At 74.6% G+C, this 57,671-nt stretch carries 41 protein-coding genes and 1 rRNA gene (1 of these 42 running past the window's edge); 28 read left to right on the forward strand and 14 right to left on the reverse strand.

What is annotated here, in order from left to right; genetic code table 11:
• Positions 1 to 172 precede the first annotated feature (172 nt).
• A 5S ribosomal RNA gene (rrf, locus tag BMZ16_RS12855) occupies positions 173 to 289 on the forward strand.
• A gap of 358 nt (positions 290 to 647) precedes the next feature.
• Here rrf and glgB read toward each other — a convergent pair.
• The 3 genes from glgB to BMZ16_RS12870 all read right to left on the reverse strand — a co-directional run bounded on the left by glgB (position 648) and on the right by BMZ16_RS12870 (position 6,388).
• The gene (gene glgB, locus BMZ16_RS12860) at positions 648 to 2,852 is read right to left on the reverse strand and encodes a 1,4-alpha-glucan branching protein GlgB (RefSeq protein ID WP_089801159.1); all 2,205 of its coding nucleotides are present in this window, start codon (positions 2,850 to 2,852) and stop codon (positions 648 to 650) included.
• 54 nt (positions 2,853 to 2,906) lie between these two features.
• On the reverse strand, positions 2,907 to 3,776 hold the full coding sequence (locus BMZ16_RS12865; RefSeq protein WP_255366640.1) for a LacI family DNA-binding transcriptional regulator: 870 nt from the start codon (positions 3,774 to 3,776) through the stop codon (positions 2,907 to 2,909).
• 65 nt (positions 3,777 to 3,841) lie between these two features.
• Positions 3,842 to 6,388, reverse strand: coding sequence for a glycoside hydrolase family 2 protein (locus BMZ16_RS12870; protein ID WP_089801161.1), 2,547 nt, complete (start codon positions 6,386 to 6,388; stop codon positions 3,842 to 3,844).
• A 145-nt stretch (positions 6,389 to 6,533) separates the two neighbouring features.
• Between BMZ16_RS12870 and BMZ16_RS12875 the strand changes: the two genes are divergently transcribed.
• Complete coding sequence (locus BMZ16_RS12875; RefSeq protein WP_089801163.1) at positions 6,534 to 8,738, forward strand: alpha-galactosidase; 2,205 nt, start codon at positions 6,534 to 6,536, stop codon at positions 8,736 to 8,738.
• A gap of 161 nt (positions 8,739 to 8,899) precedes the next feature.
• Positions 8,900 to 10,141, forward strand: a complete 1,242-nt coding sequence (locus tag BMZ16_RS12880; RefSeq protein WP_089801165.1) for an ROK family transcriptional regulator — start codon at positions 8,900 to 8,902, stop codon at positions 10,139 to 10,141.
• Positions 10,142 to 10,152: 11 nt separating this feature from the next.
• Here BMZ16_RS12880 and BMZ16_RS12885 read toward each other — a convergent pair whose 3' ends face one another.
• The 3 genes from BMZ16_RS12885 to BMZ16_RS12895 form a co-directional block, all read right to left on the reverse strand.
• Complete coding sequence (locus BMZ16_RS12885) at positions 10,153 to 11,445, reverse strand: maltokinase N-terminal cap-like domain-containing protein (RefSeq protein WP_089801167.1); 1,293 nt, start codon at positions 11,443 to 11,445, stop codon at positions 10,153 to 10,155.
• Positions 11,442 to 13,232 carry a maltose alpha-D-glucosyltransferase gene (gene treS / locus BMZ16_RS12890; protein ID WP_255366641.1) on the reverse strand — a complete coding sequence of 597 codons (1,791 nt, stop codon included), beginning with the start codon at positions 13,230 to 13,232 and terminating at the stop codon, positions 11,442 to 11,444. Before treS ends, BMZ16_RS12885 begins: the two co-directional genes overlap by 4 nt.
• A gap of 104 nt (positions 13,233 to 13,336) precedes the next feature.
• On the reverse strand, positions 13,337 to 15,397 hold the full coding sequence (locus BMZ16_RS12895; RefSeq protein WP_304441042.1) for an alpha-1,4-glucan--maltose-1-phosphate maltosyltransferase: 2,061 nt from the start codon (positions 15,395 to 15,397) through the stop codon (positions 13,337 to 13,339).
• 238 nt (positions 15,398 to 15,635) lie between these two features.
• Between BMZ16_RS12895 and glgP the strand changes: the two genes are divergently transcribed.
• Positions 15,636 to 18,221, forward strand: coding sequence for an alpha-glucan family phosphorylase (gene glgP, locus BMZ16_RS12900; RefSeq protein ID WP_089801169.1), 2,586 nt, complete (start codon positions 15,636 to 15,638; stop codon positions 18,219 to 18,221).
• A gap of 28 nt (positions 18,222 to 18,249) precedes the next feature.
• Here the strand turns inward: glgP and BMZ16_RS12905 are convergent, their stop codons facing one another.
• Together BMZ16_RS12905 and glgX are read right to left on the reverse strand one after the other, a co-directional pair.
• Entirely contained in the window at positions 18,250 to 19,902 is a 1,653-nt protein-coding gene (locus tag BMZ16_RS12905; RefSeq protein ID WP_089801171.1) for an FAD-binding dehydrogenase, read from the reverse strand.
• Positions 19,903 to 19,933: 31 nt separating this feature from the next.
• A complete protein-coding gene (glgX, locus tag BMZ16_RS12910; protein WP_089801172.1) occupies positions 19,934 to 22,141 on the reverse strand; it encodes a glycogen debranching protein GlgX in 2,208 nt (735 codons plus the stop codon).
• A 101-nt stretch (positions 22,142 to 22,242) separates the two neighbouring features.
• Between glgX and BMZ16_RS12915 the strand changes: the two genes are divergently transcribed.
• Positions 22,243 to 23,037 carry an electron transfer flavoprotein subunit beta/FixA family protein gene (locus BMZ16_RS12915; RefSeq protein ID WP_089801174.1) on the forward strand — a complete coding sequence of 265 codons (795 nt, stop codon included), beginning with the start codon at positions 22,243 to 22,245 and terminating at the stop codon, positions 23,035 to 23,037.
• A 48-nt stretch (positions 23,038 to 23,085) separates the two neighbouring features.
• Positions 23,086 to 24,066 (forward strand): electron transfer flavoprotein subunit alpha/FixB family protein, encoded by a 981-nt coding sequence (locus tag BMZ16_RS12920; protein WP_089801176.1) that lies wholly within the window; start codon positions 23,086 to 23,088, stop codon positions 24,064 to 24,066.
• 27 nt (positions 24,067 to 24,093) lie between these two features.
• On the opposite strand, the gene BMZ16_RS12925 is transcribed toward BMZ16_RS12920, so the two are convergent.
• Positions 24,094 to 25,089 (reverse strand): phosphotransferase family protein, encoded by a 996-nt coding sequence (locus BMZ16_RS12925; protein WP_089801178.1) that lies wholly within the window; start codon positions 25,087 to 25,089, stop codon positions 24,094 to 24,096.
• A 199-nt stretch (positions 25,090 to 25,288) separates the two neighbouring features.
• Here BMZ16_RS12925 and BMZ16_RS12930 point away from each other — a divergent pair, with 199 nt between their 5' ends.
• The 12 genes from BMZ16_RS12930 (at position 25,289) to BMZ16_RS12985 (ending at position 38,612) form a co-directional block, all read left to right on the forward strand.
• Positions 25,289 to 26,440 (forward strand): cysteine desulfurase family protein, encoded by a 1,152-nt coding sequence (locus BMZ16_RS12930; protein ID WP_369822640.1) that lies wholly within the window; start codon positions 25,289 to 25,291, stop codon positions 26,438 to 26,440.
• Positions 26,440 to 27,564 (forward strand): tRNA 2-thiouridine(34) synthase MnmA, encoded by a 1,125-nt coding sequence (gene mnmA, locus BMZ16_RS12935; protein ID WP_089801182.1) that lies wholly within the window; start codon positions 26,440 to 26,442, stop codon positions 27,562 to 27,564. The genes BMZ16_RS12930 and mnmA overlap by 1 nt, the downstream gene beginning before the upstream one ends.
• Positions 27,561 to 28,580 carry a uroporphyrinogen decarboxylase/cobalamine-independent methonine synthase family protein gene (locus BMZ16_RS12940; protein WP_089801184.1) on the forward strand — a complete coding sequence of 340 codons (1,020 nt, stop codon included), beginning with the start codon at positions 27,561 to 27,563 and terminating at the stop codon, positions 28,578 to 28,580. Before mnmA ends, BMZ16_RS12940 begins: the two co-directional genes overlap by 4 nt.
• The gene (locus BMZ16_RS12945) at positions 28,577 to 29,005 is read left to right on the forward strand and encodes a hypothetical protein (protein ID WP_089801186.1); all 429 of its coding nucleotides are present in this window, start codon (positions 28,577 to 28,579) and stop codon (positions 29,003 to 29,005) included. Before BMZ16_RS12940 ends, BMZ16_RS12945 begins: the two co-directional genes overlap by 4 nt.
• A gap of 83 nt (positions 29,006 to 29,088) precedes the next feature.
• The gene (gene ligA, locus BMZ16_RS12950; RefSeq protein WP_089801188.1) at positions 29,089 to 31,560 is read left to right on the forward strand and encodes an NAD-dependent DNA ligase LigA; all 2,472 of its coding nucleotides are present in this window, start codon (positions 29,089 to 29,091) and stop codon (positions 31,558 to 31,560) included.
• A complete protein-coding gene (locus tag BMZ16_RS12955) occupies positions 31,557 to 32,828 on the forward strand; it encodes a GNAT family N-acetyltransferase (RefSeq protein ID WP_089801190.1) in 1,272 nt (423 codons plus the stop codon). The genes ligA and BMZ16_RS12955 overlap by 4 nt, the downstream gene beginning before the upstream one ends.
• Positions 32,829 to 33,016: 188 nt before the next feature.
• Positions 33,017 to 33,439 (forward strand): pilus assembly protein CpaE, encoded by a 423-nt coding sequence (locus tag BMZ16_RS12960; protein WP_089801192.1) that lies wholly within the window; start codon positions 33,017 to 33,019, stop codon positions 33,437 to 33,439.
• Positions 33,440 to 33,656: 217 nt separating this feature from the next.
• A complete protein-coding gene (gene gatC, locus BMZ16_RS12965) occupies positions 33,657 to 33,953 on the forward strand; it encodes an Asp-tRNA(Asn)/Glu-tRNA(Gln) amidotransferase subunit GatC (protein ID WP_089801194.1) in 297 nt (98 codons plus the stop codon).
• 1 nt (position 33,954) lies between these two features.
• Positions 33,955 to 35,472, forward strand: coding sequence for an Asp-tRNA(Asn)/Glu-tRNA(Gln) amidotransferase subunit GatA (gene gatA, locus BMZ16_RS12970; RefSeq protein ID WP_089801196.1), 1,518 nt, complete (start codon positions 33,955 to 33,957; stop codon positions 35,470 to 35,472).
• Positions 35,472 to 36,983, forward strand: coding sequence for an Asp-tRNA(Asn)/Glu-tRNA(Gln) amidotransferase subunit GatB (gatB, locus tag BMZ16_RS12975; protein WP_089801198.1), 1,512 nt, complete (start codon positions 35,472 to 35,474; stop codon positions 36,981 to 36,983). The genes gatA and gatB overlap by 1 nt, the downstream gene beginning before the upstream one ends.
• Positions 36,984 to 37,119: 136 nt before the next feature.
• Entirely contained in the window at positions 37,120 to 37,668 is a 549-nt protein-coding gene (locus tag BMZ16_RS12980) for a GNAT family N-acetyltransferase (protein ID WP_089801200.1), read from the forward strand.
• Positions 37,669 to 37,670: 2 nt separating this feature from the next.
• Positions 37,671 to 38,612: a 2-hydroxyacid dehydrogenase gene (locus BMZ16_RS12985; protein ID WP_089801202.1), complete on the forward strand. Its 942-nt coding sequence runs from the start codon at positions 37,671 to 37,673 to the stop codon at positions 38,610 to 38,612.
• Between the two features lie 64 nt (positions 38,613 to 38,676).
• Here BMZ16_RS12985 and BMZ16_RS12990 read toward each other — a convergent pair whose 3' ends face one another.
• Complete coding sequence (locus BMZ16_RS12990) at positions 38,677 to 40,059, reverse strand: cryptochrome/photolyase family protein (protein ID WP_089801204.1); 1,383 nt, start codon at positions 40,057 to 40,059, stop codon at positions 38,677 to 38,679.
• 87 nt (positions 40,060 to 40,146) lie between these two features.
• On the opposite strand from BMZ16_RS12990, the gene BMZ16_RS12995 reads away from it, so the two are divergent.
• Entirely contained in the window at positions 40,147 to 41,694 is a 1,548-nt protein-coding gene (locus tag BMZ16_RS12995; protein ID WP_089801206.1) for a peptide MFS transporter, read from the forward strand.
• 45 nt (positions 41,695 to 41,739) lie between these two features.
• Here the strand turns inward: BMZ16_RS12995 and BMZ16_RS13000 are convergent, their stop codons facing one another.
• Positions 41,740 to 42,771: a LacI family DNA-binding transcriptional regulator gene (locus BMZ16_RS13000; RefSeq protein ID WP_089801207.1), complete on the reverse strand. Its 1,032-nt coding sequence runs from the start codon at positions 42,769 to 42,771 to the stop codon at positions 41,740 to 41,742.
• A 98-nt stretch (positions 42,772 to 42,869) separates the two neighbouring features.
• On the opposite strand from BMZ16_RS13000, the gene BMZ16_RS13005 reads away from it, so the two are divergent.
• The 5 genes from BMZ16_RS13005 (at position 42,870) to ilvD (BMZ16_RS13025) (ending at position 50,498) form a co-directional block, all read left to right on the forward strand.
• The gene (locus tag BMZ16_RS13005; protein WP_089801209.1) at positions 42,870 to 44,168 is read left to right on the forward strand and encodes an ABC transporter substrate-binding protein; all 1,299 of its coding nucleotides are present in this window, start codon (positions 42,870 to 42,872) and stop codon (positions 44,166 to 44,168) included.
• Positions 44,169 to 44,377: 209 nt separating this feature from the next.
• Entirely contained in the window at positions 44,378 to 45,214 is an 837-nt protein-coding gene (locus tag BMZ16_RS13010; protein WP_369822588.1) for a carbohydrate ABC transporter permease, read from the forward strand.
• Positions 45,211 to 46,095: a carbohydrate ABC transporter permease gene (locus BMZ16_RS13015; protein ID WP_089801213.1), complete on the forward strand. Its 885-nt coding sequence runs from the start codon at positions 45,211 to 45,213 to the stop codon at positions 46,093 to 46,095. The genes BMZ16_RS13010 and BMZ16_RS13015 overlap by 4 nt, the downstream gene beginning before the upstream one ends.
• A gap of 121 nt (positions 46,096 to 46,216) precedes the next feature.
• Positions 46,217 to 48,496, forward strand: a complete 2,280-nt coding sequence (locus tag BMZ16_RS13020) for a beta-xylosidase/alpha-l-arabinosidase (protein WP_369822589.1) — start codon at positions 46,217 to 46,219, stop codon at positions 48,494 to 48,496.
• Between the two features lie 139 nt (positions 48,497 to 48,635).
• Positions 48,636 to 50,498 (forward strand): dihydroxy-acid dehydratase, encoded by a 1,863-nt coding sequence (gene ilvD, locus BMZ16_RS13025; RefSeq protein WP_089802050.1) that lies wholly within the window; start codon positions 48,636 to 48,638, stop codon positions 50,496 to 50,498.
• 21 nt (positions 50,499 to 50,519) lie between these two features.
• Here ilvD (BMZ16_RS13025) and BMZ16_RS13030 read toward each other — a convergent pair whose 3' ends face one another.
• The gene (locus BMZ16_RS13030; RefSeq protein ID WP_143082834.1) at positions 50,520 to 51,059 is read right to left on the reverse strand and encodes a hypothetical protein; all 540 of its coding nucleotides are present in this window, start codon (positions 51,057 to 51,059) and stop codon (positions 50,520 to 50,522) included.
• A gap of 104 nt (positions 51,060 to 51,163) precedes the next feature.
• On the opposite strand from BMZ16_RS13030, the gene ilvD (BMZ16_RS13035) reads away from it, so the two are divergent.
• On the forward strand, positions 51,164 to 52,882 hold the full coding sequence (ilvD, locus tag BMZ16_RS13035) for a dihydroxy-acid dehydratase (RefSeq protein ID WP_089801217.1): 1,719 nt from the start codon (positions 51,164 to 51,166) through the stop codon (positions 52,880 to 52,882).
• A 67-nt stretch (positions 52,883 to 52,949) separates the two neighbouring features.
• Here ilvD (BMZ16_RS13035) and BMZ16_RS13040 read toward each other — a convergent pair whose 3' ends face one another.
• Complete coding sequence (locus tag BMZ16_RS13040; RefSeq protein WP_089801219.1) at positions 52,950 to 53,936, reverse strand: DUF5692 family protein; 987 nt, start codon at positions 53,934 to 53,936, stop codon at positions 52,950 to 52,952.
• A gap of 26 nt (positions 53,937 to 53,962) precedes the next feature.
• Positions 53,963 to 54,562: a TetR/AcrR family transcriptional regulator gene (locus BMZ16_RS13045; protein WP_089801220.1), complete on the reverse strand. Its 600-nt coding sequence runs from the start codon at positions 54,560 to 54,562 to the stop codon at positions 53,963 to 53,965.
• A 168-nt stretch (positions 54,563 to 54,730) separates the two neighbouring features.
• Between BMZ16_RS13045 and BMZ16_RS13050 the strand changes: the two genes are divergently transcribed.
• The 3 genes in view from BMZ16_RS13050 to BMZ16_RS13060 are tightly spaced (at most 43 nt apart) and all read left to right on the forward strand, a layout consistent with a single transcriptional unit that may run on beyond the window.
• Positions 54,731 to 56,470: a glycoside hydrolase family 13 protein gene (locus tag BMZ16_RS13050; RefSeq protein WP_089801222.1), complete on the forward strand. Its 1,740-nt coding sequence runs from the start codon at positions 54,731 to 54,733 to the stop codon at positions 56,468 to 56,470.
• Between the two features lie 43 nt (positions 56,471 to 56,513).
• Complete coding sequence (locus BMZ16_RS13055; RefSeq protein ID WP_143082835.1) at positions 56,514 to 57,077, forward strand: hypothetical protein; 564 nt, start codon at positions 56,514 to 56,516, stop codon at positions 57,075 to 57,077.
• Positions 57,074 to 57,671: the 5' portion of an OmpA family protein gene (locus BMZ16_RS13060; RefSeq protein ID WP_089801226.1), read on the forward strand. Its footprint extends 497 nt past the window's final position; 598 of the gene's 1,095 nt are visible here — the first part of the coding sequence; it begins with the start codon at positions 57,074 to 57,076; the stop codon falls past the right edge of the window. The genes BMZ16_RS13055 and BMZ16_RS13060 overlap by 4 nt, the downstream gene beginning before the upstream one ends.

A 57,671-nucleotide genomic window follows, 5' to 3' on the forward strand; every position in this document is an offset into this window, starting at 1 on the left:
CCCAGCTAGACCACTGGGTAGATAGGCCGGATGTGGAAGGCAGGACTAACGACTGCCGCAGCTGACCGGTACTAATAAGCCGACAACTTGACTAACTTCATTCATTGCTACGCGTCCACTGTGCGGTTCCCGAGAAACCAACGGTTCATTCCCGTTGACATCTCGACAGAGTTACGGCGGTCATAGCGAAGGGGAAACGCCCGGTCCCATTCCGAACCCGGAAGCTAAGCCCTTCAGCGCCGATGGTACTGCACCCGCCAGGGTGTGGGAGAGTAGGACGCCGCCGGACAATCATTCAACGAAAGGCCCACCCCTGACCGGGGTGGGCCTTTCGTCGTTCCCGGATCCTGCGGCAACCGGCGGCCCGGCAGTCGACGTCGGCGGCGCGCAGGCGCGGTGCCAGCGCCCCTTGCGCTCCACCGGGGATGGTGGCCCGACGCAGGTCCGAGGCTCCCGCCCGGCGGTCACCACCGGGCTCACGCGGGCCCTCCAGACGCGCCCAGCCGCTGGCCGACCCCGTGACGAAGGGCCGGCGCGCACGGGAACCCGCAATCCGCGGAGACGGCCGTGCCTCCGCCGACAGGTCTCGGCGGGGGCACAGGAGCGTCCGTGCGGACATCCCGGCGCGTTCGGGGCCGGGGACCAGCTCAGGCGGTCGTCGGCGTCCCGTCCTCGTCGAGGACGAAGATCACGGCGCCGAGCGGAGGCACCCGGATCGAGGCCGACCACGCGCGTCCGTAGTGCTCGACCGGCTCGGCAGCGATCGCGCCCAGGTTGCCGACACCGGACCCGCCGTAGATCTGGGCGTCCGAGTTGAACGCCTCCCGCCACGTGCCTCCCGCGGGCAGCGGGACGCGCCACCCCTCGTGGGGAACGCCCGCGAAGTTGACGACCACGACCACCGGGGGAGCGTCCACGCCGTACCGGGCGTAGGCCAGCAGGTTGAGGTCGGCCTCGTCGGACGCCAGCCACGCGAAGCCGTCCGGGGTGTGGTCGAGCTGCCAGAGTGCGGGCGTCCGGCGGTAGACCTCGTTGAGGTCACGCAGGCTCCGCTGCACCCCACGGTGCGCGTCGTCGTCGAGGCTGTACCAGTCGAGGGAGCGGGACTCCGCCCACTCACCCTGCTGCGCGAACTCCTGGCCCATGAACAGCAGCTGCTTGCCCGGATGCGTCCACTGGTACGTGAGGAGGGCGCGGACGCCCGCGAGCTTCTGCCAGTGGTCGCCCGGCATGCGCCCGTAGAGCGAGCCCTTGCCGTGCACCACCTCGTCGTGGCTGATGGGCAGCACGAAGTGCTCGGAGTAGGCGTACACCATCGAGAACGTGATCTCGTGGTGGTGGTAACGGCGGTTGATCGGCTCCTCACGCAGGTAGCGCAAGGTGTCGTTCATCCAGCCCATGTTCCACTTCAGGCCGAAGCCCAGGCCCTGTGCGGACGTCGGCGCCGTGACGCCCGGCCACGCCGTCGACTCCTCGGCGATCATCATGATGCCGGGGGTGCGGCGGTACGCCGTCGCGTTGGTCTCCTGCAGGAACGAGATCGCCTCGAGATTCTCCCGGCCGCCGTACGCGTTGGGACGCCACTGGCCCGGCTGCCGCGAGTAGTCGAGGTAGAGCATCGACGCGACGGCGTCGACACGCAGGCCGTCGACGTGGAACTCCTCGAGCCAGTACGTCGCGTTCGCGACGAGGAAGTTGCGCACCTCGGGGCGTCCGAAGTTGAAGACGTACGTGCCCCAGTCCGGGTGCTCACCGAGCAGCGGGTCCGGGTGCTCGTACAGCGCCGTGCCGTCGAAGTGGGCGAGCGACCACTCGTCCTTCGGGAAGTGCGCGGGCACCCAGTCGACGATGACGCCGATGCCGGCGCGGTGCAGGCAGTCCACGAGGTACCGGAAGTCGTCGGGGTGCCCGAACCGCGCGGTGGGGGCGTAGTACGACGACACCTGGTAGCCCCACGAGCCGCCGAACGGGTGCTCCGCGACCGGCAGCATCTCGACGTGGGTGAAGCCCATCTCCAGCACGTACTCCGTGAGCTGGTGCGCCAGGTCCCGGTACGACAGGCCCTGGCGCCACGACCCGAGGTGGACCTCGTAGACGCTCATCGGACCCGCGTGCGGGTCGCGCTGCGCCCGGGCGGTCATCCACGAGTCGTCGGACCACGAGTACGAGGTCTCGACGACGACGGAGGCGGTGGCGGGCGGCACCTCGGTGCCCTTCGCCATCGGGTCCGCCTTCTGGCGCCACGACCCGTCCGCCCCGAGGATCTCGAACTTGTACCGGGCGCCGGCGTCGACGCCCGGCGCGTACAGCTCCCAGATGCCGCTGTCACCGAGCGAGCGCATGGCGTGGGTGGCGCCCTGCCAGTGGTTGAAGTCGCCGACGACACGCACCGCACGCGCGTTCGGCGCCCAGACGGCGAACGACGTGCCGCGGACCGGGCCGAGCTCGCCGTCGTAGGTGCGGACGTTGGCGCCCAGGACCTGCCAGAGCTGCTCGTGGCGGCCCTCGCGCACCAGGTAGCGGTCGAGCTCCTGCACCGTCGGGAGGAACCGGTACGGGTCGTCGACCACGGCCGTCCAGTCCGCGTAGGTGACCTCGAGGCGGTAGTCGGGCACGGTCGTGCCGGGCAGCAGGGCGTACCAGACGCCGTCCAGCTCGTGCTGCGCCTCGACGCGGGCGTCCGCCGTGACGACCACGACGCGGTCCGCGAGGGGGCGCAGCGTGCGGACCGTGACGGTGCCGTCGCCGACGTGCGGACCCAGGACCGCGTGGGGGTCGTAGAAGGAGCCCGCTGCCACGGCGCGCAGGGTGTCGTGGTCGACGGGCACGGGGGACGTCGCAGCCGCAGTCATGTCCCTACCCAACCACCCCGGAGGCGTCGCCGCAGGTGGTGAGGGGTCGCGTCGTCACCCGAGCGTCGGACCGTCGCTCCCCGCACGCACGCGCCGTGCCGTGCTGCCGCGCGCGACGAGGCGCGGCAGGGGAGCGGTCGACGTGGTCGGCCGCCCCGACGCCAGGAGGTCGAGCACGGCGTCCCCGACCTGGACGCCCATGGCGTGCACGTCGAGGCTCATCGCGGACAGCGGCGGGTGCGACAACCGGCACAGCGGCGAGTCGTCCCAGGCGAGCAGGGAGACGTCGGACGGCACCCCGAGCCCCAGCTCGTTCGCGACGCCCAGCCCGGCGACCGCCATCACGTCGTTGTCGTACACGACGGCCGACGGCGGGTCGTTGCGGCCCAGGAGAGCACGGGTCGCCCGGGTGCCGGACTCCTGGCCGTAGTCGGCCTCGACGACCGCGCCCCGTGCCCCGCGCCGGGCGCACTCGTCGAGGAACGCCTCCGTGCGCGAGCGCGTGTGTGCCAGAGCCGCCGGCCCGGACACCCGCCCGACCGTCCGGTGCCCCAGGCCGACCAGGTAGGCGACCGCGTCGCGCATGGCCTGGGCGTTGTCGATCCACACGTGGGCGACCCCGGGCAGCGACCGTTCCGGGCCCCCGACGACCACGGTCGGGATCCCGAGCTCGCCGAGCACCGCCAGGCGTGGGTCGTCGACGACGAGGTCGACCAGCACCACCGCGTCGACCAGGTCGCCCTGGCCCCAGCGGCGGTAGGCGGCGATCTCCGCGTGGTGGTCGGGGACGACGTGGAGCAGCAGCGAGCGGTCGTCCGACGAGAGCGTCTCCTCGATGCCGCCGATCAGCTCCATGAAGAACGGCTCGAACCCCAGCATCCGCGCGGGACGCGCGAGCACCAACCCGATCGCGTCTGCGCCCACGGCGGTCAGCGTACCGGCCGGCCCTGTCCCGGGGCGGTCCGTGACACTCCGGGCGCGTGGTGCGGTCACGCCCCCGGTGCGCGGGTCGCCACCACGACGTCGTTCGCGCTGCGCAGCACCGGTGCGGCGACGAGCGCGGCGGGGTCCAGGGTGGCGGCCGTGCGGACGCGGAACGTCGCGCGGGCGCCGGCCGGCAACGTCACCAGCGCCTCGTCGACGCTCGCGGCGGGGTCCAGGCGGTCGACCAGCAGCGTGAGGTCACGCACGAGCGAGCGCGCCGTCACCTCGACCGCGTACCCGTCCTGCACGGGGTGCACGCGCGCGTCGAACGGTGCCGGGTCGAGGGCGAGGTCGACGTCCTCGACCCAGGTGTGCACGGCGCGACGGCGGTCGAGCGACACGACCAGGACCTCGGCCGACGGATCGTCCGGCGTCCGCAGGTCGGCCGCGACGGGGAAGGTGCCCACGGACCACGCGCCGACGGTCAGCGGCACCTCCGCGCGGGCCAGCACGTCGCCGCCGAGGGTCTGACGCTCCAGCACGGCCGTCGCCTTCCACAGGACCGGGGTGTCGTTGACGACGACGAGGGACTCGCGGCCGTCGCGCGGCTGCACGGTCACCAGGCGTTCGGCGAACGCCGCACGCAGCGCCCACCACAAGGGCTTGGGGCGTCCGTCACCGTCGACCGCCGCCCACGACGTCACGGGCCAGCAGTCGTTGAGCTGCCACACGACGGACCCGGCGGTGACGGGCCACCAGGAACGGTGGTGCTCGATCGCGAACCGCACCGCCCGTGCCTGGTTGAGCTGACCGGCCCACAGCCAGTCGTCCAGGTCGGACGGGACACCCAGGTGCGGTGCCATGCCACGGTCGAGCTTGCCGTTGCCGTCCTCGGCCTTCTGGTGCAGCAGGAAGGTGGGGTGCTCCTTGCCGGCCACCGAGCCGTCCTCGGCGCGGACGGCGCGCTGCAGCGTCGCCCACGTCGGCGGGCCCTGGAACCCGAACTCCGAGCAGAACCGGGGGACCTCGTCGCGGTACACCGTGTAGTCGACCCGGTTCCAGACGTCCCACTGGTGGTGGGAGCCGTGGTCCGGGTCGTTGGGGTGCACGTCGCGGATGTCGTAGCCGGGGGAGGTGGGGCTGTTCGCGACGTACGGTCGGGTCGGGTCGAGCTCGGCCACCACGGCCGGCAGCACGTCCGTCGTGTACGCGTACCCCCAGGTGCGTCCGTCGAGCTCGGGCTCCCAGCCCCAGTCGCGGAACCCCCACAGGTTCTCGTTGCCGCCGTTCCACAGCACCAGCGACGGGTGCGGCGTCAGGCGGGCGACGTGCTCACGGGCCTCGGCCTCGACCTCCTCGCGCAGCGGCGACTCCTCGGGGTACGCGGCGCACGCGAGCAGGAAGTCCTGCCAGACCAGCAGCCCGCGCTCGTCGCACAGCTCGTAGAAGTCCTCGGACTCGTAGATCCCGCCGCCCCAGACGCGCAGCAGGTTGAGGTGGGCACCCAGCGCCTGGTCGAGCCGTCCGGCGAGCCGGTCGCGCGTGATGCGCGTCAGCAGGTGGTCGTCGGGGATCCAGTTGGCGCCGCGGACGAACACCGCGCGCCCGTTGACCCGCAGGGTGAACCCCGCCCCGTGGTCGTCGGGGAGGGTGTCGAGCTCGACGGTGCGGAACCCGATGCGGCGGGACCACGCGCCGAGGAGCGGGCCGGTGCCCCGGGGGCCCGCGGGGGCCGCGGGGTCGCCGGCCCTCAGCTCGACGCGCAGGTCGTGCAGCGGCTGGGCGCCGTGGCCGACGGGCCACCACAGCGGGGCGTGCGGCACCTCGAGGCGCACGGTGCCGGTGGTGGCGCCGGTACGGACCTCGGCGACGCCCTCGGCGCCGGCCACGTGCGCCGTCACGACCAGCGGCACCTCGCCGCCCGCGAGCCCCGACCGCTCGACGTCGACCACGACCTCGACGACGCCCGTGCCGTCGGGCTCCACGGTGACCAGCGGGCGTACGCCGGCCAGCCGCGCGACGCGCCACCGCTGGACGCGTACGGGGCGCCACAGGCCGGCCGTCTGCAGGTCGGGTCCCCAGTCCCAGCCGAAGGAGCAGGCCATCTTGCGGACCATGTTGAACGGCTGCGCGTACGCCATGGGCCGGGGTCCCAGCCGCGCGGCCTCCGCCTCGGCGTACGTGAGCGCGGCCGTCAGGTCCACCCGCAGCACCTGCGGCCCCGGGCGCAGGTGGTCGCGCAGGTCGACCCGGTAGGTGCGGTGCTGGTTGGCCGTGCGCGCCAGGACGGCGTCGCCCAGGCGCACGGTGGCGACGGTGTCGACGCCCTCGAGGACCAGGTCGACCCGCTCGTCGGCGGCGGCCGGCGCGACGTCGAGCGGCCGGGCGTACGACCAGTCCACCCGCTTCATCCAGGCGACCTCGAGCTCGTTGCGGTCGACGTACGGGTCGGGGACGAGGCCGGCTGCGAGGAGGTCGGTGTGCGTCGTGCCGGGCACGCGGGCGGGGACCCCGGACCCGAGCCGGGCGGCGAGCGTGGCCGGCAGCCCGGAGGGCAGCGTGGCGGGGTCGGCCGTGAGGGTCCAGCCCTCGGCGAGGACGTCGTCGGTCATGTGCGGGCTCCCGGTCCGGCGCTCCGGTGGCCGCGCGTCGGCGCGCGGCAGGTCGACGTCGACCGGGGAGCCGGACCCATTGTTAGGCAACTGAAATAAGTAAGTCAACGACATAGGGTGGGCGCGATCACAACGGAGGTGAGCGGTGCCACAGCGTCCCGACGACGAGACGACCCCGACGACGAACCACCCGGGGGGCGGGCAGCCACCCGGACGACCCGACGAGCTGCTGCACCTGCGCGCCGCGGGCGTCAGCCTCGTGCTCGACCTCGCCGGCCTGCCGCGCGTGCTGCACTGGGGCGCCGATCTCGGCCCCCTCGACGCCGACGCGCTCGCGGACCTGCGGCTCGCCGGGCGCCCGGCACTCATGGGCTTCCCCGTGGACGGCGGCGTGGTGCCCGGCGTCCTGCCGCTGCAGGCGGACGGCTGGCTCGGCACCCCGGGCCTGACCGGCTCGCGCGCCGGCCGCGCCTGGTCACCGGACTTCCACGTCGGGATCCCGCAGCTGACCCGCTCGGGCGACGGCGGTGCCGTGCTCGTGGTGCCCGCCACCGACCCGGCCACCGCGCTGGAGCTCGAGCTCGTGCTCGAGCTCACACCGCAAGGTCTCGTCCGCCAGCGCGCCACGCTGACCAACACGGGGGACGACGTCTACGAGCTCGGCGGGCTGCTGCTCACCCTGCCGGTGCCGGTCCGCGCGACCACGCTGCTCGACTTCGGCGGGCACTGGGCGCGCGAGCGGTCACCGATCCGCACGGAGTTCACGCACGGCACCCGGCTGCGCGAGAACCGCCGCGGACGCACCGGGTTCGACACCCCGTACGTCCTCGTCGCCGGGACCGAGGACCTGGCGCACCGCCGCGGCGAGGCGTGGGGCTGGCACGTCGCCTGGTCCGGGAACCACCGCAGCCTCGCGGAGCGCACGCACTACCACCCCGGTCTGCTGGGCGGCGGCGAGCTGCTGGCACCCGGCGAGGTCCGGCTGCAGCCCGGCCAGTCCTCCACGAGCCCGTGGGTCTACGGCGCGTACGGCGAGCAGGGGCTGGACTCCCTCGCCTCGCGGTTCCACACCTGGCTCCGCGCCCGCCCGCAGCACCCCCGCAGCCCGCGCCCGGTCACGCTCAACACGTGGGAGGCCGTCTACTTCCAGCACGACCTCGGTCGGCTCGTCGAGCTGGCGGACGCGGCGGCAGCCGTCGGGGCGGAGCGCTTCGTCCTGGACGACGGGTGGTTCGGCTCGCGCCGCGACGACCACCGGGGACTCGGCGACTGGTACGTGTCCGACGAGGTGTGGCCCGACGGGCTGCACCCGCTCATCGAGCACGTGACCGGGCTGGGGATGCAGTTCGGGCTCTGGGTCGAGCCGGAGATGGTCAACCCCGACTCCGACCTCGCGCGCGCCCACCCCGACTGGATGCTGCGCCTGCCCGACCGTCTGCCCGGCGCCGCGCGGTGGCAGCAGGTGCTCGACCTCGCGCGCCCCGAGGTGTTCGACCACATCCTCGGGCGGCTCGACGCGCTGCTGAGCGAGCACGACATCGCGTACCTCAAGTGGGACCACAACCGCGACCTCGTCGACGCCGGCCACGGACCCGACGGCGTGCCCGGCGTGCACGGGCAGACGCTGGCCGTCTACCGGCTCCTCGACGCGCTGCGCGCGCGCCACCCGCGCGTCGAGATCGAGTCGTGCTCCTCCGGCGGTGCCCGGGTCGACCTGGAGATCCTCCAGCGCACCGACCGGGTCTGGGGGTCCGACTGCATCGACGCGCTCGAGCGCCGCGCCATCCAGCCGTGGACCAACCTGCTCATCCCGCTGGAGCTCATCGGTGCGCACATCGGCTCCGGGACGGCCCACAGCACGGGCCGCAGCGCGACGCTCGGCTTCCGGGCCGGCACCGCGCTGTTCGGCCACCTGGGCATCGAGTGGGACCTGCGGGAGGCCGACGACGCGCAGCGCGCGGAGCTGGCGGCCTGGGTCGCGCTGTACAAGGACGTGCGCGGCCTGCTGCACACCGGGGTCAGCGTGCACGCCGACCTGCCGGACCCGGCGTTCGAGGTGCACGGGGTGGTCGCCCAGGACGGTTCCGACGCCCTGTTCGCCGTCGCCGCGGTGGCGTCGTCCGCGCAGATGCCGGCGAACGCCGTGCCGCTGCCCGGCCTCGACCCCGACGCGACGTACCACGTGCGGCCCCAGGCGCCGGGCGACGCCATCACCCACGGCTGGAAGGCCCCGTGGTGGACGCCGCAGGGCGTCCGCGCGACGGGCCGGGTCCTCGAGCAGGTCGGGGTGCGGGCCCCTCACCTCTCGCCGGAGCGCCTCGTCCTGGTGCGCGCCACCCGCGTGGACTGACCGGGCCGGGTGCACCGGCGCGCGGGGTCGCGCGCCGGTGCCCCGCCAGCGGCGTGGGCTCACCCGGACGCCGCGGCCCCGCCGTCGCTCGCAGGCGCCGAGGGGTGGCTAGGCTCGGTCAGGTCGCAGTCCGGCGGCCGCACGGCGACGGGAGCAGGAGTGTGAACGCAGGCACGCCCGGCCCCCGCACCGGCAGTCGCAGCGCGATCCTCGACGTCATCCGCGCGGCCGGCACCATCAGCCGCGTCGAGCTGACGCGCGCCACCGGCCTGACGGCCGCGACGGTCTCGACCGTCGTCCGGCGCCTCCTCGACGAGGGTCTGGTGGTCGAGGCCGGCCGCGCCGAGTCCACCGGCGGCAAGCCCCGGATGCTGCTGCAGCTCGACCCCGACGCGGGCTACGCCGTCGGCGTCCACCTGGACCACGCCGGCATCACGTACGTGATCGCGAACCTCGGCGGCCAGGTCGTGGCGCGGTGGCGGCGCCCGGGTGCCGGGTCCGACGACCCGCGGGACGTGGTCGGGCGCATCGCGGCCGAGGTCGCGGCCACCACCGCGCGCGTCGGCGTGGACGGGGACCGGCTGCTCGGCGTCGGCGTCGTGTCGCCCGGTCCGCTGTCGACCACCACCGGCATGACGCTGGCGCCGCCCGTCATGCAGCACTGGGCCGACTTCCCGCTGGCCCACGCGATCGAGGACGCGGTCGGGCTGCCCGTCCTGCTCGACAACGACGCGACGGCCGCCGCGCTGGGGGAGTACTGGTCCGGCGGTGTGCCCACCGGGGCGGTGTGCGCCGCGCTGTACATGGGCACGGGCATCGGGGCGGGGATCATCGTCGACGGGACGGTGTACCGCGGCCGGTCGTCGAACACGGGCGAGATCGGGCACGTGTGCGTCGACGTCGACGGGCCGCCGTGCTGGTGCGGCTCGCGCGGGTGCATCGAGGTGCTCGCCGGGCCTGCCGCCGTGGTGGCGCGGGCCACCGAGGCCGGCATCGCGCTGCCGGGTCGCAGCGTGCCCGAGGACTTCGCGGCCCTGGCCCGGGCGGCGGCACGCGGCGAGGAGGAGCCCGCGCGGCTGCTGCGGGAGTCGGCCCGGTACCTGGCCGCTGCCGCGCAGGTGCTCGCCAACGTGCTCGACCTCGACCTGCTGGTCCTCACGGGGGCGTCGTTCGCCCAGGCCGGTTCGCTCTACCTGCCGGTCGTCCAGCAGCGCCTCGCCGACGGGTTCTTCGCCCGTGCCACGCACCCGGTGCGCGTCACGATCTCCTCGCAGGCGTCCGAGGCCGCCGCCCTGGGCGGTGCCGCGCTGGTGCTGCAGGCGGAGCTGGCTCCCCGGCAGGCGGGGCTGCGGATGGTCGTCGACACGATGACCGAGCTGCCCGCGGGCTCCGGCGTCGCCTGACGCCGTCGCCGTCAGCCGAGCAGGCGGTCCAGCCCGGCCTCGGGGATCGGCGCCCAGGTGGGGCGGTTGCGCGCCTCGTACACGGCCTCGTAGAGCGTCTTGTCGAGCTCGAGCGCGCGCAGCAGCAGCGTGCTGGTCGGGTCGTCCGTCACGCCGTAGCCCGCGAGCAGGGCCGCCCGGGCGTCCGCGGTCCACGCGGCCGCGGGTGCGCCGCTCAGGCCCCCGACCGCCGCGGCGTAGTCGAACGACCGCAGCAGGCCTGCGACGTCCCGCAGCGCGAGGTCCGGCAGGACGCGGGCGGCCAACGGCGCCAGCGGCTCACCCTCGAAGTCGATGACGAACCAGCGGCCCGCCGAGCGCAGCACCTGCCCCAGGTGCAGGTCGCCGTGCACACGCTGCCGCGCCGGCGTCGCGGGCAGGGCGGCCACCTCCGCGGCCACGGCCGCGACCGCCGGCTCCCGGTCGGCGAGCGACGGCACGGCATCGACGGCCCACGCGAACCGCTCGCGCAGGGACCGCGCCAGCGCCTCCCCGCCGGCGGGGTCGGGATCCGCCCCGAACGCCCGCACCAGCGCCGCGTGCATCCCCGCGACGGTCGTGCCCAGCTCCGTCGCCGGACCGCCGAACGCTCGCCCCTCGGACGCCCACGCGCACGCCAGCTCGAACCCGTCCTGCGCACCCGGCACGAACGCGCTCAGGACACCCAGGTAGCCGACCACGGGGTCGCCGTCCGGACCGGGCCACCGCGCCTGCGACCACGCCAGAGGGGCCGGGACACCGTCCCACCCCGCCTCCACCAGCCGCCGCGGCACGTCGATGTCCGGGTTCTCGCCCGCGGCGACCGCGCGCAGCACCTTGAGCATCCCCACCGGGGTGCCGTCCGGCGCGGGCAGCACGACCGAGGTGTTCGACTGCTCGCCGGTCACCACCCGCGCGCCCGTCACGTCGACCTCGGCCCCCGGCCCGTCCGCCCCCGCGAGCCAGGCCCGCAGGAACCGGGCGTCCCCCGTCGCGTCCAGCACCGTCCGGCCGCCGACCTCCCCGACGACCGAGGCGCGGTCGGTCCCGACGGGCGCCGCCCCGGGCAGCAGCACCAGCGGGACCTGCAGCAGCACGTCCCGGCCGGCCGCGTCGACCCGCACGAGCAGGACCCGCACGTCGTCGGCCAGATGCACCGCACCCACCGGAGACAGCCGCGCGGCGGACCCCTTCGCGGGGTACCAGCGGCGGTGCGGCAGCCACGCGTGCAGCAGCCCCACCAGCTCGTGGTCGACGTCGTCGGGGGCACGTGCGTCGAGGATCACGGCGCCGTCAGCTCCAGCCAGTAGAACTCGCGCGACCCGAGAGTGAACGTGAGGGTCCCGTCGTCGCGCACGTCGGGGAAGTGCGACCCGCCGAACACGTCGCGGGCGGACCAGCCGGTGTGCTCGGGGAGCGTCACCGTCGCCGCGCGGGCCGTCGCCGCCAGGTTGGCCACCACGAGGATCGTCTCGTCCTCCGTGCGGCGCAGGAACGTCAGCACCGCCTCGTTGTCGCAGGACACGACGTCGAACGTGCCGAGACCCAGCGCACGGTGCTGCCGGCGGACCGCCAGCATGCCGTGCACCCAGTGCAGCAGGGACGTCGGCTGCGCCAGCTGCGACTCCACGTTGACGTTGCCGTAGTGGTAGACGAGCGACTGCACCAGCGGCAGGTAGAGCTTGCCGGGGTCCGCGGTGGAGAACCCGGCGTTGCGGTCCGGCGTCCACTGCATCGGCGTGCGCACCGCGTCACGGTCCGCGAGCCAGATGTTGTCACCCATGCCGATCTCGTCGCCGTAGTACAGGCACGGGCTGCCCGGCAGCGACAGCAGCAGCGCGTGCGCCAGCTCGATCTCCTTGCGGGAGTTGTCGAGCAGCGGCGCGAGCCGGCGGCGGATGCCGATGTTGGCGCGCATCCGCGAGTCCGGTGCGTACCAGCCGTACATCGACGCGCGCTCCTCGGTGGAGACCATCTCGAGCGTCAGCTCGTCGTGGTTGCGCAGGAACGTGCTCCACTGCCCGCTCGCCGGGATCGGCGGGGTGTCCGCGAGGATGTCGACGATCTGGGTGGCCCGCTGGTCGCGCAGCGCGTAGTAGATGCGCGGCATGACGGGGAAGTGGAAGCACATGTGGCACTCCGGCTCCTCGTCGGTGCCGAAGTAGTGCACCACGTCCTCGGGCCACTGGTTCGCCTCGGCCAGCATGATGCGGCCCGGGAACTCCTCGTCGATCATCCGGCGGACCTTGCGCAGGAACTCGTGCGTCTCCGGCAGGTTCTCGCAGTTGGTGCCCTCGGCCTCGAAGAGGTACGGCACGGCGTCCAGGCGGAAGCCGTCCACCCCGAGGTGCAGCCAGAACCGCGCGACGTCCATCATCGCGTCGACCACGCGCGGGTTCTCGAAGTTCAGGTCCGGCTGGTGGCTGAAGAACCGGTGCCAGAAGTACTGGCGCCGCACGGGGTCGAACGTCCAGTTCGACGTCTCGGTGTCCACGAAGATGATGCGGGCGTCGTGGTAGCGGGTGTTGTCGTCGCTCCACACGTAGAAGTCCCCGTACGGGCCGTCCGGGTCGGAGCGGGAGGCCTGGAACCACGGGTGCTGGTCGCTGGTGTGGTTCATCACCAGGTCGACGACGATCCGCATGCCGCGCCGGTGGCACTCGATGACGAGCATGCGGAAGTCGTCGAGCGTCCCGTACTGCGGGGCCACCGCGGTGTAGTCCGACACGTCGTACCCGCCGTCGCGCATGGGCGAGGGGTAGAACGGCGGCAGCCACAGGCAGTCGACGCCCAGCCACTGCAGGTAGTCGAGACGCTGGATGAGGCCGGGCAGGTCACCGCTGCCGTTGCCCGAGGAGTCCGCGAACGTGCGCAGCATGACCTCGTAGAACACGGCGGTGCGGTACCACTCGGGGTCGGTGTCGCGCCCGCCGGACGGCAGCGGCGTCGGCACGTCGGGCTGCCGGCGACCGGGCAGCCCGGACAGGGCGATCGCCGCGGTCGTCGGGGGCGGCTCGCGGTGGACCGGGACCGCGTCGGGGGACGGCACGGAGCCCGGGGGCGGGGTGCCCACCGGCGGCTCCGTCGACCGCGTCGGGGTGCCGAGCACCGGGGTCCGGGGCGCGCGCGGATCGCCCGACGCGGAGGCGGCACCCTCCGGGGGCGGGAGCACGGGCCTCATCGTGCCTCGTGCGGGTGCTCGAGGTGGACCACGTGCGCGACGCTCACCATCGGGTCGAGCCGGACGTAGACCTGGTCGGACCAGGCGTACGTCTCGCCGGACAGCGCGTCGTGCGCGGCCACCGGCCGGTCCGCGGGGAGGCCGAAGGCGCTCAGGTCCAGGTACGCCACGCCCTCGCGGGCGTTGTGCGGGTCGATGTTCACGACCACGACCACGGTGTCCGGCCGGCCCGTGGGCGAGTGGGCGGCGTCGAGGTGGCGCGAGAAGCACACGAGCGCGTCGTCGGTCGTCGGGTGCACCCGCACGTTGCGCAGCTGCTGCAGCGCCGGGTGCGCGCGCCGGATCTCGTTGAGCCGCCCCAGGAGCAGGGCGATCCCGAGGTCGTCGGCACGGGCCCAGTCCCGCGGCCGGAACTCGTACTTCTCGTTGTCGATCTGCTCCTCCACCCCGGGCCGGGGCACGTTCTCGACCAGCTCGTAGCCGGAGTACACGCCCCAGGTGGGCGACCCCGTCGCCGCCAGCACGGCGCGCACGGCGAAGCCGGGGACCCCGCCGTGCTGCAGGTACGGCGGCAGGATGTCGTGCGTCGTCGGCCAGAAGCTCGGGCGCAGCCAGGCGGCCTCCTCGCCGCCGACCCGGGCGAGGTACTCCTCGAGCTCCGCCTTGGTGTTGCGCCAGGTGAAGTACGTGTACGACTGGTGGAAGCCGATCTTGGCCAGCGTCAGCATCATCGCCGGGCGGGTGAACGCCTCGGACAGGAAGATCACCTCGGGGTGCGAGGCCCGGACGTCCGCCAGCAGCCGCTGCCAGAACGACAGGGGCTTGGTGTGCGGGTTGTCGACGCGGAACGCCGTCACCCCGTGGTCGATCCACACCTGCACGACCCGGCGGACCTCGGCGTAGATCCCCTCGGGGTCGTTGTCGAAGTTCAGGGGGTAGATGTCCTGGTACTTCTTCGGCGGGTTCTCCGCGTAGGCGATCGTGCCGTCGGCCCGCGTGGTGAACCACTCCGGGTGCTCCGTGACCCACGGGTGGTCCGGCGAGGCCTGCAGCGCGAGGTCGAGCGCGACCTCCAGCCCCAGCGAGCGGGCCCGCGCGACGAAGGCGGTGAAGTCGTCGAACGTCCCGAGCGTCGGCTCGATGGCGTCGTGCCCGCCGTCCGGGGAGCCGATGGCGTAGGGCGAGCCCGGGTCGCCGGGCAGCGCGGCCAGGGCGTTGTTCCGGCCCTTGCGGTACGTGGTGCCGATGGGGTGGATCGGGGTCAGGTACACGACGTCGAAGCCCATCGCGGCGATGCGCGGCAGCTGGTTGGCGGCCGTGCGCAGCGTCCCGGACGTCCACCGCTGGGTGGTCTCGTCGTACGTCGCGCCGTGGGACCGCGGGAACATCTCGTACCACGAGCCGGTGAGCGCCAGGCGGCGGTGCACGACCAGGGGGTAGGCCCGCGACCGCGTGACCAGGTCGCGCAGCGGCGCGCGGTCGAGCACCTCACGGACCTCGGGCGCCAGCGCCGCGGCGAGCCGCGCGAGCGGGGGACGGGACGTGTCGCGCAGCCCGGCGACCGCGTCGAGGAGGACGCGGGCGTCGCGCGGGCGCATCGCGTCCTCGCCGGTGCGGCCGGCGGCGCGCAGCAGCACGAGCTCGCCCTCGGTGAGCATGAGCTCGACGTCGATGCCCGCCTCGACCTTGATCGCGGCGTCGTGCGCCCACGTGCCGTACGGGTCGGACCAGCCCTCGACGCGGAAGGACCACTCGCCCTCGACGTCCGGGACCAGGCGGGCCTCGTACCGGTCGAGGCCGGGCGCGATGTCGACCATGCGCGCCGAGGAGTGGACCGAGCCGTCGGGCCGCAGCAGCACCGCCGTCGCACCGAGCGCGTCGTGGCCCTCACGGATCACGGTCGCCCGCACGGGCACCGCCTCGCCCACCACCGCCTTCGCGGGGAAGCGTCCCTCCTCGGCGACGGGGTAGACGTCGAGCACCGGGATGCGACCCACGGGCACCACGGGCACGGGGGCGTCCGTGGCCGGGGTCACGGTGGGCTGCGGCGGCAGCACGGGGGCGACGGCACGTGCGGGGCCGGGGGATGTGGCCGGTGACGTGCGACGAGAACGGCGGGGAGTCGTCACGGTCCCGAACCTATCCGTCCTGCAGGGGTGGCGGCATCCGGTGGGCGGCGCGTCGCGTGCCCGCCGCGCCGCGGGACGCCGTCGGCGGTCCGGCAGCCGGACGCTCGTCCGGGTCGGACGTCCAGGACGGGCTGTGCGATCCGTCCGTTCTGCGTAGTCTGCGCGCGTGAGAGCCATCCGCCGGTTCACCGTCCGCACCCTCCTGCCTGCACCGTTGGCCGAGCTCGAGGAGCTCGCGCACGACCTGCGGTGGTCCTGGCACCCGCCGACGCGTGCCGTCCTCGCCGACGTCGACCCGGTGGCCTGGTCCCGCGTGGGCGGGGACCCCGCCGCCCTGCTCGACGCGCTCGACCCCGAGCGGGTCGCCGCCGCCGCCGCGGACCCCGCGCTGGTGGCGCGCGTCCGGGCCGCGGCGGCGGACCTGCGGGCGTACCGCACGGGACCGCGGTGGTACCAGCGCCAGGGCGGGGCCGCGCTGCCCGCCGCCGTCGCGTGGTTCCCGCCCGGCCCCGACGACGCCCCCCGGGCCGCCGCCGCCGCCCCCGGGCCCCACGGCCTGGAGGCCCTCGCGGACGACCACGTGCGCGCGGCGTCCGACCTGGGCGTCCCGCTGGTCGCCGTCGGGCTCGTCGACGACCAGCGGCGCCCGACGGCCCACGGCACCCGGGACCTCGGTCCCGGCGCGCCCCCGTCGCCCACGGAGGACGGCGGCGCCGCGCCGCTGCTGCGGGAGCCCGACGGGACCCCGGTCGTCGTGCAGGTGGCAACACCCGGGAGCGCGCTGCGCGCCCGCGTCCGCGTCGCCCGTGCCGGTCGCGTCCCGCTGCTGCTCCTCGACCCCGTGGAGCCGGGGACCCCGACGGCCGGGGGACGGGCCACGGCGGGACCCGCCGCCGAGCGGTCCGCCGCCGTGCGTCGGCTCGAGCGGGCCCTGCTGCGGGGGGTCGGCGGGCTGCAGGCGGTGCGTGCCCACGCGCGTCTCACCGGTGCGCCGCAGCCCGAGGTGGTGCACGCCGGCGGCGCGCACGCCGGGTTCGTCGGGCTGGAGCGGGTGCGTGAGCTCGTCGCCGCCGGCGCGACGTACGACGCCGCGCTCGAGCTGGTCCGGGCGACGTCCGTCCTCGCCGTGCAGGTGCCCGGCCCGGCGACGGTGCTCGACGGCGCGCTGGTGGCCGAGCACCTCGCGGCGCTCGACCCCGCCGGCGACCTGCCCACGACCGACGTCCTGGCGCTGGGCGCGCGGGCCGGGGGCGAGGCCGACGCGCCCGTCGACACCGCCGTCCTCGCGCTGCGCCTGGCCGACCGGGCGAGCGGCGACTCCCGCCGTCACGGCCGCACGTGCCGCGAGGCGTACGCCGACCTGTGGCCCGGCTTCGACCCCCAGGAGGTCCCGATCGGCTCGGTCACCGCCGGCGTGCACGCGCCCACGTGGGTCGCGCCCGAGGTCACGGACCTGGGCGCGCGCCGGATGAGCGCGCGCGACCTGGCCACCGGCGCGGGGTGGGACGTCGGCGGGCCCGTCGACGACGCCGACCTCTGGGAGCTGCGTCGTCGGCTGCGTGCGCGACTCGACGACCTGCTCCCGGGCGGGGCGGACGGGCCGCGCCCGTCGGCGCCGGGTACCGTCCCCGCCGAGCCGCTGACCGTGGGCGTGGTGCACCGGCCGTCGTCGGGCGGCGCACCCCTGGACCTGCTCCTCGACGACCCGGACCGCCTGGCCGCGCTGCTGCTCGACGCGGCCCGTCCCGTGCGCCTGGTCGTCGCCGCCGGGCCGGGCGGCGTCCCCGCCGCGCTCGGTGCGCTCGCGGACCGGCCGGACCTCGACGGCCGGCTCGTCGTCCTCACCGACGCCTCGTCCGACCTGCTGCGAGCGCTCCACGCCGGCTGCGACGTGTGGCTCGACACGCCCGTGGACCCGTCGGGTGCGAGCACCGCGTCGGGGATGCGCGCGGCGCTCAACGGCGTCCTCACCCTCGCCGTGCGCGACGGCTGGTGGGACGAGTGGTACGACGGCGAGGACGGCTGGGCGCTGCCGCGGCCCGCGCCCGAGGACGGCGACGAGGGCACGGCGCAGCGCGCCGCGGTCCTGCACGACGTCCTCGCGGAGCAGGTGGTGACCTGCTTCCACGAGCGGGACGGCGACGGGCTGCCGCGCCGCTGGCTGGCGGCGGTCCGCCGCACGCTCGTCACCCTCGCGCCCAAGGTGCAGGCGACGCGCATGGTCGCGGACCACGTCGCGCACCTCTACGCGCCGGCCGCCGCGGCGGGCGCCGCCCTGGCGGCCGACGACCTCGCCGGCGCCGTCGCGCTCGCGGGCTGGCGGTCGCGGGTGCGGTCCGCGTGGCCGGGGGTCGCCGTCGCCGACGTCGAGGTCACGGGCGCCGGCACGCCACCGCGGGTCGGTGACGTGCTGCACGTCCGGGCGTCGGTCACGCTCGGCGGCCTGCTGCCCGACGACGTCGCGGTCCAGGTGGTGCACGGCCCCGTGGGCCCGGACGACGAGATCACGGACCTGCACGTCGCGGCCCTCGTGCAGGCGGCCCCCGCCGCCGACGCGCCGGACGCCGTCGACGCGCCGGACGCCGACGCGGGCACCGGCGGCGTCGGCCGGACCGAGGGCGGCCGGTACGCGTACGTCGGGGAGGTCGGGCTGACGCGCGCCGGACCGTTCGGGTGGACCGTGCGGGTGGTGCCCCGGCACGACGCGCTCACCTCGGTGGCCGCGACGGGGCTGGTGGCGACCGCGGGCTGACGGGCGCGGGTCGGCGGGGCGGTCGTGCTCAGGCGGCCGCGAGGGCGCGCCCCGTGGTGCGGCCGGTGAACAGGCAGCCGCCGAGGAACGTCCCCTCCAGGGCACGGTGGCCGTGGACGCCACCGCCGCCGAAGCCCGCGGCCTCACCCACCGCCCACAGCCCCGGCAACACCTCCCCGTCGGGGCGCAGCACGCGGCCCTCGAGGTCCGTGGCGAGCCCGCCGAGGGTCTTGCGGGTCAGGACCGACAGCCGCACGGCGTACAGCGGGCCGTGCGCCGGGTCCAGCAGGCGGTGCGGCGGCGCGACCCGCACGGCCCGGTCGACGACGTACCGCCGGGCGGTCGCGGTCGCGACGACCTGCAGGTCCTTGCCCAGGCCCGTCGCCACCTGGGCGTCGCGCGCCGCGATGGTGCCGGCGAGCGCGTCCGGGTCGATGCGGTCGGTACCCGTCAGCGCGTTCATGCCCGCCGCGAGGCCCGCCGGGGTGGTCGCCGTGACGAACTCCGGCGACCGTCGCGCGAACGCCTCGACCGGGCCGACCGCCCCCGCGCGCACGCGCTGCAGCAGGAGCCGGACGTCACGCCCGGTGAGGTCCGGGTTCTGCTCGGACCCGGACAGTGCGAGCTCCTTGCCGAGGATCGTGCGGTCGAGCACGAACCACGAGTGGTCGTGCCCGTGCGACGTGAGGTGGGTCAGCGTCCCCAGGGAGTCGAACCCGGGGAACAGCGGGGGCGGCAGCCGTCGGCCGTCGGCGTCCAGCCACAGCGAGCTGGGTCCCGGCAGGATCCGGATGCCGTGCGCCGTCCACACCGGGGAGTGGTTGGCGACGCCCTCCGGGTAGTGCCACATGCGCCCGGCGTGGGCCACGTGCGCGCCGGCGGCGCGGGCCGCCGCGATCCCGGAGCCGTCCACGTGGTCGGGCACGCCGGAGAGCAGGCGCCCCGGAAGGGGGCCCGCCGTGGCGGGCCACGTGGCGCGCACCAGGTCGTGGGCGGCGCCGATGCCCCCGGTCGCCACGACGACCGCAGGGGCGGCGACCTCGAACGGCCGCAGCACGTCGCGCGACGACGGCGCGCCGCGGGCCACCCGGTCGGGCACCAGGACGTCCCCGCGGACCCCGGTCACGCGGCCGTCCGTCGTGGTCAGCGCGGTGACCCGGTGCCGGAACCGCACCTCGACGAGCCCGTCGCGGTGCCCGTCCAGCAGGGTCCGGACGAACGGCTCGAGGACCGCGGGACCGGTCCCCCAGGTGACGTGGAACCGCGGCACGGAGTTGCCGTGGCCGTCGGCCAGGTACCCGCCGCGCTCGGCCCACTGCACCAGCGGGAACCAGCGCACGCCCTGGCCGTGCAGCCACGACCGCATCCTCCCGGCGGCGAACTCGACGAACGCCTCCGCCCAGGCCCGCCCCCAGCGGTCGGACCCGTCGTCGGCGAACGCCGCGGAGCCGAGCCAGTCCGCGAGCGCCAGCTCGGGGCTGTCGCGCACGCCCAGACGCCGCTGCTCGGGGGAGTCGACCAGGAACAGCCCGCCGAACGACCACCACGCCTGCCCGCCGAGGGACGCCGGCGGCTCCGCGTCCAGCAGGAGCACGCGCCGCCCGGCACGCAGCAGCTCGGCGGTGGTGACCAGGCCTGCGAGCCCGGCACCGACGACCACGACGTCGTGGGGGTGCGTCATGCGGGCACGCTACCGCTGCCGGGGGTCGGCGTCAGGGGCGGACGTACACCCGCATGCTCAGCGGCTCGACCGTCGTCACGGTGCCCCCCGGTTGGTGCAGGCCGCCGGAGATCGCCGCGGTCGACACCTCGGACGGGTGCTCCCACACGGAGTCCCACGCGAGCCGCCACGGCCGGTCGTCACCCGCGACGAGCTGCACCTCCACGGCGTCGAGCGCCCCGTTCACGACGAGCAGCACCTGGTCGTCGTGGGGCTCCGGCGCGACCCGGGCCATCTGGAAGGTGCGGACGCCCGCGTCGTGCCACCGGGCGTGGTCGAACTCGACGCCGTCGGCGCCGTACCAGGCCAGGTCCGGCGGCCCGCCGGGGACCCACGGGCGCCCGGAGTAGAACGTCCGGGTGCGCAGGGCCGGGTGGTTGTGCCGCAGGGCCACGAGGTGCCGGGTCGTCGCGAGCAGCGACGTCCGCCACGGCGCCAGGTCCCAGTCGACCCAGGAGACCTCGTTGTCCTGGCAGTACGCGTTGTTGTTGCCCCGCTGGGTGCGGCCCATCTCGTCGCCGGCGGTGATCATGGGCGTGCCCGCGGACAGCACGAGCGTGGCGAACAGGTTGCGCAGCGACCGGCGGCGCAGCGGGGCGATGTCGGCCGCGGGGGAGTCGCGCTGCACGGGGCCCTCGACGCCGTGGTTCCACGACCGGTTGTCGTCCGAGCCGTCGCGGTTCTGCTCCCCGTTGGCGGAGTTGTGCTTGTGCTCGTAGGCGACGAGGTCCGCCAGGGTGAAGCCGTCGTGCGCCGTCACGTAGTTCACCGACGCGCGGGGGCCGCGGGCGAGGCCGGGCGACCCCCCGCCGAACAGGTCGACCGACCCCGACAGGCGCGTGGCGAGCTCGCGCACCCGGTGCCCGGGCAGCCCGTGCGCGGCGCGGCCGGGGTCGGCGAGCCAGAACGAGCGCACCGCGTTGCGGAACCGGTCGTTCCACTCCGCGAAGGGCGGCGGGAACTGCCCGGTCCGCCAGCCGCCGGGGCCGACGTCCCAGGGCTCCGCGACGAGCTTGAGCCCGGCGAGCCGCGGGTCCGTCGCGGCCGCCACGTACGTCGCGTGGTCGGCGCGGAAGCCGTCGGTGCTCCGGCCGAGCGTGACGGCGAGGTCGAACCGGAACCCGTCGACGCCGACGACGTCCGCCCAGTACCGCAGCGAGTCCAGGGTCTGGTGGACCACGCCCGTGCGGCGGAAGTCCAGGGAGTTGCCGGTCCCCGTCACGTCGGCCGGCGTGGCCGGCACCGCGCCGCCGTGCGCGTAGTAGTAGGCGTTGTCGAGGCCGCGCCAGGAGAGGTGCTGCCCGTCCGTGCCGCCCTCGCAGGTGTGGTTGTAGACGACGTCGAGCAGCACCTCGAGCCCGGCCTCGTGCAGCGCGTGGACCGTCGCGCGCAGCTCCGCGAGCACGGCCGCCGGGCCTGCGGCGCGGGCCGCCGCGGTGGCGTACGCCGCGTGCGGGGCGAAGAACCCGAGCGTCGAGTAGCCCCAGTAGTTGGTCAGGCCCTTGGCCACCAGGTGCGGCTCGGACGTGAACGCGTGGATCGGCAGCAGCTCGAGGGCGGTGACGCCCAGCCCGAGGAGGTGGTCGATGACGGCGGGGTGCGCGAGGCCCGCGTACGTGCCGCGCAGCTCCTCCGGCAGCGCGGGGTGCAGCCGGGTCAGGCCCTTGGTGTGCGCCTCGTAGACGACCGTGCGCGACCACGGCGTCCAGGGCCGGTTGGCCGCCGGGTCGGGCCCGGGCAGCGCGCGCGTGTCGACGACCACGCCGTGCGGCACGTGCCCGGCCGAGTCGCGGGGGTCGGGCGGACCGTACGGGTTGCCCGTCAGGTCGCTCGCCACGACGTGCCCGTACGTCTCCGGGCCGTGGCCCAGGTCGCCCACGAGGCCCCGGGCGTACGGGTCGACCAGCAGCTTGGCGGGGTTGTACCGCAGCCCGTAGGCGGGCTCCCACGGGCCGTGCGCGCGCAGGCCGTAGCGCTGCCCGGGCCGGACGCCCGGCACCGACGCCGCCCAGTGGCCCAGCCGCGGGCCCGACAGCGGCACGCGGCGCTCCGTCGGGGCGTCCAGCGGGCCGTCGAGCAGGCACAGCTCGACCGCGGTGGCGTGGGGAGCGAGGACGGCCACGTCGACGCCCGTGTCGGTGACGTGGACGCCGAGGCGGTACGGCCCGTGCGCTCGGCCGGTCGTCGTGGGGTCGGTCACCCCCACATCGTGCCAGCAGCGCGATCCGGTCCGTGTCGGGCGCGTTTCCAGCAGGCGACACGGACCGGGCCCCGGGGTCGGCGGGAGGTAACGTTCGGGGGGTGAGGATCGTCGTCTGCGTGAAGTTCGTCCCCGACATCCAGTCCGACCGGCAGCTCGGTCCCGACGGGCGCGTCGTGCGCGACGGCGGTGACGGCACCCTCAACGAGCTCGACGAGAACGCCGTCGAGGCCGCGCTCACGCTGGCCGAGGAGCACGACGGCGAGGTCGTCGTGGTCACCGTCGGCCCGGACGACGCCGTCGACGCGGTCCGCAAGGGCCTGCAGATGGGCGCCGACGAGGCGGTGCACGTGCTGGACGACGACGTGGCCGGCTCGGACGCGATCGGGACCGCGACGGTCCTGGCCGCCGCGGTGCGCCACCTGGCCGCGGACTCCCCGGTCGACCTGGTCGTCACCGGCATGGCGGGGCTCGACGGCCTGACGTCGCTGCTCCCGGCCGCGCTGGCCGAGCAGCTGGACCTGCCCGCGCTGCCCCTGGCGTCGGCGCTGACCGTGGACCCGCAGGCGCGGACCGTGACGGTCACGCGCCGCCTCGACCACGCCACCGAGACGCTGCAGGCGCCGCTGCCGGCCCTGGTGTCGGTCACCGACGGCATCAACGAGCCGCGCTACCCGAACTTCAAGGGGATCATGGCGGCCCGCAAGAAGCCCGTCACCACCCTCACCCTCGCCGACCTGGGCGTCGACCCCGCCACCGTCGGCACCGCGGGCGCCCGCACGCAGGTGCTCGAGGCGGCGCCCCGCCCGCCGCGGGAGGACCGTGTGCTCGTCACCGACACCGGCGACGCCGGCACCCGGCTGGCCGCCTGGCTCGTCGAGCGCAAGCTCGTCTGACGCCGGCCCGCCCCACCCCCGTCACCCCGTACCACCCGGAGGACCGCCGTGACCGCCACCCCCGTGCTCGTCCTGCTCGACCACGCCGCCGACGGCACGCTGCGCCCGCCGGTGCGCGAGCTGCTGACCCTCGCGCGGGAGCTCGCCGGTGACGGCGGTGTGCAGGGCGTGTGGGCGGGTGCCGAGGACGTCGCCGGGGCGCTGCCCGTGCTCGCCGCGCAGGGCGTGAGCACGGTGCACCGTCTGGTGACCGACGCCGACGTCCACCTCTCGGCGGTGCTGGCCGACGGCCTGGAGGCCGCGCTCGCGACGTCGGACGCCGCGGTGCTGCTGCTCGTCTCCTCCTTCGAGAACAAGGAGGCGGCGGCGCGGGTGGCCGTGCGCACCGGCGCGGGCGTCGTCACGGACGCCGACGGCGTCACGCTCGAGGACGGGCGCGTCGTCGCGCACAAGACCGTGCTGGCCGGCACGTGGACCACGCGGTGCGCCGTGACCACGCCCCGCGCGGTGGTCACCGTCAAGGCCAACTCGGTGACCGCGCAGGACGCAGCGGTCCCGGCCACGCCGGCCGTCGTCGACCTGCCGGTCGACGTGCGCCCGGGGTCGACCCGCGTGCACCTCGTCGAGCGCACCGAGCACGCCGACTCCGGTCGCCCGGACCTGGGCTCCGCGCACGTCGTGGTGGTCGGGGGACGCGGCACCGAAGGTGACTTCTCGGTGGTCGAGGAGCTGGCCGACGTGCTCGGGGGTGCCGTGGGCGCCACCCGCGTCGCCACCGACGAGGGCTGGATCGCGCACGACGCGCAGATCGGCCAGACGGGGGTGACCGTGTCGCCGCGCCTCTACATCGGCGCCGGCGTCTCCGGGGCCGTCCACCACCGCGGCGGCATGCAGGCGTCCGGGACGATCGTCGCGGTGAACAACGACCCCGACGCGCCGATCTTCGAGATCGCCGACTTCGGCGTCGTCGGCGACCTGTTCACGGTGCTGCCGCAGGCGGCGGCGGAGCTGCGGCGCCTGCAGGGCTGAGCGCGCCGGCGGGTCGCGCCGGGCGGGTCAGCTGAGGTCGCGCAGCCAGCGCAGCGTGGCGCCCGCCTGCGCGGCCTGGAAGGCCCGCAGGTTGGGGATGCCCGTCGGTGACGGCAGCGCGGACGACCACGCGAAGTACCCCGCCAGGCCGGCGAGGGCCGCCCGCAGGTCGTCGGCCCCGACGCCCTGAGCGGCCTGGCTGCTCGCGAACAGCGCGGCGGGGTCGTCCCCGGCGCCCCCCTGCAGCATGACGCTCGGCAGCATGAACGCGAGGTCGATCCACGGCGCCCCGACGCACGCGTGCGGCCAGTCGATGAGCCACACGCGGTCGTGGCCGTCCTCGACCATGAGGTTGTCGGCCCGCAGGTCCCCGTGCACCAGGGAGTCGCCGGCGCACACCCGCAGGGCGTCCTGCTCCCACGCGACCAGCTCGTCGAGGTGGTCCAGCGCCCAGCGGCCCGGCTCCTCGAGCAGCTCGGCGACGTGCTCGCGCTGCTGCGGCGTGCCGCGCAGCATCGAGCGCCACCCCGTGAAGTCCTCGGCCAGCAGGTCGTCCGCGCGGGGCAGGTCGTGGCCGGGCGCCGGGGTGCAGCGCGCCAGGTCGTCGAGCGTCCGGAGCACCAGCGCGAGGTCGTCCGAGCGCCACGGCAGCTCGGGGGACCGCCCGTGCACCGCGTCGAAGCCGAGCAGGACCCAGTGGCCGTCGTCGTCCCACCAGCGCAGCGCGGGCGCGGGCACCTCGGGGGGCAGCGCGCGGGCGGCGCGGATCTCGGCCCGCGCGAGGTCGGGCGAGTGCGGGTTCTGCTCCGCGGAGACGGCCTTGACGAAGACGGCGCGACCGTCGGTGAGCTCGAGGACGGCGCAGAACCCGGGGGAGAACCCGCTCGTGGCGGACATCTCGGCGGTCACGCGGGCGCCGGCCAGCGTCTCGATGCGCTCGCGCACCGCACGGGGCAGGTCGCGCCAGTCCAGCCGCTGGCCGCCGAAGGCGAGCGGCAGCGCCATGACGTCGTCGGCACTCACCCCCACATCTTTGCAGCATCCCGGACCGGTCCAGGGCGTGGCGGCCGTGCTCGTGCGGGCGAACGTGGCCGGGGACGGGCCGCGGCCGGACGAACCGGGCGGACCGCCCGGCCGGGGCGGCCCCCGGCGTTCGTAGACTGTCGGGGTGAGTGCACCCCGCACCCGCGCGGTCTACCTCGACCACGCGGCGACCACCTCGATGCGCCCCGCGGCGCTCGCCGCCCTGACGGCCGGGCTCGCGCGCACCGGCAACCCCTCCTCGCTGCACACGGCGGGACGCGCGGCCCGCCGGACCGTCGAGGAGGCCCGCGAGCAGATCGCGGCGGCCCTGGGCGCGCGGCCGAGCGAGGTGGTGTGGACCGCGGGCGGCACCGAGGCCGACAACCTCGCGGTCAAGGGGCTGTTCTGGGCGCGGCGCACGCAGGACCCGTCGCGCCGGCGCGTCGTGGTGTCCGCTGTCGAGCACCACGCGGTCCTGGACCCCGCCTTCTGGCTGGCCGAGCACGCCGGTGCGGAGCTCGCGCTGCTGCCCGTGGACGGCGAGGGGCGCGTCGAGCTCGACGCGCTGCGTGCCGAGCTCGAGGAGCACGGGGACGCCGTGGCGCTGGTCTCGGTCATGTGGGCCAACAACGAGGTCGGCACGCTGCAGCCGCTGGAGGAGGTCGTCGGCCTCGCGCACCGGTACGGCGTGCCCGTGCACGCGGACGCGGTGCAGGCCGTCGGGCAGGTCCCCGTCGACCTGCGCGCGTCCGGCGTCGACGCGCTGACCGTCAGCGGGCACAAGGTCGGCGGGCCGGGTGCCACCGGCGCCCTGCTGGCGCGCCGCGGGCTCGACCTGACCCCCGTGCTGCACGGCGGCGGGCAGGAGCGCGGCGTGCGGTCCGGCACGCTCGACCCCGCGCTGCTGGCGGCGTTCGCGGCCGCGGTGGACGAGGCGGTGGTGACGCGCGAGGAGCACGCCGCGCGCGTGGGGACGCTGCGCGACGACCTGGTGCGGCGCGTGCTGCAGGCGGTCCCCGGCGCGACGCTGCGCGGCCCGGCCGACGCCACCCACCGCCTGCCGGGCAACGCCCACCTGACGTTCGCGGGCTGCGAAGGGGACTCCCTGCTGTACCTGCTCGACGCCGCAGGGGTCGAGGCGTCCACGGGCTCGGCGTGCCAGGCAGGCGTGCCGCGGCCGTCGCACGTGCTGCTCGCCATGGGCGTGGGCGAGGACGACGCGCGCGGTGCGCTGCGGTTCTCGTTCGGTGCCACCTCGACGGCGGACGACGTCGACGCCGTGGTCGACGTGCTGCCCGGCGCGGTCGAGCGCGCGCGGGCAGCGGGTCTGTCGATGGCGGTGGGGGCCTGATGCGCGTGCTGGCGGCCATGTCCGGCGGCGTGGACTCCGCGGTCGCGGCGGCCCGGGCCGTCGACGCGGGCCACGACGTGGTGGGCGTGCACATGGCGCTGTCCCGCACGCCCGCCCAGGAGCGCACCGGGTCGCGCGGCTGCTGCTCGATCGAGGACGCGTCGGACGCGCGCCGCGCCGCCGACGTGCTCGGCATCCCGTACTACGTGTGGGACATGTCCGAGCGCTTCGAGGCGACGGTCGTGGCGGACTTCCTGTCCGAGTACGCGGCGGGACGCACCCCCAACCCGTGCGTGCGGTGCAACGAGCACGTGAAGTTCGCGGCGCTGCTGGACAAGGCGGTCGCGCTCGGCTTCGACGCCGTGTGCACCGGCCACTACGCGCGGGTCGTCGAGGGCGTCGACGGCGCCCGCGAGCTGCACCGCGCCGCCGACGCCGCCAAGGACCAGTCCTACGTGCTGGCCGTCATGGGGCCCGAGCGGCTGGCGCGGGCGCTGTTCCCGCTGGGCGACGTCGCCTCCAAGGCCGAGGTGCGGGCGGAGGCCGTCGCGCGGGGTCTGTCGGTCGCCGCCAAGCCCGACTCGTACGACATCTGCTTCGTCGCCGACGGTGACACCCAGGGGTTCCTGCGCCGCGCGCTCGGGGAGCAGCCCGGCGACATCGTCGACGAGGACGGTGCGGTGGTGGGCACGCACGACGGCGCGTACGCGTACACGGTCGGGCAGCGGCGCGGGCTGTCGCTGGGCCGCCCCGCACCCGACGGCCGGCCGCGGTACGTGCTCGCGGTCGAGCCGGTCCGGCGCCGTGTCGTCGTCGGGCCCGCGGAGCACCTCGACGTCGCGCACGTCCGCGGCGACGCCGCGGTCTGGTTCGGTACCGTCCCGCCGGCCGGGGCGTCGTGCACCGTCCAGGTGCGCGCGCACGGCGCCGACGTCCCGGCGCGGGTGCTCGCCGCCGACGCGGGGTCCGTGACCGTCGACGTCGCGGACGGGGGAGTCCGCGGGGTCGCCCCGGGGCAGTCCCTCGTGCTGTACGACGGCACCCGGGTGCTCGGGCAGGCCACCGTGGCCGCGACGCGCACCGCCGCGGACCTGGCCGGTGCGGCATCGGACGGCCCCGCGTGACCGCGGTCAGCGGTGTCGGCCCGTGGCCCGGCACGGACGCGCTCGAGGCCGCGACGACGGTGGTCGGCGACCTGGGGGACACCCCGGACGAGGTGGTGGGTCTGCCGTTCGCCGTGCTGCTGCCGGCGCGCGGGCCCTGGGGCGACGCGACCGGTGCGGCCGTCGCGCTGCTGGCGGACCTGCCCGCCGAGCTCGGACCGCACGGGTGGAAGCTCGCGGACCGGCCGGGCCGCGACCTGGCCCGCGCCCGTGCCCTGGCGCGCGAGGACCTCGACGCGCTCGCGGTGGCCGCCCACGGCTGGCCGGGCGGGATCGTGCTGCCGGTGCTCGGCCCGTTCACGCTGGCCGCCGAGGTGTACCTCGCCCGTGGTGACCGCATCCTGTCCGACCCCGGGGCGGTGCGGGACACCGTCGCGTCGGCCGCGGAGGGCATCGCCGCCCGCGTCGCCGACGTGCGGCGCGTCCTGCCGGCCGCCGACGTGCGGGTGCTGCTGCGCGAGCCGCTGCTCGCGGCCGTGCTCGCGGGCGTGGTGCCGACGTTCAGCGGGCGGGCTCCGCTGCGGCGCGTCCCGCTCCCCGTCGTCGCCGACGGTCTGACCGCCGTCGCGGGCGCCGTGCGTGCCGCGGGCGCGTCCGCGGTGGTCGTGCACCCCGGGCCGTCGTGGTCGGCGCTCGGTGCGATCCGCGCCTCCGAGGCGGACGGCGCGGCGCTGGCGGTCGCGGACCTCGGCGAGCGCGGCTGGGAGGAGGTCGCGGGTCTGGTCGAGTCGGGGCGGTCCCTGTGGGCCGAGCTCCCCGCCCAGCGGTCGTCGCAGTGCGCCGGGCCCGACGTCGTGGGGCAGGCCGACGCGCTGACGCGGCCCTGGCGGGCCGTCGGTCTGCCGGCGACCGCGCTGCGGGACGTCGTCCTGCTGGCCGGAGCACCACCCGAGCGGGCCACGCCCGACGACGCGCGCGGTGCGCTCGCCGGCCTCGTGCGCGCCGCGAGCATCGTCGCCGAGAGAGCAGAGTCGTGAGCGCACCCACCCGTCGTCGTCCCCGCTCGCGCCGCCGCGCGATCCTGCTGCTCGCCACGTCGGGGGTGGCGCTCGTCGGTGTGCTCACGCTCGCGGCGGTGTGGCTCGGGCTGGGGGTGAACGCGCTGCGGGTCTCCGCGACCGGGGAGGAGCCGTGCCTGGTCGCCTCGGAGACCGAGGACGACGTCCGCCTCCGCTTCGACCTCGTGCCCGCCCGTGCGTTGTGCGTGCGCGGCACGGGGGCCGAGCGGCAGGAGGTCGTCCTCGCCTCGGCGCCCACGGGGGTCGTCGTCGGGGGGATCACGCTCGCCGTCGTCGGCATCGCGGGCACCGTGCTGGTGCTGCTGCCCGCCCGCACGCGCCCGGCGCCGCCGTCCGGCGAGGTACCGGCGGACCGGTCCGCGGGAGCCGCCGACGCCGTGTGACGTGCGGCGGGCCCGGTGCGCGGCGCGTCACACGGCGACCTGCCGTGGCGACCGGTGTGGGCGGTGCACGCCATGATGGGGGCGTGAGCGACGCGACCCCCGTGACCACCGAGCACGACGTCCCGGCCGAGGCCCGCCACCGGTGGACCGCGCTGGCCGAGCAGGTCCGGGCGGACCAGTTCGCGTACTACGTGCGCGACGCCCCGTCGTCGTCGGACGCCGCGTACGACGAGCGGATGCGCGAGCTGGAGCGGCTCGAGGACGAGCACCCCGGGCTGCGGACGCCGGACTCGCCGACCCAGCGCGTCGGCGGCACCTTCTCCACCGAGTTCACGGCCGTCGAGCACGTCCAGCGCATGCTGTCGCTCGACAACGCGTTCTCGCGCGAGGACCTCGTGGCGTGGTCCGAGCGCGTGCACCGGGACCTGGAGACCACGGCCCCGCTGGACTACCTGTGCGAGCTGAAGATCGACGGGCTCGCGATCGCGCTGCTGTACGAGAAGGGGCGGCTGGTGCGGGCAGCCACCCGCGGCGACGGCCGCACGGGCGAGGACGTCACGCTCAACGTCCGCACGATCCCGACGATCCCCGACGTCCTGGCCGGCGACCCCGCGACGCACCCGGACCTCATCGAGATCCGTGGCGAGGTGTTCCTGCCCGTCGAGGCGTTCCGTGCGCTCAACGAGGCGCAGGTCGCCGCCGGCCGGGCGCCGTTCGCCAACCCCCGCAACGCCGCCGCGGGCTCGCTGCGGCAGAAGGACCCGCGCGTGACCGCGACGCGGCCGCTGCGCATGTACGCCCACGGCATCGGTGCGCTGACGTGGGGGCGGGGGCGCGGCACGGGCATCGAGCGGCAGTCGCAGGTCTACGACCTGCTGGCCGGGTGGGGTGTGCCGACGTCCACGCACACGCGTGTGGTCAGCAGCCTGGACGAGGTCTGGGAGCGGGTCGCGTACGTCGGTGAGCACCGCCACGACGTGGAGCACGAGATCGACGGCATCGTCGTGAAGGTCGACGAGATCGCGCTGCAGCGGCGCCTCGGCGCCACGAGCCGTGCCCCGCGCTGGGCCATCGCGTACAAGTACCCGCCGGAGGAGGTGAACACGCGGCTCCTGGCGATCGAGGTCGGCATCGGCCGGACCGGGCGCGCGACGCCGTTCGCGGTGATGGCGCCCGTGCTCGTCGCCGGCAGCACCGTCCGCCAGGCCACGCTGCACAACCAGGACGTGGTGCGGGCCAAGGGCGTGCGGATCGGCGACATGGTGGTGCTGCGCAAGGCGGGCGACGTCATCCCCGAGATCGTCGGCCCCGCCCCCCAGGCGCCGGGCGACGACGTGCCGCGCGTGGAGTGGCACATGCCCGCCGACTGCCCCGAGTGCGGCACCCCGCTGCGGCCCATGCGCGAGGGCGACGTGGACCTGCGGTGCCCGAACGCGCAGGGCTGCCCGGCGCAGGTGCGTGGACGGCTCGAGCACATCGGGTCGCGCGGGGCCTTCGACATCGAGGTCCTCGGCGAGGTCACCGCCGCGGCGCTGACACAGCCGGAGGTGCCCGAGACGCCCCCGGTCCCCAACGAGGCGTACCTCTTCGACCTGGTCGGGTACGGGCCGGACGCCCCGCCGGACGAGGTCGACCGCGTGCGCACCGCGAGCCTGGCGCGGCTCGCGGAGGTCGAGGTCGTCGTCCGCGACGCCGAGACGGGCCTGCCCAAGGAGGACGAGGACGGCACGCTGCGCCGCCGCACGCCGTTCCGACGCACGCTCAAGCACACCAAGGCGCAGCGCGCCGCCGCGGAGGCGGAGGGCCGCACGCTGCCCGACTGGGAGCCGTCGGAGGCGGCACGCACGCTGCTCGACCAGCTCGACCTCGCGAAGACCAAGGAGCTGTGGCGGGCGATCGTCGCGCTGAGCATCCGCAACGTCGGGCCGACCGCCGCGCGGGCGCTCGCGCAGGAGTTCGGCTCGATGGCGGCGCTGCGGGCGGTCGTGGACCCGGGCGACGCGGCGCTCGCGGACGGCAGCGGCGCGCAGGACGCCCTGGACCTCGGCGCCGCCGACGAGCCCGACGGTGCCGACGCCTCCGTGGACACGGTGCCGGACGCGCACGCCGCCTGGCGCACGCGGGCCGTCGAGCGGCTCGCCGGGGTCGAGGGCGTCGGACCCACCATCGCGCAGTCGCTGCTCGACTGGTTCGCCGAGCCGTGGCACCGCGAGATCGTCGACCGCTGGGCGGCCGCGGGCGTGGTCATGGCGGACGCCGTGGACGACTCCACGCCGCGCACGCTGGAGGGCGTGACCGTCGTGGTCACCGGCAGCCTCGATGGCTTCAGCCGCGACGGCGCCAAGGAGGCGATCCTGGTCCGCGGCGGCAAGGCCTCCGGCTCGGTCTCGAAGAGGACGGACTTCGTGGTGGTCGGCGAGAACGCCGGGTCCAAGGAGGCCAAGGCGCGCGAGCTGGGGCTGCGGATCCTCGACGAGGCGGGGTTCGAGGCGCTGCTCGCGGGCGGTCCCGACGCGGTCCCCGCGCCGGCCGGGCAGGGGGAGGGCGAGGAGTGAGCCCCGTCCCCGTCGTGGTGCGGAGAGCGACCGAGGCGGACCTGAGGGAGGTCGGCGACCTCACCGCCCGGGCGTACGTGACCGACGGGCTCGTCGACCCGGACCACTGGTACACCGCCGAGCTGCGGGACGCCGCCGCGCGCGGGCGCGCGGCGACCGTGCTCGTCGCGGTGCCGCCCGACGACGGCGGTCGTGTGCTGGGCACGATCACGATCGCCCCGGCGGGCAGCCCGTACGCCGAGGTCGCCCGCGCGGACGAGGTCGAGCTGCGGATGCTCGCGGTCGACCCGGCGTCGCGCCGCCAGGGCGTCGCCGAGCAGCTCGTGCACGCGGCGCTGCGGGAGGCCGTCGGGGTCGGTGCGCACGGTGTCGTCCTGTCGACCCTGGACTCGATGCGCAGCGCGCACCGGCTGTACGACCGGCTGGGCTTCGTCGCCCGGCCCGAGCGCGACTGGTCCGACGAGATCACGATGCGCGTGCTCACGTGGCACCCTCCGGAGGCACCCGGCCCGCTCGTCGAGGCCGCGACGTGGCCGCCGCCGCGGTCCGTGGACGTCGACGGGTGGCGCGTCGGGCTGTCCGGCGGGGTGACGCGCCGGGCGGGCTCGACCCTCGCGCTCGCACCGGTCGCCGACGTGCCGCGCGCGGTCGACGAGGTCGAGCGCCTCTACCGCGAGGACGAGGCGCCGGCGGTCTTCCGGGTCGGGGACCCGCAGACCGCACCGGGTCTGGTCGACGAGCTGGACGCCCGCGGGTACACGACCGCCGCCGTGACCGACGTGCTGGTCCGTGGGCTCGACGGCGCGCCCCCGGTGGGGAGCGCCGCCGCGCGGGACGTCGCCGCGCCGGACGTGTCGGTGCGCGTCGCCGACGCCCCCGACGACGCCTGGTTGAGCGTCTGGCTCGCGGGCAAGGGCGGGGCGCGCGCGCCGTCGCGCGCCGTCGTCACCGGGGCCCCGGCGCTCTACCTCGCGGCCACCGCGGCCGACGGCACCGACGTCGCCGTGCTGCGGGCCGCCCCGGTCGACGACTGGGTCGCGCTCTCCTGCCTGCAGGTCGTGCCCGCCGCGCGCCGCTCCGGGCTCGGCAGGGCGCTCACGCTGCAGGCGCTGGCCCTGGCCGGGCAGCGCGGCGCACGGCGTGCGTTCCTGCAGGTCGAGGCGGGCAACGGCGCCGCGCTCCGGCTGTACACGGCGCTCGGGTTCCGGCCGGCGCACCGGTACGCCTACCGCGTCCAGCCGGTGCCGCAGGCCGACACCGGCTGCTGAGTCCCGCGGCCCGGCACGGGCGGCCCGGGCAGCTCGCGCACGTCGACCGGGCGTCGGGAGCAGGGGCGCCGGCGGAGGGCGCCGGAGCGCGCGCCGGGAGCGGCACGCACGGGCGCGACCCGGGCCGGGGCGGGCGCGCGGCGCACTCCCGCGGGCCGACCCGACCCGGTTCGCCGCATACTGGGCACATGCTCTCGACCGACAACGCCGTGGCCCTCGAGGCCGCCGGACTGCAGTGGCACCCCCGCGCCGGCGACCGGTTCCTGATCCGCAGCGCGGACATGGGCGGCGAGGTCTTCACCATCTCGGAGATGGTCGTCGAGGCGCACGAGTACGAGACCGGCACCGTGCTGGGCTTCAACGGCACGACGGAGTGGGCACTGGACTCCCTGCGGCAGGAGGACGCGCTCTGGCTGCCGCGCGAGGACCAGCTGCGCGAGCTGCTCGGGGGCACCTTCCGCAGCCTCGCGCGCTCGACCGACGGTCGTTACCAGGTGCTCGTCGAGCTCGCGGGCCAGCCCGAGCGCGTCTTCACCGCCGACGACGCCGCCGACGCCTACGCGGAGGCGCTGCTCGCGCTCGTGAGCGCGGCGACCGCCCCCGCGGTCTGACGCGCCCTCGTCCGGCCCTCGACGCCCTCGGGTGCCGGCGCCGTTGGAGACCGGCCGGCGGGGCTCGCGCCCTCTGACGGGGGCCCGCCACCGCGACCTGCGCGGGGGACCGCGGTCGCCGCACGGAGCGGTCGCGGGACCTGCACGACCGCGACGACGCCGGGACCGGCCCCGACCGCAGCCACCGGCGGCGTCGCGCCCCGTAGACTCAACGACCATGTCCACCCTCTCCCGCGACGAGGTCGCGCGCGTCGCCGCGCTGGCCCGGATCGACCTGACACCGGCGGAGCTCGACCGGCTGGCGGGCGAGCTCGACGTCATCGTCGAGTCCGTCGCCCGCGTGTCCGAGGTCGCCACCCCGGACGTCCCCGCGACCAGCCACCCGCTGCCGCTGACCAACGTGTTCCGTGCCGACGAGCCGGTCGCCCCGCTCGACCGCGACGAGGTGCTGGCGCAGGCCCCCGCGGCCCGCGACGGCAAGTTCCTCGTCCCGCAGATCCTCGGGGAGGAGTGACGTGACCGACCTGACCCGGATGACCGCGGCGGAGCTGGCCGACCGGCTGACCGCACGTGACGTGACGAGCGTCGAGGCGACGCAGGCGCACCTCGACCGCATCGCGGTGGTGGAGCCCGCCGTCCACGCGTACCTGCACGTCGCGGCCGACGAGGCGCTGGCCACCGCGGCCGACGTCGACGCCCGGCGGGCGGCGGGCGAGGACCTGCACGCGCTCGCCGGCGTGCCGATCGCCGTCAAGGACGTCGTCGTCACGCGCGGCCTGCCCACCACGGCCGGCTCGCGCATCCTCGAGGGCTGGGTGCCCCCGTACGACGCGACCCTCGTCGAGCGCATCAAGGCTGCCGGCCTGCCGATCCTCGGCAAGACCAACATGGACGAGTTCGCCATGGGCTCCTCGACGGAGCACTCGGGCTACGGCAACACGCACAACCCGTGGGACCTCGAGCGGATCCCCGGCGGCTCCGGCGGCGGGTCGGCCGCGGCCGTCGCCGCCTACGAGGCGCCGCTCGCGATCGGCACCGACACCGGCGGCTCGATCCGCCAGCCGGCGGCCGTCACCGGCACGGTCGGCGTCAAGCCGACGTACGGCAGCGTGTCGCGCTACGGCCTGATCGCCCTGGCGTCGAGCCTGGACCAGGCGGGCCCGTGCACGCGCACGGTGCTCGACTCGGCGCTCCTGCACGAGCTGATCGGCGGGCACGACCCGCGCGACTCGACGTCGCTGACCGACCCGGCGACGGGCTACGTCGCCGCGGCCCGCGAGGGTGCGTCGGGCGACCTGACCGGGGTGAAGGTCGGCGTGATCCGTGAGCTGCAGGGCGAGGGCTACCAGCCCGGCGTCCTCGCGCGGTTCGAGGAGTCGCTGACCGCGCTGCGCGGTGCGGGCGCCGAGGTCGTCGAGGTCTCCTGCCCGTCGTTCGCGTACGCCCTGGCCGCGTACTACCTGATCCTGCCGGCGGAGGCGTCGAGCAACCTGGCGAAGTTCGACGGCATGCGCTTCGGTCTGCGCGTCGAGCCGAGCGAGGGCCCGGTCACCGCCGAGCGCGTCATGGCCGCCACGCGCGGGCAGGGCTTCGGCGACGAGGTCAAGCGCCGTGTCATCCTCGGCACCTACGCCCTGAGCGCGGGCTACTACGACGCGTACTACGGCTCGGCGCAGAAGGTCCGCACGCTCATCCAGCGCGACTTCGACGCGGCGTTCGGCGCGGCCGACGTGCTGGTCTCTCCCACGGCGCCGACGACCGCCTTCAAGCTGGGCGAGAAGCTGGACGACCCGCTGGCGATGTACCTCAACGACGTCGCGACGATCCCCGCGAACCTCGCCGGGATCCCCGGGATGTCCCTGCCGAACGGGCTGTCGGACGACGGCCTGCCCGTCGGCTTCCAGATCCTCGCGCCGGCGCGGGCCGACGCGCGCCTGTACCGCGTGGGAGCGGCGCTCGAGGCGCTGCTCGAGACGAGCTGGGAGGGCCCGCTGCTGGGCCGCGCCCCCGAGCTGGCCGGAGGGGCAGCCTGATGAGCACGACGACCGACGTCGACCTGGTCGACTACGACGACGCGGTGGCCCGGTTCGACCCGGTCATCGGCATCGAGGTGCACGTCGAGCTGGGCACGCGGACCAAGATGTTCGACGGCGCCGAGCAGTCGTTCGGCGAGGAGCCGAACACGCAGATCACGCCGACGAGCCTGGGCCTGCCGGGCGCGCTGCCCGTCGTCAACGGCACCGCGGTCGAGTACGCGATCCGCATCGGCCTGGCGCTGAACTGCTCGATCGCGCAGTCCTGCCGGTTCGCGCGGAAGAACTACTTCTACCCGGACGTGCCGAAGAACTTCCAGACGTCGCAGTACGACGAGCCGATCGCCTCCGAGGGCTTCGTCGACGTCGAGCTGGAGGACGGCACGACGTTCCGCGTCGAGATCGAGCGCGCGCACATGGAGGAGGACGCCGGCAAGAACACGCACGTCGGCGGCGCCACCGGGCGCATCCACGGCGCGGAGTACTCGCTGGTCGACTACAACCGCGCCGGCGTGCCGCTGGTCGAGATCGTCACCAAGCCGATCACGGGTGCCGGCGAGCGGGCACCCGAGGTCGCGCGTGCGTACGTGCAGACCCTGCGCGACATGTTCCGCGCGCTCGGCGTGTCCGAGGCCCGCATGGAGCGCGGCAACGTGCGCGCCGACGTGAACGTCTCGCTGCGCCCCACGCCGGCCGACGCCCTGGGGACCCGCACCGAGACCAAGAACGTCAACTCGTTCCGGTCGGTCGAGCGGGCCGTGCGCTACGAGATCAGCCGCCAGGCGGCGATCCTCGACGCGGGCGGCACGATCGTGCAGGAGACCCGGCACTGGCACGAGGACACCGGCATCACCACCGCCGGGCGCGTGAAGTCGGACGCCGAGGACTACCGCTACTTCCCCGAGCCGGACCTCGTGCCGATCGTCCCGGATCGCGCCTGGATCGAGGAGATCCGTGCGGCCCTGCCCGAGCTGCCCGCCGCGCGGCGTCGTCGCCTGCAGGGCGAGTGGGGCTACGCGGACGCGGAGATGCGTGACGTCGTCAACGCCGGTGCGATCGAGCTCATCGAGGCCACGGTCGCGGCGGGCGCGAGCCCGGCCGCCGCCCGCAAGTGGTGGATGGGCGAGCTGGCCCGCACGGCCAAGCAGCAGGAGGTCGAGCTCGCGGACCTGCCGATCACGCCCGCCCAGATCGGCGCGCTCCAGCAGCTCGTCGATGCCGGGCGCATCAACGACAAGCTGGCGCGTCAGGTGCTCGAGGGCGTCCTGGCGGGTGAGGGCGACCCCGAGCAGGTCGTCGTCGCCCGTGGGCTCGAGGTCGTGTCGGACGACGGCCCGCTGCTCGAGGCGATCGACGCCGCCCTGGCCGCCCAGCCGGACATCGCGGAGAAGATCCGTGGCGGCAACCTCGGGCCGGTCGGCGCCATCATCGGCGCGGTCATGAAGGCGACGCGCGGGCAGGCGGACGCCGGTCGCGTGCGTGAGCTCGTGCTGGAGCGCGTCTCCGCCTGACGCAGGAGCCGACGCACCGGCGTGCGTCGTGTCGTGACGTCCCGGTCCTCCCGGTTCCGTACGATGCGACGCACGCCGGAGGGCAGTCGGTGGGGGTGCCCGGACGGGTGCCCGCCGGAGCGCGACGGAGGTAGCGATGCAGAAACCCACCCTGCAGGGCGAGATGATCGTGCTGCGTCCGATCCGCACGGACGACGCCGACGCGATGTGGGACATGCTCGACGACGCGGAGGGCAAGCGGCTCACGGGCACCGCGCGCGCGTTCACGCGCGAGGAGGTCGACGCCTGGTGCGCGAGCCGCGAGGCCGCCGAGGGCCGGTACGACTTCGCCGTGACCGCGCTCGGCGACGACGAGTACCGCGGGGAGATCGTCCTGACGGAGGTCGACCCGGACGTGCGGTGCGCGTCGCTGCGGCTGTCCATGCGCCCGGCCTACCGGGGACGCGGCTACGGGACCGAGGCCATCGAGCTCGTCCTGGGGTTCGCGTTCGACGGGCTCGACCTGCACCGGGTGGAGCTCGAGGCGCTGAGCATCAACACCCGCGCGGTGTCCCTGTACGAGAACATCGGGTTCCGGCGCGAGGGCCGGCGGCGCGACGCGTACCGCGACGGGGCCGGGTGGTGCGACGCCGTCGTCATGTCGATGCTCGAGGACGAGTACCGCGCCGGTCGGGTGACCTCCTGACCGTGCTGACCGTCACCGTCCCCGACGACGACCTGCTGCACCGCCTCGCCGACCTGGCGGCGTCCCACCGGGACGACCTGCGCCTGGTCCGGTGGGACCTGTCCGGACCGCTCGACCCCGGCACCGCCGCGGCGGTCGACCTCGTCGTGGTCCCGCACTACTTCGTGCGGCCCGGCGGCTTCGACGTGCTGCGGGACCTGCCGCGGCTGCGGTACGTGCAGCTGCCCAGCGCCGGCTACGAGCACGCGCTGCGGCACCTGCCCCCGGGCGTCGTGCTGTGCAACGGCCGGGGCGTGCACGACGCCGGGACGGCCGAGCTGGCCGTGGGGCTCACCCTCGCCGTCCAGCGGGGCCTGCCGCGTGCGGTGCGGGCGATGGACGAGGGCCGGTGGGACAACCCGTTCGGCCCGTCGCTGGCGGACCGCCGCGTGCTCGTCGTCGGGCAGGGGTCGGTGGGCCGGGCGGTCGTCGCGCGGTTCCGGCCCTTCGAGGTGGACCTGGTCCGCGTCGCGACCACGCCCCGGGACGACGCAGACGGCCACGTGCACGGCGTCGACGAGCTGCCCGACCTGCTGCCCGACGCCGACGTCGTCGTGCTCGTCATCCCGTTGTCGCGCACGTCGTACCACCTGCTCGACGCCGCCGCGCTGGCGCGCATGAAGGACGGCGCCCTGCTGGTCAACGTCGCGCGCGGCAAGGTCGTCGACACCGACGCGCTGCTGGCCGAGCTGCACGCGGGTCGGCTGCGGGCCGCGCTCGACGTCACCGACCCCGAGCCGCTGCCCGCGGACCACCCGCTGTGGCGGGCCCCGAACGTCCTGGTCACCGCGCACCAGGGTGGCAACACCGACGCGACCTTCCCGCGGGTCGCGCAGCTCGTGCGGCGGCAGGTCACCGCGCTGCTGGCGGGGGAGCCGGCGGTCAACGAGGTCGCGCGGACCTGACGCCCGGGCCGCCCCACCGGGGCGGAGCCCTGGTTCGCCGCGCCCGGCGTGCTGCGCCCCGGTCTCAGCCGGGGCGGCGGGCGTGGTCCGCCAGCGCGACCTCCCGCTCGTGCGCGTGGTCGACCATCCGGTCGGGGTACCCCGGCGGCGGGCCGCCGGGCAGCCGCCACGGCTCGTGCACGGCCCCGCCGGGCACGTCGCGCAGCTCGGGGACCCAGCGGCGCACGTACGTGCCGTCCGGGTCGAACCGTCGGCCCTGCGTCACGGGGTTGAAGATCCGGAAGTACGGCGCCGCGTCCCGCCCGGTGCCCGCGACCCACTGCCAGTTGAGCTGGTTCTGCGGCACGTCACCGTCCACCAGCCAGGCCATGAAGTGGTCGGCGCCGCGCTGCCAGGGGACGTGCAGGTCCTTGACCAGGAAGGACGCGACGACCATGCGGACCCGGTTGTGCATCCAGCCCTCCGCGTGCAGCTGGCGCATGCCCGCGTCGACGAGGGGGTAGCCGGTCCGGCCCTCGGCCCACGCGGCGAGGGCGTCGTCCGCGGCCGTCCCGGTCGCCCACGCGTCGTCGGGCACGGCAGGGCGCAGGGAGCGTCGGGTCGCGTCGGGGGAGTGCCACAGGACGTCGGCGTGGAACTCGCGCCACGCGAGCTCCGAGCGGTACGTCACCACCGACTCCGCCGTCCGCCCGGTCGCGCCCGCGCCGGCGGCGGCCAGGTCGGCGAGCATCGTCCGCGGGTGGATCTCGCCGTGCTTGAGGTGCACCGACATGCGCGAGGTCACGTCGAGGTCCGGGCGGTCCCGGTCCACGTCGTACCCGTCGAGGTCGTCGCGCAGGAAGGCGCGCCAGCGGGCGTGCGCGGCGTGCTCCCCGGCGTCCGGCAGCCGCACGTCGGTCGGCGGGGCGTCGGGGACGCCGTCGGAGGGGAGGGCCCCCCACGGGACGGAGCGCGGACGGGGTGCCGGTGCGTGCCAGCCGTGGTCCAGCCACGCGCGGCGGAACGGCGTGAAGACCTGGTAGGCCCCGCCCTGCCCCGTGCGCAGCCGGCCCGGGGCGACGGCGTACGGGGACCCGGTGCGGACCAGCGCCGCACCTCCTGCCGTGAGAGCGGCGGCCACCGCGTCGTCGCGCCGCCGCCCGTAGGGCTCTGTCGCGGCGCTGACGTGCACGGACGTCGCACCGACCTCGCGGGCCACCGCGGGCACCACGCTGTCCGCCCGCCCGTGGCGCACCACGAGCCGCCCCCCGGTCGCCTCGTCCAGCGCACGCAGCGACGCCGCCAGGTAGGCCAGGCGCGGGGCGCCGGCCGCGTGCCGGAGCACCGGGTCGACGACGTACAGCGCGACGACCTCGTCGTCGTCGGCGCGGGCCTGCGCGACCGCCGCGAGCAGGGCCGGGTGGTCGCCCAGGCGCAGGTCACGGCGGAACCAGCAGATCGTCGGCACCCGCCAAGGTAACCCGGGCACGCCCCGGCGGCGCGGGCTGCCGGTCCCCGAGGTGCACGTGCCCGCGTGCGAGGCGACCATGGCTGGATGAGCGAAGCCGCGGACGTCCCGGCCGTCGACGTCGAGGTCACGGGGCGCGCACGCCGGGAGCGGACCTTCTTCGGCCATCCCTTCGGCCTGTTCACGCTCTTCACCACCGAGCTGTGGGAGCGGTTCAGCTACTACGGCATGCGCGCGATCCTCTTCTACTTCCTCACCGACACGTTCGCGAACGAGGGGCTCGGGCTCGACGACGCGACGGGTGCCGCCCTCGTGGCGGTGTACGGGTCGGCGGTCTACCTGGTCACGGTGGTCGGCGGCTGGGTGGCCGACCGGGTCGTCGGCGCGCGGCGCTCGGTGCTGTGGGGTGGCATCGTCATCGCCGCCGGGCACGTCAGCCTCGCCGTCCCCGCGCACTGGACCGCGTACCTGGGCATCGTCCTGGTCGCGCTCGGGACGGGTCTGCTCAAGCCCAACGTCTCCAGCATGGTGGGCGAGCTGTACCGGCGGGACGACCCGCGTCGGGACGCCGGCTTCTCGATCTTCTACATGGGCATCAACATCGGGTCGTTCACCGCACCGTTCGTCGTGCAGATCGCCCGCGAGATCGGCGGGTACCACGCCGGGTTCTCGGTGGCCGCCGTCGGGATGGGGCTCGCGCTGGTCGCCTTCGTCCTGGGCCGGCGCGCGCTGCACGGGGCCGGGGAGGTGGTGCCCAACCCGCTGACACCCGAGGACCGGCCGCGCGTCGTGCGGATGGGGCTGCTCGTGGTCCTGGCGCTGGTCGCCGCCACCGCGCTCGCGTGGCTGGTCGTGCGGGCCGGCGGCCGCGACGTCGGTGCGCTGACCATCATCATCGACGCGCTGTCGTACCTGGCGTTCGCCGCCCCGGTCGTCATGTTCCTCGTGATGTTCCGCTCGCCGAAGGTCAATGCCGCCGAGCGCTCGCGGCTCGGCGCGTACATCCCGCTGTTCGTCGCCGCGATGCTCTTCTGGATGATCTTCGAGCAGGCGTCGAACACCCTGTCGCAGTACGCGCGGGACCACACGGACCTCTCCATCGGCAGCGTGACGATCTCCCCGGTGCTGTACCAGTCGGTGAACCCGGCCTCGATCATCGTGCTGGCACCGGTGTTCGCGTGGCTGTGGGTGAGGCTCGACGGGCGGCCCTCCACGGCCGTGAAGTTCGCGATCGGGCTGACGCTGGCCGCGCTGAGCTTCATCTTCCTGGCCGGCGCGTCGGCCGTGGCGGGCGACGGCAAGTCGCCGTGGTGGGTGCTCGTCGTCGTCTACGTCGTCCAGACCCTCGGGGAGCTGTGCCTGTCACCGGTGGGTCTGGCAGCGACCACGCTGCTGGCGCCCCGCGCGTTCCGCGGGCAGGCCATGGCGCTGTGGTTCCTCGCCCCCGCGGCGGGGCAGGCGATCACGGCGCAGCTCATCACCGCGACAGAGGGCGTGAGCCGCACGGCGTTCTTCGGCGGGATCGGGGTCGTCGCCCTGGGGGTCGCCGGGGCGATGTTCGCGCTGTCGCCGTGGGTGACGCGCCGGATCCGGGAGGGCGCCGAGAGCGACGAGGACGTCGCCGCGCGGGCGTGACCGCCGGCGCCGTGCGGTAGCGCGGGCCGCCGCGACGACCGTCGTTCAGGCCCGGCGCGGCGGGGCCGCGGTGGAGGCGCGGGGCACCAGCGACGTCGGCAGACGCCGGTGCGTCGCGACGTCCGTGCCGGCGATGAGGTCCACGAGCAGGTGCAGCGCGGCGGCACCCATCGCCTGCAGGGGCTGCTCGACCGTGGTCAGGGGCGGGACGCTCAGCGCGGACTCGGGGACGTTGTCGAAGCCGATCACCGACAGCTCGGAGGGCACCCCGATCCCCAGCGAGCGGGCGACGTCGAGCACGGCGAGCGCGGACAGGTCGTTGGCGGCGAACACCGCGGTCGGGGGGTCCTCGCGGTCGAGCAGGGCCCGGGCGGGCTCCTGGGCCGTCCCGCGGCGGTAGTCGCCCATGCCGACCAGCGACTCGTCGACCGGGACGTCGGCCTCGGCCATGGCGCGGCGGAAGCCCTGCTCGCGCAGCCGGGCGGAGTCCAGGTCGGGACGTCCGCCGAGGAAGGCGATGCGCCGGTGCCCGAGCTCCAGCAGGTGGCGGGTGGCGAGCACGGCGCCGGCGAGGTTGTCCGAGTCGACCGTCGGCATGCCCGTCGGCCCGGTGTGCGGGTCGACCGCGACGACGGGGACGCCCGGACGGGCCTCGACGACCGTCGGGGTCACGATGATCGCGCCGTCGATGAGGGTGCCGGACAGGCGGGACAGGTACCGCCGTTCCCAGCCGACCTCGGCCGAGCCCCCGCCGCCGCCGGAGTACGCCAGCAGCTCGTACCCGGTGGCCGCCACGGCGCTGCCGGCGCCCTTGAGGAGCTCGGCGGAGAAGGGCTCGAACTCGGCGACGAGGATGCCGAGCACGTTCGTCCGGTACGACCGCAACGACCGTGCTCCGAGGCTCGCCTCGTAGCCGAGATCGGCGATCACCTCCTGCACACGCTCAAGTGTGCGCTGGGAAACGCCGTATCGACCGTTGACCACCTTGGAAACGGTGGCGACGGAGACCCCGGCTGTCCGGGCGACATCGGCCATCTTGACGCGGGGGAACGGATCCACGTCGAGATCATAGGACATCGTGTCGATAACGTTATCGACAACGATTGACACCACTCCTGGACCGCTGTCAATCTTGGCGCCGTCCGACCTCTCAGCGACGACGAGGAGATTCAAAGATGAAGAGGACTGCGGCACTGCGCGCGGTCGCGCTGGGCGCAGCGGTAGCGATGATCGCGACCGCGTGCGCCTCCGGCAGCGGCGGTAACGAGGAGGCCGAGGGCGACGGCGACAACGTCACCCTCACGTGGTGGCACAACTCGAACACGGGCGTCGGCAAGGACTACTACGACCAGATGGCCGACCAGTTCGAGACGGACCACCCCGGTGTCACCGTCGAGGTCAGCGCCATGGCGCACGAGGACATGCTCACCAAGCTGGACGCCGCCTTCCAGTCCGGCGACCAGCCCGACGTGTTCATGGAGCGCGGCGGCGGCGAGCTGAAGGCGCACGTCGAGGCCGGCCTCGTCAAGGACATCACCGACTCGGCCGCCGACACGATCTCGGCCATCGGCGGCTCCGTCGCCGGCTGGCAGGTCGAGGGCAAGACGTACGCCCTGCCGTTCTCGCTGGGCGTCGTGGGCTTCTGGTACAACAAGGCGATCTTCGCCGACGCCGGCATCACGGCGGCGCCGACGACGATGGACGAGCTGTACGCCGCCATCGACACCCTCAAGGCCGCCGGCATCGAGCCGATCTCGGTCGGTGCGGGCGACAAGTGGCCCGCCGCGCACTACTGGTACTACTTCGCGCTGCGGCAGTGCTCGCAGGAGGTCCTGGCGGACGCGACGCAGACGCTCGACTTCTCGGACGACTGCTGGGTCCGTGCGGGTGAGGACCTCGAGGCGCTCGTCGCCAAGGAGCCGTTCAACACGGGCTTCCTGGCCACGGTCGCGCAGACCGGCCCGGCCTCGGCCTCCGGCCTCCTCGCGACCGGCAAGGTCGCCATGGAGCTGGCCGGCCACTGGGAGCCCGGCGTCATGCAGGGCCTGACCGACGACGGTCTGGGCCTGGGCGAGAACACGGGCTGGTTCGCGTTCCCGGCGGTCCAGGGTGGCGACGGTGACCCCACCGCGCAGCTCGGCGGCGGCGACGCGTGGGCGTGCTCCAACGACGCCCCCGACGTCTGCGTCGACTTCCTCGAGTTCATGCTCTCGAACGAGGTCCAGAAGGGCTTCGCCGAGTACGACATGGGTCTGCCCACGCTCCCGTCGGCCACGGCCTTCGTCTCGGCGCCCGAGCTGGCTCAGCTGCTCGCTGTCCGCAACGAGGCGCCGTACATCCAGCTGTACTTCGACACGGCGTTCGGTGAGAGCGTCGGTGGCGCCATGAACGACGCCATCGCCAACGTGTTCGGCAGCGTGGGTTCGGCCCAGGACATCGTCGACGCGACCCAGGCCGCGGCCGAGAACGCCTGACGGACGTGGCAGGAGACCTGATCCCCCGTGGGGGACGCGCAACCAGGACTGCTGCCGCCACCGCTGTGAATCCGGGAGCCACCGACCAGGCCACGGCCTGGTCGGTGGCCTCCGGGCCGCGGGGGCGCGGAGCGTCGTCGAACGCATGGCGGAAGCGCCTCGAGATCACGTTCTTCGTGGCTCCGGCCCTCGTGCTTTTCGCTCTCTTCGTGATCGTGCCTGTGCTGCAGGCCGGTCATTACTCGGTGTACAAGTGGAACGGCCTCGGGCCGCTCGACAACTTCGTCGGTCTGCAGAACTACGTGCAGGCGCTCGGGGACCAGATCTTCCAGCGGTCCGTCCGCAACAACCTGACGATCGCGTTCCTGTCGATCGCCATCCAGCTGCCCATCGGCATCATGGTCGCGCTCCTGCTCAACCGGAGGTTCCGCGGCCAGACGGCGATGCGCGTCATCGTCTTCGTGCCCTACGTGCTGGCCGAGGTCGTCGCCGGTGTGGTGTGGGCGCTCATCCTGCAGCCGAACGGGCCGCTCGACGCCCTGCTCGACTCGGTGGGTCTCGGGGCGATCGGCCAGGTCTGGCTCGGTGACCCGAAGGTCGCGCTGTGGACGGTGATGGGCGTGCTGACGTGGAAGTACTCGGGTCTGGCGATCGTCCTGCTGCTCGCCGGCCTCCAGGGCGTCCCGGAGGAGCTGCACGAGGCCGCGCAGATCGACGGCGCGTCGTGGTGGCAGGTGCAGCGCAAGATCACGATCCCGCTGCTCGGCCCCACGATCCGCACGTGGATCTTCCTGTCGATGATCGGCTCGCTGCAGCTCTTCGACATGGTGTGGATCCTCACCAAGGGCGGCCCGGTCAACGCGACCGTCACGATGGCGACCTACCTGATCAACCAGGGCACGGACCGCCAGCAGTACGGCTACGCCTCGGCGGTGGCCATCCTGCTCTTCGCCATCTCGTTCATCCTGGCGATCCTCTACCAGACGTTCTTCCTGAACCGCGACGCCGGCGAGGACAAGCCGCGTCGGAAGAAGGTGGCCCGATGACCTCCACCCTCGCCCCGCCCACGCGGGCGTCCCGCTCGGCCCGCGCCCGGACCGGGTCCCGGGTCGCGCACCGCACGAGCCCGTGGGTCTACGTCGCCTCGGTCGCCATCGCGGCCGTGGTGCTCGCGCCCGTGCTGTACGCGGTCATCGGCGGCTTCCGCTCCAACGGGCAGCTCGCGGCCGACCCGACCGGTCTGCCGAACCCCTGGGTGTTCGCCAACTACGTCGGTGTCCTCACGTCGGGCAGCTTCTGGACGTACGCGCTGAACTCGGTGATCATCGCCGTCATCACGACGGTGCTCGTGGTGGTCGCCGGCGTCATGGCCGCGTACCCGCTGGCGCGGTACCGGTTCAAGGGCCGGCAGGCGCTGTTCAACGTGTTCGTGCTCGGTCTGCTGTTCCCGTTGACGGTGGCGATCATCCCGCTGTTCCTCATGGTGCGTGACCTGAACCTGACCAACACGTACTGGGGTGTGGCGCTGCCGCAGGCGGCGTTCGCGCTGCCGATGACGATCGTCATCCTGCGGCCGTTCCTCATGTCGCTGCCCAACGAGCTCGAGGAGGCGGCGATGCTCGACGGCGCGTCGCGCATCGGGTTCTTCTGGCGGATCCTGGTGCCGCTGTCCGGCCCGGGCATGGTGACGGTCGGCGTGCTGGCCTTCGTCGGGTCGTGGAACGGCTACCTGCTCCCGCTGCTGTTCCTCAACCGGCCCGAGCTCAAGACGCTGCCGCTCGGTGTGGCGGACTTCTCGACGCAGTACTCGGCCGACACCGCGGGTGTCCTGGCGTTCACGTCGCTCGCCATCATCCCGGCGCTGGTGTTCTTCCTGTCGATGCAGAAGCGCATCGTCAGCGGTCTGCAGGGGGCCGTGAAGGGCTGAGCCCCTTCCCCTGACTTCCCACCCTGGTCGCTCGGGGCCCGGTCCGCACCGCGTGCGCGCCGGGCCCCGAGCGCCCCGTGCCCGCATCGTGGCGGTCGCGCACTCCCGAGGAGACGGTCCAGTGACGGAGCTCGAGTTGTCCGCAGGCCCGCGCGTGTCGGACCGGGTGCGTGACCTGCTGTCCCGCATGACGCTGGACGAGAAGCTCGCCCAGATCGTCGGCTTCTGGGAGAAGAGCGAGGGCGAGGCCGTGGCCCCGCTCCAGGGTGAGTTCGAGGAGGCGCGCGGCCTCGACGACGTCACCCGGGACGGGCTGGGCCACCTGACCCGCGTCTACGGCACCCGCCCGGTCGACGCGGCCGAGCGCGCACGCTGGCTGTGGGACAAGCAGCGCTGGTTCGTCACCGGCACCCGCCTGGGCATCCCCGCACTCGTGCACGAGGAGTGCCTCACCGGCCTGTCGGCCTGGGGCGCGGCCACCTTCCCGACGCCCCTGGCCTGGGGTGCGTCGTTCGACCCGGACCTCGTGACCCGCATGGGCGAGCTCATCGGCGGCTCGATGCGGACCCTGGGTATCCACCAGGGCCTTGCGCCGGTCCTCGACGTGATCCGCGACCCGCGCTGGGGGCGGGTCGACGAGTGCATCGCCGAGGACCCCTACCTGGTCGGCACGCTGGGCACGTCGTACGTGCGGGGCCTGCAGTCGACGGGGGTGCACGCCACCCTCAAGCACTTCGTCGGGTACTCCGCGTCGCGGGCGGGGCGCAACTTCGCGCCCGTGCACGCCGGCGCCCGCGAGGTCGCGGACGTGCTGCTGGTGCCGTTCGAGATGGCGGTGCGTGACGGCGGCGTGCGCTCGGTCATGTCGTCGTACAACGAGATCGACGGCGTCCCGGTCGCGGCCGACCCCACCCTGCTCACGGGGCTGCTGCGCGACCGCTGGGGCTTCGACGGGACCGTCGTGGCCGACTACTTCGGCGTGGCGTTCCTGCAGCTGCTGCACCACACCGCCCGTGACCTGGGCGACGCGGCCGTGCAGGCGCTCACCGCCGGCGTGGACATCGAGCTGCCCACGGGCGACGCGTACCTCGGCCCGCTGGCCGCGGCCGTCCGGGCCGGCACGGTGGACGAGGCGCTCGTCGACCGGGCCGTGCTGCGCGCCCTCGCGCAGAAGGAGGAGCTCGGCCTGCTCGACGAGACCTTCGAGGACGAGCCCCCCACGGACGTGGACCTCGACTCACCCGCGCACCGCGAGGTCGCCGCGCTGCTGGCCGAGCGCTCGCTCGTGCTGCTCGGCAACGACGGCACGCTGCCGCTCGCGCCCGACGCGCGCGTGGCGGTCATCGGGCCCAACGCCGACCGCGTCGCGGCGCTGTTCGGCTGCTACTCGTTCCTCAACCACGTCCTCGCGCACCACCCCGGGACACCGGTCGGCATCGAGACGCCGACGGTGCTCGAGGCGCTGCGGCGCGAGCACGGTGGGGAGGTCACGTTCACGCAGGGCTGTGCCGTGGACGACGACGACCGCTCGGGCATCGACGCGGCCGCCGCCGCCGCGAGCGCCGCCGACGTGGCGGTGCTGGTCGTGGGCGACCACGCGGCCCTGTTCGGCCGCGGCACGGTGGGGGAGGGCTGCGACCGCGACGACCTCGAGCTGCCCGGCGTGCAGCGGGCGCTCGTCGAGGCCGTCCTGGCCACGGGGACGCCGGTGGTCCTCGTCCTGCTCACCGGTCGGCCGTACGCGGTGGACTGGGCGCTGGCGCGCTGCGCCGCGGTGGTCCAGGCGTTCTTCCCCGGTGAGGAGGGCGGCCCGGCGGTCGCCGGCGTCCTGACCGGGCGCGTCAACCCGTCGGGCCGGCTGCCGGTCAGCATGCCGCGCTCGGCGGGCGCCCAGCCCTACAGCTACCTGCACCCGGCGCTGGGGGGCGACGGCGACGTCACCAACCTCAGCACCGTGCCGGCGCTGCCGTTCGGCCACGGGCTGTCGTACACGTCGTTCACGCGCACGAACCTGCGGGTGGCCGGCGGCGCGTCCACGAGCAGCGGCCTGACGGTCACCGTCACGGTCACCAACACCGGTGGGCGGGCCGGCGCCGACGTCGTGCAGGTGTACGGCCGGGACGTGGTCGCCAGCGTGACCCGGCCGGTCGCACAGCTGCTCGGCTACCACCGCATCGAGCTGGCCGCCGGGCAGAGCGCGGAGGTCGAGCTCGCGGTGCCCGCCGCCCGGCTCGCGTTCACCGACCGCTCGGGCCGGCGCGTCGTGGAGCCCGGCGAGCTGCAGGTGTGGGTCGGTCCGTCCTGCGCGGAGCGGGAGGTCGGGACGACCGTCGAGCTGACGGGCGGGACCTACGCGGTGACGCCCGACGACCCGCGCTGGAGCGGCGTCACCGTCCTGTGACGCGCAGGTCGGCACCCCGCCGGACCTGCGCGGACGGATCACCCAGCGGACGCGCGGCACGTGTGCGCGTCCGGCCGACGTACCGTGGTGTCACGGCCACCGTGGGGTGGCCGTGACCCCGCCGAAGGAGACCCTCGCGATGAGCCGTCCGCTGCGCTCTCGTACCTCGACCCACGGTCGCAACATGGCCGGTGCACGCGCCCTGTGGCGTGCGACGGGCATGGGCTCGGAGGACTTCGGCAAGCCGATCATCGCGATCGCGAACTCGTACACGCAGTTCGTCCCCGGGCACGTGCACCTCAAGGACATGGGCGACCTCGTCGCCTCGGCCGTCCGCGAGGCCGGCGGTGTGTCCAAGGAGTTCAACACGATCGCGGTCGACGACGGCATCGCGATGGGCCACGGCGGCATGCTCTACTCGCTGCCCAGCCGCGACCTCATCGCCGACTCGGTCGAGTACATGGTCAACGCGCACTGCGCCGACGCCCTGGTCTGCATCTCCAACTGCGACAAGATCACCCCCGGCATGCTCAACGCCGCGCTGCGGCTGAACATCCCCGTGGTGTTCGTGTCCGGCGGGCCGATGGAGGCCGGCAAGGCGGTCGTCGCGGACGGCGTCGCGCGCACGCCGCTGAACCTGGTCAACGCGATCAACTACTCGGCGGACGACAACGTCTCGGACGCCGCGCTGGCCAGCGTGGAGGAGAACGCGTGCCCCACGTGCGGCTCGTGCTCCGGCATGTTCACGGCCAACTCGATGAACTGCCTCACCGAGGCCCTCGGCCTGTCGCTGCCGGGCAACGGCTCGACGCTGGCCACCCACACCGCGCGCCGCGAGCTGTTCCTCGAGGCGGGCCGCACGATCGTCGACCTCGCCCGTCGGTACTACGACGAGGAGGACGACACCGCGGCCCCGCGCTCGATCGCGACCAAGGCGGCGTTCACCAACGCGATGACGCTCGACGTCGCCATGGGCGGCTCGACCAACACGGTGCTGCACATCCTCGCCGCGGCGCAGGAGGCCGAGGTCGAGTTCACGCTGGACGAGATCGACGCGATCAGCCGGCGCGTCCCGTGCTTGTCGAAGGTCGCGCCCAACCACCCCGACTTCCACATGGAGGACGTCCACCGTGCGGGCGGCATCCCCGCGCTGCTGGGTGAGCTGGACCGCGGCGGGCTGCTGGACCACGACGTCACGAGCGTCCACACGCCCACGCTGCGCGCGTGGCTGGACGACTGGGACGTGCGCGGCGGCAAGGCCACCCAGCGGGCGAAGGACCTGTTCCTCGCGGCCCCGGGCGGTGTGCGCACCACGCAGGCCTTCTCGACGTCGAACGTGTGGGAGTCCCTCGACACGGACGCGGCGAACGGGTGCATCCGCGACGTCGCGCACGCCTACACGGTCGAGGGCGGGCTCGCGGTGCTCCGCGGCAACCTCGCCGAGGACGGCGCGATCCTCAAGACCGCGGGAATCGACCCTGACGTCTTCCACTTCGTGGGCAAGGCGCTCGTGTGCGAGTCGCAGGACGAGGCCGTCGACAAGATCCTGCGCAAGGAGGTCCAGCCGGGGCACGTCGTCGTCGTCCGCTACGAGGGCCCCGCGGGCGGTCCCGGCATGCAGGAGATGCTCTACCCGACGTCCTTCATCAAGGGCCGCGGCCTGGGCAAGGTCTGCGCGCTCATCACCGACGGCCGGTTCTCCGGCGGGTCGTCCGGCATCTCGGTGGGCCACATCAGCCCCGAGGCGGCCGCCGGCGGCACGATCGGGCTGATCGAGGACGGCGACGAGATCGAGATCGACGTCGAGACCCGGCTCATCCGCGTCAACGTCCCCGACGAGGTGCTCGCCGAGCGCCGCGCCAAGATGGAGGCGCGCGAGAACCCGTGGCAGCCGCTCGACCGTGACCGGTACGTGTCGCCGGCGCTGCAGGCGTACGCGGCGATGGCGACGAGCGCGGACCGCGGTGCCGTGCGGGACGTCAGCCGGCTGCGGCGGCGCTGAGGCCGGGCGCGGGCCGACGTCTCAGCACTCCTCCGCGGAGCGCTCGGTCAGCACCCAGTGCCCGTCGCCGGGCTGCAGCACGATGCTCCCGCAGCTGCTGCCCTCGGTGTAGACCACGTGCAGCCGTGCGCTGTCGGCGGTCTGCTCGAGCAGCTCGACCTGCGTCTCCGACGACTGCCCGACCGCGGCGTACAGGCCGGCCGTCATCTCGATGAGCGTCGCGCAGTCCGTGATGCCCGGGAACCCCCGCGCCGTGATCTCGTCGACCATCCGCTGGGCGAGCTCGGGCGTCATGTAGGCGCACGCGGTGGCGACGTCGGGCGCGCGGCTCGCGGCGAGCCACGTGCGGAACGAGTCCTCGGGTCCCTCGTCGCCGGCCGGTGCCTGCGGCGCGGCCGCCGGCGGTGCCGCGGTGGCGGACGCCGTCGGCTCGGAGCCGGTGGTGGGTGCGGCGGTCGGCGGGGCGTCGGTCCCGTCCGTGCTGCACCCGGCCAGCAGGGCCGCGACCAGCAGCGGCACGGCGACCCGGCGGGTGCGGCGGCGGGGGAGGAGGTGCGTCATCACGCGAGCATCCTGCCACCGGCCCCGCGGGCCGGTCCGCACCGCCCGAGAGGGCGTGGCGTGCTGCGGGGGCGGGCGCGGGGCCGCGGAACTATCGTCGCCGCATGACGAGCACGCACGCGGAGCGGGGCCCCGGCAGCGATCTCAAGCCACGGTCGTGGCAGGTCACCGACGGGCTGGAGGCGACCGCCGCGCGCGGCATGCTGCGCGCCGTCGGCATGGGCGACGAGGACTGGGTCAAGCCGCAGATCGGCGTCGCGAGCTCGTGGAACGAGATCACGCCGTGCAACCTGTCCCTCGACCGGCTGGCGAAGGCCGTCAAGAGCGGGGTGCACGCCGCGGGCGGGTACCCGCTGGAGTTCGGGACCATCTCGGTGTCCGACGGCATCTCGATGGGCCACGAGGGCATGCACTACTCCCTGGTGAGCCGCGACATCATCGCCGACAGCGTCGAGACGGTGATGATGGCCGAACGCCTCGACGGGTCGGTGCTGCTGGCGGGGTGCGACAAGTCGCTGCCAGGCATGCTCATGGCCGCGGCGCGCCTGGACCTGGCGAGCGTCTTCCTCTACGCCGGCTCGATCATGCCGGGCTGGGTGAGGCTGTCGGACGGCACCGAGAAGGACGTGACGATCATCGACGCGTTCGAGGCCGTCGGCGCGTGCGCCCGGGGGCTCATGAGCCGGGAGGACGTCGACCGCATCGAGCGGGCCATCTGCCCGGGCGAGGGCGCCTGCGGCGGGATGTACACGGCCAACACGATGGCGTCGGTGGCCGAGGCGATCGGGATGTCGGTGCCCGGGTCCGCCGCGCCGCCGTCGGCCGACCGGCGCCGCGACCAGTTCGCGCACCGCTCGGGCGAGGCGGTCGTGGAGCTCCTGCGCCGCGGGATCACGGCCCGCGACATCATGACGAAGGAGGCGTTCGAGAACGCCATCGCCGTGGTCATGGCGTTCGGTGGCTCGACCAACGCGGTGCTCCACCTGCTGGCGATCGCGCACGAGGCCGAGGTCGACCTCACGCTCGACGACTTCAGCCGCGTCGCCGCGAAGGTCCCGCACCTCGGTGACCTCAAGCCCTTCGGCCGGTACGTCATGAACGACGTGGACCGCGTGGGTGGGGTGCCGGTGATCATGAAGGCCCTGCTCGACGCGGGCCTGCTGCACGGCGACTGCCTCACCGTCACGGGGCGCACGGTGGCGGAGAACCTCGCCGACATCGCGCCGCCGGACCCGGACGGGAAGATCCTGCGGGCGCTCGACGACCCGATCCACCGCACCGGGGGCATCACGATCCTCTCCGGCTCGCTCGCCCCGGAGGGGGCCGTCGTGAAGTCCGCCGGCTTCGACTCGGACGTGTTCGAGGGCACGGCGCGCGTGTTTGAGCGTGAGCGCGCGGCGCTCGACGCGCTCGAGGACGGCACGATCCAGGCGGGGGACGTCGTCGTCATCCGCTACGAGGGGCCGAAGGGCGGGCCGGGGATGCGCGAGATGCTCGCGATCACCGGCGCCATCAAGGGCGCGGGGCTGGGCAAGGACGTGCTGCTGGTGACCGACGGGCGGTTCTCCGGCGGGACGACCGGGCTGTGCGTCGGGCACATCGCGCCCGAGGCGGTCGACGCCGGCCCGATCGCGTTCGTGCGCGACGGCGACCGGGTCCGTCTCGACGTCGCGCACGCGACGCTCGACCTGCTGGTCGACGACGCCGAGCTGGCGGCCCGTCGGGAGGGCTGGCGGCCCCTGGCGCCGCGGTACACCCGCGGCGTGCTGGGCAAGTACCAGAAGCTGGTGCAGTCCGCGTCGAGGGGCGCCGTGCTGGGCTGACCCGTCCGCGGACGCGGCGACGCCGGGCCCTGGGGGACAGGGGGCCCGGCGTCGAGGGGGAGCCGTGTCAGACGGTGCCGACGGGCTCCGGGGTGCGGACCGGGGTGCCGGCGCCGGGGAGCGCCGCGCGGTGGCCGGGGATGGAGTCCACCACGCGCCGGTAGGCGGGCAGGTCGGTCCACAGCTCGTCCCGCAGCGGGTCGAGCCGGCGGGTCCGCACGCGGTGCACCTGGTAGACGAACACCGCGACGTTGGCCACGAGCGACAGCACGGAGACCGTCATGAGGGCCGCCGGGCTGTGCGACGACTGGACCGCGAACGGGGAGTCGGAGACGAAGGCCGGGACGGCCATCGTGAACATCATCCAGAACGCCAGGGTGTGGGCGCGGTGCTGCAGCCACGCGCCACGACGCAGCCAGAACGCCGGGATGGTGCAGGACAGCAGGAGCGCGAGGCCCGCGTAGAAGGCGTGGTCGCCGACGCAGTTGTAGACGTAGGCGAAGTTCCACAGGTCGTACGCCACGATCCAGAACCACAGCATGTCGGGCCAGATCATGTCCCGCGTCGTGTCACGGCTCACGTAGATGCCGACCCAGCCGCAGATGGTGACGATGTTGAGGATGCCGGCGATGCCGTTCATCACGTTCCACGGGCCCGGGACCATCATGACGCCGTCGACGACGCCCTGCTCCATGCCCGCGACCTGGAAGTCGCGGATGACGGCCTCGAGGATGTTGATCGACAGGATCACCGGCGGGAACAGCAGGACCCACCGGTTGGCCGCGAGGCGCGGCACGTAGCGGATGGCCATGAAGCCGAGGCACCCGGCCAGCGCCGAGTAGACCTTGACCCAGTGGAACCAGGTGCCGGTCGACGAGCCCGCCCCGGCGGTGTGGGGCCACACGAAGACCGTGAGCAGCAGGGGCACGACGACGAACAGTGCGATGCCCGCGGTCCTGCTGCGCCGCGAGATCTCGTTGAGGCCGATGAGCGCGGCCAGCACGACGACGAACATCAGTGCCGACAGGGGCGTGATGTTCTCGAACAGGAACATGTCTCTCCTCGGTCGAGGCCCTGTCGTCAGCCGGCGGCAGGGTCGGGGGTGGCCAGCCGCAGCGTCTGCCGCACGATCGTGGCGAGCACGTCGTCCGGTGTTCCCGGCTGGGAGCGGACCAGCGCCACGAGCCCGTGCACGAGGACGACGAACGTCTCGCGCACGTGCGCGATCTCGATGGCGTGCCGGGCCGCGTAGGCGGGGATGGTGGTCTCCTCGAGGGTGTCGACCACCGCCTCGATCGCGCGGTCGAGGTACTGCTGGGACGTCGCGACGTCGTCGAACCGGGGCGCCGCGGGTGTGCCCTCGGGGCGCACGTGGCGCCGCACGAGGGCGATGGCTCCGAGGACGGCCCCGTCGATGTCGCCGGGGCGCCGGGCGGCGTCCCACCGGCGCACGTCGGCCGCGAAGTCGGCGATGGACGCGTCCACGACCTGCTCGACGAGCGTGTCCATGTCGCCGACGTAGTGGTAGACGAGGCCGCGCGTGACGCCGACGCGGTCGGCGACCTGCTGGAAGGTCGTCGCGCGCACGCCCTGCTCGGCGAACAGGGCACGTGCGGCGCGCACGATCTCCTCGTGCCGGACCGCGGGCGGCTTGACGCTGCGGCGGTTGTCCTTCGTCATGCCTCCACACTATTGACACTTCGTCAATAGTCGATGGGTCGGAGGTCCCGGTGAGACGTGCGGGCTGCACCGTGCACTGCACGGTCCGCCGGACGGGCGTCACACGCGGCGGGGTCGCGCGATCCGTGCGACGGTCGGAGGGACCCCCAGCGAAGGAGAGCGGCACCCATGACCTTCACCGTCGACGACGCCCCCTGGTGGACCGGCGCCGTGGTCTACCAGATCTACCCGCGGTCCTTCCAGGACTCGGACGGTGACGGCATCGGCGACCTGCGGGGCGTGCTGCAGCGCGTCGACCACCTGGCCGAGCTGGGCGTCGACGTCGTGTGGTTCTCGCCGGTCTACCGCAGCCCGCAGGACGACAACGGCTACGACATCAGCGACTACCAGGACGTCGACCCCCTGTTCGGCACGCTGGAGGACCTCGACGAGGTGGTCGCGGCCCTGCACGCCCGGGGCATCAAGGTCGTCATGGACCTGGTGGTCAACCACACGAGCGACGAGCACCCGTGGTTCGTGGAGTCGCGGTCGTCCACCGACAACCCCAGGCGCGACTGGTACTGGTGGCGTCCGGCCCGTCCCGGCATGCAGCCGGGCACGCCCGGAGCCGAGCCGACCAACTGGGGCTCGTTCTTCTCCGGACCCACCTGGGAGTACGACGAGGCGACGGGCGAGTACTACCTCCACCTGTTCAGCCGCAAGCAGCCCGACCTCAACTGGGAGAACCCGCAGGTCCGCCAGGCGGTCTACGCGATGATGCGCTGGTGGCTGGACCGGGGGGTCGACGGCTTCCGCATGGACGTCATCAACCTCATCTCCAAGGTGGTGGACGAGGACGGCACCCTGGCCGACGGGCCGGCCACGACCGGGGCGCTCGGCGACGGGTCCGGCCAGTACATGCACGGTCCGCGTCTCCACGAGTACCTGCAGGAGATGCACCACGAGGTCTTCGACGGACGTCGTGACGGCCTGCTGCTGGTGGGGGAGACGCCGGGGGCCACGGTGCACGACGGCGCCCTGTTCACCGACCCCGCGCGGCGCGAGCTCGACATGGTGTTCACGTTCGAGCACGTCGGGCTGGACCACGGGCCCGGCGGCAAGTTCGACCCCCGGCCGCTGGACCTGCGCGACCTCAAGGCCGTGCTGGGGCGTTGGCAGGCGGGGCTCGCCGACGTCGGCTGGAACGCCCTGTACTGGGACAACCACGACCAGCCGCGGATCGTGTCGCGGTTCGGCGACGACGACGCGTACCGCCGCGAGTCGGCGACGATGCTGGCCACCGTGCTGCACCTGCACCGCGGCACGCCGTACGTCTACCAGGGCGAGGAGCTCGGGATGACGAACGCGCACCTCACCTCGCTCGACGACTACCGGGACATCGAGGCGCTCCGGTACGTGCAGGAGGCCCGCGAGCTGGGCAGCGCGAGCGACGACCAGCTGCTGGCCGGGCTGGCGGCGATGAGCCGCGACAACGCGCGCACCCCGGTCCAGTGGGACGCGTCGCCGCAGGCCGGCTTCACGACCGGGGAGCCGTGGCTGCCCGTCAACCCGAACCACCGGCACGTCAACGCCGAGGCGGAGCGCGCCGACCCCTCGTCGGTCTTCCACCACTACCGCCGGCTGATCGCGCTGCGGCACGAGGACGCGACGGTCCGGCTCGGCGACTTCACGATGCTGCTCCCGGACCACCCGCACGTGTACGCGTTCACGCGCGCGCTCGACGGGGACGCCCTGCTCGTCCTGGGGAACTTCACGGGCGAGGAGCAGACGGTGGACGTCGACGGGCTCTGGGACGGCGCCGAGGTGGTGCTGGGGAACGTCGCCGAGCCGGCCGTGCCCCGAGACGGCCGCGTGCGGCTGGCGCCGTGGGAGGGCGTCGTCCTGCGTCGCGCTGCTGCGTCCGGGTGACCGGTGCGGGCGCCCGGTAGCCGACCTGCTACCGTCACGACCCGTGCGAAACGGGACGAAGAGCGCAGGTGGGCCCCGCGGGGTGCTGGTCGGGGCGGCGCTCGTCGCGGCCGTGGCCCTGGCGGGGTGCACCGGGGACGACGCCCCGGCTCCGACGGCGGGCCCCACCGGGTCGACCGCGGGCCTGGTGTCGGTCGGTGACGGCGAGGCGGTCGTCGAGTTCACCGCACCCGGCACGTACAGCTACGGGGGCGACGTCCGCGTCGCCGTGCAGCCCTTGACGGTGGAGGGACGCACGATGGAGCTGCGGGTCACCCTCACGCCCCTGGGCGGTGACGACGAGGCCGACGACGACAGGATCTCGGTCTTCGCCATGCTCGACGGCTCGCCCGTGCTCAGCGACATCGAGCGGCTCACCCAGTACAAGGTGATCGGGATCCCGAACGACACGATGGAGACGGACCCCGTGGCCGCCCAGACCGTCGTCGACCAGCCGGTGCTCTACCAGGCGTGGTTCCCGGCCCCCGACGAGGACGTCGACGTGCTCGACCTCGTCCTGCACCCGTCGTGGCCGACGGTCACCGACCTCCCGGTGACGCGAGGATGAGCGTGCGCCGCGCGGGTCTCGTGGTGCCCGTCGTCGCGGTGCTGCTCACCGCCGCCACCCCGGCGTCGGCGCCGGTGCTCACCGTCGACGACTTCCCCGCCGTGACGCAGGACGCGCTCGAGCGGGCCGTCGTCCGGCTCTCGGACGAGAGCCTGGACAAGGCGGTCCTGGACTTCTCCGAGGACGCGCGGATCCGCCCCCTCGCCGGGACCGAGACGCAGGGCGAGCAGACCGTCGTCACGCTCGCCACCGACATCCTCTTCGCCGTCGACGACGCCACCGTCCCGCCGAGCGCGACCGACGAGATCGCCGCCCTGCTCGCGGACGTGCCGGACGGGGCGGCGCTCGCGGTCGAGGGTCACACCGACTCCGTCGCGTCCGACGCGCACAACCAGGACCTCTCGGACCGGCGGGCCACCGCGGTCGCCGACGTGGTGCGCACCGCGCGCCCGGACCTGGCCGTCACCGCGACGGGGTACGGCGAGACCCGGCTCAAGGTGGAGGAGAGCGGCGACGACGTCGCCGAGGACCGCGCGCAGAACCGCCGGGTCGAGCTGCGGTACGACGCCGTGGCAGCGGCCCCGAGCCCCACCG

Origin of the sequence: Cellulomonas sp. KH9, from assembly GCF_900114185.1 — a bacterium.
Lineage (GTDB): Bacteria > Actinomycetota > Actinomycetes > Actinomycetales > Cellulomonadaceae > Cellulomonas.

Bases quoted from the DNA above. Each gene is read 5' to 3' on its own strand.
- BMZ16_RS12960 (WP_089801192.1), top strand. From the start codon at position 33,017: ATGCTCTCGACCGACAACGCCGTGGCCCTCGAGGCCGCCGGACTGCAG.
- ilvD (WP_089802050.1), top strand. From the start codon at position 48,636: ATGAGCCGTCCGCTGCGCTCTCGTACCTCGACCCACGGTCGCAACATG.
- BMZ16_RS13045 (WP_089801220.1), bottom strand. From the start codon at position 54,562: ATGACGAAGGACAACCGCCGCAGCGTCAAGCCGCCCGCGGTCCGGCAC.
- BMZ16_RS12930 (WP_369822640.1), top strand. From the start codon at position 25,289: ATGCGCCCCGCGGCGCTCGCCGCCCTGACGGCCGGGCTCGCGCGCACC.
- gatB (WP_089801198.1), top strand. From the start codon at position 35,472: ATGAGCACGACGACCGACGTCGACCTGGTCGACTACGACGACGCGGTG.
- BMZ16_RS12905 (WP_089801171.1), bottom strand. From the start codon at position 19,902: ATGACGCACCCCCACGACGTCGTGGTCGTCGGTGCCGGGCTCGCAGGC.
- BMZ16_RS12980 (WP_089801200.1), top strand. From the start codon at position 37,120: ATGCAGAAACCCACCCTGCAGGGCGAGATGATCGTGCTGCGTCCGATC.
- gatC (WP_089801194.1), top strand. From the start codon at position 33,657: ATGTCCACCCTCTCCCGCGACGAGGTCGCGCGCGTCGCCGCGCTGGCC.
- BMZ16_RS13030 (WP_143082834.1), bottom strand. From the start codon at position 51,059: ATGACGCACCTCCTCCCCCGCCGCCGCACCCGCCGGGTCGCCGTGCCG.
- glgB (WP_089801159.1), bottom strand. From the start codon at position 2,852: ATGACTGCGGCTGCGACGTCCCCCGTGCCCGTCGACCACGACACCCTG.
- BMZ16_RS13005 (WP_089801209.1), top strand. From the start codon at position 42,870: ATGAAGAGGACTGCGGCACTGCGCGCGGTCGCGCTGGGCGCAGCGGTA.
- BMZ16_RS12870 (WP_089801161.1), bottom strand. From the start codon at position 6,388: ATGACCGACGACGTCCTCGCCGAGGGCTGGACCCTCACGGCCGACCCC.
- BMZ16_RS13015 (WP_089801213.1), top strand. From the start codon at position 45,211: ATGACCTCCACCCTCGCCCCGCCCACGCGGGCGTCCCGCTCGGCCCGC.
- ilvD (WP_089801217.1), top strand. From the start codon at position 51,164: ATGACGAGCACGCACGCGGAGCGGGGCCCCGGCAGCGATCTCAAGCCA.
- BMZ16_RS13000 (WP_089801207.1), bottom strand. From the start codon at position 42,771: ATGTCCTATGATCTCGACGTGGATCCGTTCCCCCGCGTCAAGATGGCC.
- BMZ16_RS13050 (WP_089801222.1), top strand. From the start codon at position 54,731: ATGACCTTCACCGTCGACGACGCCCCCTGGTGGACCGGCGCCGTGGTC.
- BMZ16_RS13040 (WP_089801219.1), bottom strand. From the start codon at position 53,936: ATGTTCCTGTTCGAGAACATCACGCCCCTGTCGGCACTGATGTTCGTC.
- BMZ16_RS12995 (WP_089801206.1), top strand. From the start codon at position 40,147: ATGAGCGAAGCCGCGGACGTCCCGGCCGTCGACGTCGAGGTCACGGGG.
- mnmA (WP_089801182.1), top strand. From the start codon at position 26,440: ATGCGCGTGCTGGCGGCCATGTCCGGCGGCGTGGACTCCGCGGTCGCG.